The sequence below is a fragment of the Pedococcus sp. P2_E2 genome (genome assembly GCF_056403955.1).
Window position 1 is genome coordinate 56,012 of record NZ_JBFUEM010000010.1, and the last position, 57,671, is coordinate 113,682.

Annotated in this window: 50 protein-coding genes (2 of these 50 running past the window's edge); 20 read left to right on the top strand and 30 right to left on the bottom strand. The window is 70.5% G+C overall.

Annotated features, from left to right (window positions below; genetic code table 11):
* On the top strand, window positions 1–508 hold the end of the coding sequence (purH, locus tag AC1DWR_RS18475) for a bifunctional phosphoribosylaminoimidazolecarboxamide formyltransferase/IMP cyclohydrolase (protein WP_477624927.1). Its footprint begins 1,130 nt before the window's first position; only the last 508 of its 1,638 coding nucleotides appear in the window; the start codon falls outside the window, past its left edge; its stop codon occupies window positions 506–508.
* A 202-nt stretch (window positions 509–710) separates the two neighbouring features.
* Here purH and bar read toward each other — a convergent pair whose 3' ends face one another.
* The 4 genes from bar to AC1DWR_RS18495 all read right to left on the bottom strand — a co-directional run bounded on the left by bar (window position 711) and on the right by AC1DWR_RS18495 (window position 5,645).
* The gene (gene bar / locus AC1DWR_RS18480; RefSeq protein ID WP_477624928.1) at window positions 711–1,850 is read right to left on the bottom strand and encodes a barbiturase; all 1,140 of its coding nucleotides are present in this window, start codon (window positions 1,848–1,850) and stop codon (window positions 711–713) included.
* Between the two features lie 5 nt (window positions 1,851–1,855).
* The gene (locus tag AC1DWR_RS18485) at window positions 1,856–2,830 is read right to left on the bottom strand and encodes a carbamate kinase (RefSeq protein ID WP_477614829.1); all 975 of its coding nucleotides are present in this window, start codon (window positions 2,828–2,830) and stop codon (window positions 1,856–1,858) included.
* A gap of 108 nt (window positions 2,831–2,938) precedes the next feature.
* The gene (locus AC1DWR_RS18490; protein ID WP_477614830.1) at window positions 2,939–4,447 is read right to left on the bottom strand and encodes a carboxyl transferase domain-containing protein; all 1,509 of its coding nucleotides are present in this window, start codon (window positions 4,445–4,447) and stop codon (window positions 2,939–2,941) included.
* Between the two features lie 28 nt (window positions 4,448–4,475).
* On the bottom strand, window positions 4,476–5,645 hold the full coding sequence (locus AC1DWR_RS18495) for a PucR family transcriptional regulator (RefSeq protein ID WP_477614831.1): 1,170 nt from the start codon (window positions 5,643–5,645) through the stop codon (window positions 4,476–4,478).
* A gap of 152 nt (window positions 5,646–5,797) precedes the next feature.
* Between AC1DWR_RS18495 and AC1DWR_RS18500 the strand changes: the two genes are divergently transcribed.
* Window positions 5,798–6,907: a ferredoxin reductase gene (locus AC1DWR_RS18500; protein ID WP_477614832.1), complete on the top strand. Its 1,110-nt coding sequence runs from the start codon at window positions 5,798–5,800 to the stop codon at window positions 6,905–6,907.
* A gap of 9 nt (window positions 6,908–6,916) precedes the next feature.
* Window positions 6,917–8,233, top strand: a complete 1,317-nt coding sequence (locus AC1DWR_RS18505; RefSeq protein WP_477614833.1) for a fatty acid desaturase family protein — start codon at window positions 6,917–6,919, stop codon at window positions 8,231–8,233.
* 115 nt (window positions 8,234–8,348) lie between these two features.
* On the opposite strand, the gene AC1DWR_RS18510 is transcribed toward AC1DWR_RS18505, so the two are convergent.
* The 14 genes from AC1DWR_RS18510 to AC1DWR_RS18575 all read right to left on the bottom strand — a co-directional run bounded on the left by AC1DWR_RS18510 (window position 8,349) and on the right by AC1DWR_RS18575 (window position 26,983).
* Window positions 8,349–9,200: a class I SAM-dependent methyltransferase gene (locus AC1DWR_RS18510; RefSeq protein ID WP_477614834.1), complete on the bottom strand. Its 852-nt coding sequence runs from the start codon at window positions 9,198–9,200 to the stop codon at window positions 8,349–8,351.
* 140 nt (window positions 9,201–9,340) lie between these two features.
* Window positions 9,341–10,426 carry an alpha/beta fold hydrolase gene (locus AC1DWR_RS18515; protein ID WP_477624929.1) on the bottom strand — a complete coding sequence of 362 codons (1,086 nt, stop codon included), beginning with the start codon at window positions 10,424–10,426 and terminating at the stop codon, window positions 9,341–9,343.
* A gap of 35 nt (window positions 10,427–10,461) precedes the next feature.
* Window positions 10,462–11,643: a CaiB/BaiF CoA transferase family protein gene (locus AC1DWR_RS18520; protein ID WP_477614836.1), complete on the bottom strand. Its 1,182-nt coding sequence runs from the start codon at window positions 11,641–11,643 to the stop codon at window positions 10,462–10,464.
* 8 nt (window positions 11,644–11,651) lie between these two features.
* Window positions 11,652–13,580 (bottom strand): hydantoinase B/oxoprolinase family protein, encoded by a 1,929-nt coding sequence (locus AC1DWR_RS18525; RefSeq protein ID WP_477614837.1) that lies wholly within the window; start codon window positions 13,578–13,580, stop codon window positions 11,652–11,654.
* Entirely contained in the window at window positions 13,577–15,748 is a 2,172-nt protein-coding gene (locus AC1DWR_RS18530; protein WP_477624930.1) for a hydantoinase/oxoprolinase family protein, read from the bottom strand. Before AC1DWR_RS18530 ends, AC1DWR_RS18525 begins: the two co-directional genes overlap by 4 nt.
* 75 nt (window positions 15,749–15,823) lie before the next feature.
* On the bottom strand, window positions 15,824–17,302 hold the full coding sequence (locus AC1DWR_RS18535) for a serine hydrolase domain-containing protein (protein WP_477624931.1): 1,479 nt from the start codon (window positions 17,300–17,302) through the stop codon (window positions 15,824–15,826).
* A gap of 164 nt (window positions 17,303–17,466) precedes the next feature.
* Window positions 17,467–17,925: a VOC family protein gene (locus tag AC1DWR_RS18540; RefSeq protein WP_477614840.1), complete on the bottom strand. Its 459-nt coding sequence runs from the start codon at window positions 17,923–17,925 to the stop codon at window positions 17,467–17,469.
* 41 nt (window positions 17,926–17,966) lie between these two features.
* A complete protein-coding gene (locus AC1DWR_RS18545; RefSeq protein ID WP_477614841.1) occupies window positions 17,967–18,863 on the bottom strand; it encodes a carbon-nitrogen hydrolase family protein in 897 nt (298 codons plus the stop codon).
* A complete protein-coding gene (locus AC1DWR_RS18550; protein ID WP_477614842.1) occupies window positions 18,863–19,501 on the bottom strand; it encodes an SRPBCC family protein in 639 nt (212 codons plus the stop codon). Before AC1DWR_RS18550 ends, AC1DWR_RS18545 begins: the two co-directional genes overlap by 1 nt.
* Window positions 19,498–21,975, bottom strand: a complete 2,478-nt coding sequence (gene cutA, locus AC1DWR_RS18555; RefSeq protein ID WP_477624932.1) for an aerobic carbon-monoxide dehydrogenase large subunit — start codon at window positions 21,973–21,975, stop codon at window positions 19,498–19,500. Before cutA ends, AC1DWR_RS18550 begins: the two co-directional genes overlap by 4 nt.
* Window positions 21,972–22,550, bottom strand: coding sequence for a (2Fe-2S)-binding protein (locus AC1DWR_RS18560; protein WP_477614844.1), 579 nt, complete (start codon window positions 22,548–22,550; stop codon window positions 21,972–21,974). The genes cutA and AC1DWR_RS18560 overlap by 4 nt, the downstream gene beginning before the upstream one ends.
* On the bottom strand, window positions 22,547–23,449 hold the full coding sequence (locus AC1DWR_RS18565) for an FAD binding domain-containing protein (RefSeq protein WP_477614845.1): 903 nt from the start codon (window positions 23,447–23,449) through the stop codon (window positions 22,547–22,549). The genes AC1DWR_RS18560 and AC1DWR_RS18565 overlap by 4 nt, the downstream gene beginning before the upstream one ends.
* A 110-nt stretch (window positions 23,450–23,559) precedes the next feature.
* Window positions 23,560–25,023, bottom strand: a complete 1,464-nt coding sequence (locus tag AC1DWR_RS18570) for a uracil-xanthine permease family protein (protein WP_477624933.1) — start codon at window positions 25,021–25,023, stop codon at window positions 23,560–23,562.
* Window positions 25,024–25,276: 253 nt separating this feature from the next.
* On the bottom strand, window positions 25,277–26,983 hold the full coding sequence (locus tag AC1DWR_RS18575; protein WP_477614847.1) for a PucR family transcriptional regulator: 1,707 nt from the start codon (window positions 26,981–26,983) through the stop codon (window positions 25,277–25,279).
* Between the two features lie 149 nt (window positions 26,984–27,132).
* Here AC1DWR_RS18575 and AC1DWR_RS18580 point away from each other — a divergent pair, with 149 nt between their 5' ends.
* From AC1DWR_RS18580 to AC1DWR_RS18600, 5 genes are all read left to right on the top strand, one after another.
* On the top strand, window positions 27,133–28,026 hold the full coding sequence (locus AC1DWR_RS18580) for an oxamate carbamoyltransferase subunit AllH family protein (RefSeq protein WP_477624934.1): 894 nt from the start codon (window positions 27,133–27,135) through the stop codon (window positions 28,024–28,026).
* Window positions 28,023–29,612 (top strand): FdrA family protein, encoded by a 1,590-nt coding sequence (locus AC1DWR_RS18585; RefSeq protein WP_477624935.1) that lies wholly within the window; start codon window positions 28,023–28,025, stop codon window positions 29,610–29,612. Before AC1DWR_RS18580 ends, AC1DWR_RS18585 begins: the two co-directional genes overlap by 4 nt.
* Window positions 29,609–31,015 (top strand): YlbE family protein, encoded by a 1,407-nt coding sequence (locus tag AC1DWR_RS18590; RefSeq protein WP_477614850.1) that lies wholly within the window; start codon window positions 29,609–29,611, stop codon window positions 31,013–31,015. The genes AC1DWR_RS18585 and AC1DWR_RS18590 overlap by 4 nt, the downstream gene beginning before the upstream one ends.
* 71 nt (window positions 31,016–31,086) lie before the next feature.
* Window positions 31,087–31,959, top strand: a complete 873-nt coding sequence (locus AC1DWR_RS18595; protein ID WP_477614851.1) for a bifunctional methylenetetrahydrofolate dehydrogenase/methenyltetrahydrofolate cyclohydrolase — start codon at window positions 31,087–31,089, stop codon at window positions 31,957–31,959.
* A 5-nt stretch (window positions 31,960–31,964) separates the two neighbouring features.
* The gene (locus AC1DWR_RS18600; protein WP_477614852.1) at window positions 31,965–32,234 is read left to right on the top strand and encodes a DUF3017 domain-containing protein; all 270 of its coding nucleotides are present in this window, start codon (window positions 31,965–31,967) and stop codon (window positions 32,232–32,234) included.
* A 393-nt stretch (window positions 32,235–32,627) separates the two neighbouring features.
* Here the strand turns inward: AC1DWR_RS18600 and AC1DWR_RS18605 are convergent, their stop codons facing one another.
* Entirely contained in the window at window positions 32,628–33,620 is a 993-nt protein-coding gene (locus AC1DWR_RS18605; RefSeq protein ID WP_477614853.1) for a malate dehydrogenase, read from the bottom strand.
* Between the two features lie 89 nt (window positions 33,621–33,709).
* Here AC1DWR_RS18605 and AC1DWR_RS18610 point away from each other — a divergent pair, with 89 nt between their 5' ends.
* Together AC1DWR_RS18610 and AC1DWR_RS18615 are read left to right on the top strand one after the other, a co-directional pair.
* Window positions 33,710–34,762, top strand: coding sequence for a GNAT family N-acetyltransferase (locus AC1DWR_RS18610; protein ID WP_477624936.1), 1,053 nt, complete (start codon window positions 33,710–33,712; stop codon window positions 34,760–34,762).
* Complete coding sequence (locus AC1DWR_RS18615) at window positions 34,759–35,163, top strand: DUF6855 family protein (protein ID WP_477624937.1); 405 nt, start codon at window positions 34,759–34,761, stop codon at window positions 35,161–35,163. Before AC1DWR_RS18610 ends, AC1DWR_RS18615 begins: the two co-directional genes overlap by 4 nt.
* A 49-nt stretch (window positions 35,164–35,212) precedes the next feature.
* Here the strand turns inward: AC1DWR_RS18615 and AC1DWR_RS18620 are convergent, their stop codons facing one another.
* The 3 genes from AC1DWR_RS18620 to aqpZ form a co-directional block, all read right to left on the bottom strand.
* Window positions 35,213–35,623, bottom strand: a complete 411-nt coding sequence (locus tag AC1DWR_RS18620) for a nitroreductase family deazaflavin-dependent oxidoreductase (protein WP_477614856.1) — start codon at window positions 35,621–35,623, stop codon at window positions 35,213–35,215.
* A 43-nt stretch (window positions 35,624–35,666) separates the two neighbouring features.
* On the bottom strand, window positions 35,667–37,880 hold the full coding sequence (locus tag AC1DWR_RS18625; RefSeq protein ID WP_477624938.1) for an NADP-dependent isocitrate dehydrogenase: 2,214 nt from the start codon (window positions 37,878–37,880) through the stop codon (window positions 35,667–35,669).
* A 149-nt stretch (window positions 37,881–38,029) separates the two neighbouring features.
* Complete coding sequence (gene aqpZ / locus AC1DWR_RS18630) at window positions 38,030–38,821, bottom strand: aquaporin Z (protein WP_477624939.1); 792 nt, start codon at window positions 38,819–38,821, stop codon at window positions 38,030–38,032.
* 339 nt (window positions 38,822–39,160) lie between these two features.
* Between aqpZ and AC1DWR_RS18635 the strand changes: the two genes are divergently transcribed.
* A complete protein-coding gene (locus AC1DWR_RS18635; RefSeq protein WP_477624940.1) occupies window positions 39,161–39,607 on the top strand; it encodes a hypothetical protein in 447 nt (148 codons plus the stop codon).
* A 2-nt stretch (window positions 39,608–39,609) separates the two neighbouring features.
* Here the strand turns inward: AC1DWR_RS18635 and AC1DWR_RS18640 are convergent, their stop codons facing one another.
* Genes AC1DWR_RS18640 through AC1DWR_RS18650 form a run of 3 tightly spaced genes read right to left on the bottom strand, consistent with a single transcriptional unit; the run spans window position 39,610 to window position 41,067 of the window.
* Window positions 39,610–39,915 carry a PqqD family protein gene (locus AC1DWR_RS18640; protein WP_477614860.1) on the bottom strand — a complete coding sequence of 102 codons (306 nt, stop codon included), beginning with the start codon at window positions 39,913–39,915 and terminating at the stop codon, window positions 39,610–39,612.
* Window positions 39,908–40,168: a hypothetical protein gene (locus tag AC1DWR_RS18645; protein ID WP_477614861.1), complete on the bottom strand. Its 261-nt coding sequence runs from the start codon at window positions 40,166–40,168 to the stop codon at window positions 39,908–39,910. The genes AC1DWR_RS18640 and AC1DWR_RS18645 overlap by 8 nt, the downstream gene beginning before the upstream one ends.
* Window positions 40,165–41,067, bottom strand: a complete 903-nt coding sequence (locus AC1DWR_RS18650; protein ID WP_477624941.1) for a hypothetical protein — start codon at window positions 41,065–41,067, stop codon at window positions 40,165–40,167. Before AC1DWR_RS18650 ends, AC1DWR_RS18645 begins: the two co-directional genes overlap by 4 nt.
* An 89-nt stretch (window positions 41,068–41,156) precedes the next feature.
* Here AC1DWR_RS18650 and AC1DWR_RS18655 point away from each other — a divergent pair, with 89 nt between their 5' ends.
* Window positions 41,157–42,860, top strand: a complete 1,704-nt coding sequence (locus AC1DWR_RS18655; protein ID WP_477624942.1) for a tyrosine-protein kinase domain-containing protein — start codon at window positions 41,157–41,159, stop codon at window positions 42,858–42,860.
* 70 nt (window positions 42,861–42,930) lie between these two features.
* Here the strand turns inward: AC1DWR_RS18655 and AC1DWR_RS18660 are convergent, their stop codons facing one another.
* Genes AC1DWR_RS18660 through AC1DWR_RS18680 form a run of 5 tightly spaced genes read right to left on the bottom strand, consistent with a single transcriptional unit; the run spans window position 42,931 to window position 49,636 of the window.
* Entirely contained in the window at window positions 42,931–44,481 is a 1,551-nt protein-coding gene (locus AC1DWR_RS18660; protein WP_477624943.1) for a S10 family peptidase, read from the bottom strand.
* A 49-nt stretch (window positions 44,482–44,530) separates the two neighbouring features.
* Window positions 44,531–45,694, bottom strand: coding sequence for a galactokinase (gene galK / locus AC1DWR_RS18665; RefSeq protein WP_477624944.1), 1,164 nt, complete (start codon window positions 45,692–45,694; stop codon window positions 44,531–44,533).
* The gene (gene galT, locus AC1DWR_RS18670; RefSeq protein ID WP_477624945.1) at window positions 45,691–46,842 is read right to left on the bottom strand and encodes a galactose-1-phosphate uridylyltransferase; all 1,152 of its coding nucleotides are present in this window, start codon (window positions 46,840–46,842) and stop codon (window positions 45,691–45,693) included. Before galT ends, galK begins: the two co-directional genes overlap by 4 nt.
* Window positions 46,839–47,651, bottom strand: coding sequence for a DeoR/GlpR family DNA-binding transcription regulator (locus AC1DWR_RS18675; protein WP_477614867.1), 813 nt, complete (start codon window positions 47,649–47,651; stop codon window positions 46,839–46,841). The genes galT and AC1DWR_RS18675 overlap by 4 nt, the downstream gene beginning before the upstream one ends.
* Entirely contained in the window at window positions 47,651–49,636 is a 1,986-nt protein-coding gene (locus tag AC1DWR_RS18680) for a beta-galactosidase (protein WP_477624946.1), read from the bottom strand. Before AC1DWR_RS18680 ends, AC1DWR_RS18675 begins: the two co-directional genes overlap by 1 nt.
* Window positions 49,637–49,926: 290 nt before the next feature.
* Here AC1DWR_RS18680 and AC1DWR_RS18685 point away from each other — a divergent pair, with 290 nt between their 5' ends.
* The 8 genes in view from AC1DWR_RS18685 to AC1DWR_RS18720 are tightly spaced (at most 32 nt apart) and all read left to right on the top strand, a layout consistent with a single transcriptional unit that may run on beyond the window.
* Window positions 49,927–51,279 (top strand): ABC transporter substrate-binding protein, encoded by a 1,353-nt coding sequence (locus tag AC1DWR_RS18685; protein WP_477624947.1) that lies wholly within the window; start codon window positions 49,927–49,929, stop codon window positions 51,277–51,279.
* A gap of 32 nt (window positions 51,280–51,311) precedes the next feature.
* The gene (locus AC1DWR_RS18690) at window positions 51,312–52,208 is read left to right on the top strand and encodes a carbohydrate ABC transporter permease (RefSeq protein WP_477614870.1); all 897 of its coding nucleotides are present in this window, start codon (window positions 51,312–51,314) and stop codon (window positions 52,206–52,208) included.
* The gene (locus AC1DWR_RS18695) at window positions 52,205–53,128 is read left to right on the top strand and encodes a carbohydrate ABC transporter permease (protein ID WP_477614871.1); all 924 of its coding nucleotides are present in this window, start codon (window positions 52,205–52,207) and stop codon (window positions 53,126–53,128) included. The genes AC1DWR_RS18690 and AC1DWR_RS18695 overlap by 4 nt, the downstream gene beginning before the upstream one ends.
* Window positions 53,125–53,790, top strand: a complete 666-nt coding sequence (locus tag AC1DWR_RS18700) for a glycoside hydrolase family 36 N-terminal domain-containing protein (RefSeq protein ID WP_477624948.1) — start codon at window positions 53,125–53,127, stop codon at window positions 53,788–53,790. The genes AC1DWR_RS18695 and AC1DWR_RS18700 overlap by 4 nt, the downstream gene beginning before the upstream one ends.
* Window positions 53,744–55,183, top strand: coding sequence for an alpha-galactosidase (locus AC1DWR_RS18705; protein WP_477624949.1), 1,440 nt, complete (start codon window positions 53,744–53,746; stop codon window positions 55,181–55,183). Before AC1DWR_RS18700 ends, AC1DWR_RS18705 begins: the two co-directional genes overlap by 47 nt.
* Window positions 55,184–55,196: 13 nt before the next feature.
* Window positions 55,197–56,219 (top strand): tryptophan--tRNA ligase, encoded by a 1,023-nt coding sequence (gene trpS, locus AC1DWR_RS18710; RefSeq protein WP_477614873.1) that lies wholly within the window; start codon window positions 55,197–55,199, stop codon window positions 56,217–56,219.
* Between the two features lie 23 nt (window positions 56,220–56,242).
* Window positions 56,243–56,758, top strand: coding sequence for a 2'-5' RNA ligase family protein (locus AC1DWR_RS18715; protein ID WP_477614874.1), 516 nt, complete (start codon window positions 56,243–56,245; stop codon window positions 56,756–56,758).
* Between the two features lies 1 nt (window position 56,759).
* Window positions 56,760–57,671, top strand: partial view of a YihY/virulence factor BrkB family protein gene (locus AC1DWR_RS18720; RefSeq protein WP_477624950.1) — the 5' portion only. 168 nt of this gene lie beyond the right edge of the window; only the first 912 of its 1,080 coding nucleotides appear in the window; the start codon lies at window positions 56,760–56,762; its stop codon lies beyond the right edge, outside the window.

Genomic DNA, 57,671 nt, shown 5'->3' on the forward strand with positions numbered 1-57,671 from the left:
GCACCGCGACCCGATCGAGACGCGGCCGATCAGCGGTGGCCTGCTGGTGCAGCTGCCGGACCGGATCGACGCGGTCGTCGAAGGCGAGACGCCCGGTGGCGACGACGCCTCCCGCTGGCGGCTCGTGGCTGGCGAGGCCGCCGACGAGTCGACCCTCGCCGACCTCCAGTTCGCCTGGCGAGCCGTGCGCGCGGTGAAGTCCAACGCGATCCTGCTGGCCAAGGACGGCGGCTCGGTGGGCATCGGCATGGGCCAGGTCAACCGGGTGGACTCGTGCCACCTCGCTGTGTCACGGGCGAACGCCGACGGAGCCGACCGGGCCCGTGGTGCGGTCGCTGCGTCCGACGCCTTCTTCCCGTTCGCTGACGGACTGCAGGTGCTGCTCGACGCGGGAGTGCGTGCGGTCGTCGCGCCTGGTGGCTCGGTGCGCGACGAGGAGGTCGTCGCAGCTGCCGAGGCCGCCGGCGTGACGATGTACTTCACCGGCACCCGTCACTTCAGTCACTAGCCACAGCGCGCACTGACTCCTCCCACCGGGCACTTGTTGCCGCCAGGTCGTCACTGACCCCCTTGTCGGGGCCTCTGGTGACGACGAGGGGGCAACAGGTCCCGCGGGTAGGCGACTTGTTGCCGCCAGGTCGTCACTGACCCCCGCATCGGGGCCTCCGGTGACGACGAGGCGGCAACAAGTGCGGGTGGGCGCGAGAGTCTTAGGCGGTGGGAGCGCGGTAACCCGTGGGCTCGCCGGAACCGAGGTCGACGATCGCGGCCACGGGGCCGCCGCCGTCCGGTCCCTGGTGCGCGGCCGACACCGAGACGAAGACTGCCGGGTCGCCGGTGACCGACGCGGTGACGCCGCCGACGGCCGACTTGATCTGGCGGTGCCAGTGCACGTCGGAGTCGTCCAGCATGGCGTTGCGGCGACCTCGCACGGCGCCGTCCTGGCTGACCTCGCACTTGAGGAACACGTTGACCAGTCGACCCTGGATGTCGCTCGTGTGCGGGCGGTCGGGCAGGTCGAGGCCAGCGTCCTTGATGGCGGCCCAGATGCCGTCGGCGTCGAGGGCGTCGCGCATCACCGAGTGGCCGATGCGGTAGCGACCGCCGATCCCCTTGGTGTTGCCCACCACCACGACCTGCGCCTGGTCGAGCTCGACACCCGAGGAGCACGAGGCGACCGCGGAGAACAGCGAGCGGTTGTTCATCACGTCCTCGTTGGTCGGCATCTCGATCTCGCCGAGCGCCACCGCGATGCCCAGACCGGTCGTGCCGTTGGACAGGTCCATCGACTCGTGGGTGTGGTGCGTCCAGACGGACTTGCCGCGGGACTCCGCGTCGCGAATGGTGTGGATGGTGAGCAGCGGGGTCTTGGTCTGCACGTAGTGGACGTCGGCGGGGTCGGTGATGCCGGCCTTGTCCATCGCGACCCGCACGGCCGCGGCGACCTTCTCGATCATGCCCGTGTAGCCGATCTCCTCGGGCAGGATCGGCTCGCTCATCGCGAACCCGACCGTCAGCCGCGCCTCGTCGGACTGCTCGGCCTGGTCGGCCGGGACGGTCGCGAAGATGGTCGCGTGCGGGCTGATGATCCCGTCGGTCCCACCGGACCAGACGATCGGCACCTGCTTCACCTGGTCGGCTGGTGCGCCCTTCGCGACCAGCACCTCGCGGAAGGCACGGTCGGCGATGATGCGGGTGTAGTCGTTGACCCCGCCGTTGCCCTCGGTCTTGCCGATGATGGCGATGACCCGGCTGGCGTCCATCACCCCGTCGTCGATGAGCTTGGCCAGCTCGCTCGCGTCGGACACACTGTGGATCGGGACCTTACGGACCTCAATGGGCTCGGGCACGGGAGTTACCTTCCTGATGACGTTGCGGTTGTTGACGATTCGGTATGCCGGTCGGTCACCACGGTGCCGACCTCGCCGGAGAGCGCGTCAGCGATGCGGTCGAGGGCGGTGATGACGCTGCGCCCACCGCCGTCACGCACGAACCGCATGGCGGCCTCGACCTTGGGACCCATCGAGCCGGACGCGAACTGGCCGTCCGCGGCATACCCCTCCATCTCGGCGAGGGTGACGCGGCCGACGGCTCGCGCCTGCGGTGTCCCGAAGTCGAGGACGGCGTTCTCGACGTCGGTCGCGATGACGAGCGCGTCGGCGCCGATGGCGCGGGCGAGCACCGCTGCCGTGAGGTCCTTGTCGATGACTGCCTCGACACCGCGGACGGTGCCGTCCGCGTCACGCACCACGGGTATGCCGCCGCCCCCAGCCGCGACGACGACGTAGCCCGCGTGCAGGAGGGTGAGCAGGGTGTGGGTCTCGAGGACCTCGACGGGCGCGGGTGAGGCTACGACGCGACGCCATCCCTTGTCGCCGCGGTCCTCCCAGGTCTCGCCGTGCTCGATGAGCGGCCGGGCCTGGTCGTAGGGCAGGAAGCGGCCGATCGGCTTGGTCGGCGTGGCGAAACCGGGGTCGTCGGGATCGACCAGCGTGCGGGTCACGAGGGCAGCGACGGGGTGGTTCAGCCCCCGTGCGGCGAGAGCCGGCTCGAGCGTGTCGAGGATGGTGAACCCGATGGTTCCCTGCGTCTGCGCGCCGCACCAGTCGAGCGGGACGGGTGGGACGACGTTGGCCGCGAGCTCGTTCTTGACGAGCAGGTTGCCGACCTGCGGGCCGTTTCCGTGGGTGAGGACGACCTCGTGGCCCGCCGCGACGACCGTGGCGACGTGTCCCATCGCCCGCCCGATGGCCTCCCGCTGGGCCTGGGGGGTGGCGCTGCCGTCGGGACCGGTCATGGCGTTGCCGCCGAGCGCGATCAGGACCCGCATGCCACCTCCGTTCGTCGTCCGTGCGGCGAGCCTAGGGATCCGCGACGGCCGATGACGTTGGCAGGACCTGCCCAATGGCCGGACCCGCCTTGGCAGATGTGTTCACGTTCACCCCAGGCGGCGGTAGCGCTCCAGCCTCGCGGCCAGCCTGGCGGCCGGGTCCTCGCGGGCGAGGACGGCGAGCTCGTGCTGGATGGCTTGGGACATCCGGCGGCAGAACTCCTCGGGCTCGTCGGCCGCGTCGGGGTGCTCCGCGACGATCCGGTCCACGATGCCGGCGTGGAGCAGGTCGAGCGAGCGGACCCGTTGGCTGGTGGCGAGCTCCGGGGCGTGGCTGGTGTCGCGGTGGAGGATGGCCGAGGCGCCCTCGGGCGGCAGCGGGGACAGCCACGAGTGCTGCGCGCTGATCACGCGGTCAGCCGGCATGACGGCGATCGCGCCACCCCCGGTGCCCTGACCGAGCAGTACGCAGACGGTGGGCGCGTCGAGCATCACCAGCTCGGCGAGGCAGCGCGCGATCTCACCGGCCATCCCGCCCTCCTCGGCTTCCTTGGAGAGTGCGGCTCCCGCGGTGTCGATGATGCTGACGAGGGGCAGCTTGAGCTCGTGCGCCAGCTTCATGCCACGCCGGGCAACGCGAAGTCCCTTGGGGGACAACGGTTCGTCGAGGGTCTGGCGGTCCCTGTCCTGACCCAGCACGATGCACGGGGCGCCCCCGAACCGGGCCAGGGCCATCAGCATCCCGGGGTCGTACTCGCCCTGCCCGGTGCCGTGCAGGGGCAGCACGTCCGTCGCCCCGAGTCGCAGGAGGGCGCGCACCCCCGGCCGGTCGGTGCGCCGCGAGCGGGTGATCGACTCCCATGCGGGGGTGTCGGCGAGCTGCTCCTTGGGCACCTCGGGGACGTCGGGCAGGTCCTGCCGGGGGCCGGTCAGCACGGTGAGGGCGCGGTCGGCCACCTCCGCGAGCGCCTCGACGGGCAGGATCGCGTCGATGAGGCCGTGTTCGAAGAGGTTCTCGGCCGTCTGCACACCTTCGGGGAACGGGTGGTCGTAGAGCGCCTCGTAGACCCGGGCCCCGAGGAACCCGATCATGGCGCCGGGCTCGGCCACCGTGACGTGCCCGAGCGACCCCCACGAGGCGAAGACGCCGCCGGTCGTCGGGTGGCGCAGATAGACCAGGTAGGGCAGTCCGGCCTCCTTGAACTCGGCGCAGGCGGCGCTGATCTTGACCATCCCCACGAAGGCCGGCGTCCCCTCCTGCATGCGCGTGCCGCCCGACGAGGGGGCGGCGAAGAGCGGCAGCTCCTCGCGGCGGGCGCGCTCGAACGCGAGCACCACCCGCTCCGCGGCCGTGCTGCCGATCGAACCGGCGAGGAAGCGGAACTCGCCGGCGATGAGGGCGACCCGGCGCCCCCGGATGCGTCCCTCGCCGGTGATGATGGCCTCGTCGGCACCGGACCGTTCGCGGGCCGCGGCGAGCTCCGCGGCATACGCCGAACCCTCCGTCGCCACCTCGCGGACCGGGCCGTCCCACGACACCCAGCTGTCGGCGTCGAGCACGGTCGTGGCGAGCTCGAGCCCGCCGAGTCGGCGCGAGGGCCTGGACGGGTCTGACATGCCACCTCCCGGGTGCGAGGCGACGAGCCTAGGGCGTCAGCGTCTCGCCCGTGGGGGGAACGCCCAGCGCGAGGACGAGGTCGAGCACGACCCCGGCGTCGTCGAGGTCGTCGCCGAAGAGCTCGCGCAGCTGCCCCATGCGGTAGCGCACGGTCTGCGGGTGCACGAAGAGCCCGGCTGCCACCGCCTCGCGACGCCCACCGAACAGCAGCCACAGGCGCAGCGTCTCGACGAGCTTCTCCCGCGCCGCGGGGGACAGGTCGTCCAGCGGCTTGAGGGCGCGGGCCCTGAGGTCCGTGAGGGCTTCGGGATCGGCGCTCAGGACCAGCTCGGCCAGGTGGGCGTCCGTGTCGTATGCCGTGGTGTGGCGGGGGTTCTCGACGGCCAGCAGGCGCGCCGCCCGCAGCGCCCGCCGGTAGGAGGCGGCCGTCTGCAGCCACGGCCTGGCGGGACCGAGCACGCAGCCGTAGTCGCGCAGCGACCGCAGCAGCCGACGTCGCGCGGGCGCTCGCAGGTCGGGCACCAGCAGGGCCACGTAGTCCTCGGAGGCGGCCAGGTCGGGCAGGTCCTCGCCGAGGTACAGCGACCTCGGGTCGACGAGGGCTCGGGCCTGGTGCAGCCGCTCGTCCGGGACCAGCAGCACGGTGACCGTCGTCGGTGGGGCCCAGTCGGCACGCTCCGCGCGGCGGGTCGTCACCTCGTCGGACGCGCCGCGCACGAGGTCCAGGGCCAGCCGCTCGAGCCGGCGCTCCTGGCTGCGCTCCGCTGTGGCGAGCTCGTCGGCGTGACCGGCGACGCTGGCCGCGGAGAGCTCGTCGATGTAGGCGAACACCAGCTCGGCGAACTGCGCCAGGAGGGGCGCGGACATCCCGGCCCGCACCCCCACGGCCGACAGCTCGCGCCACGAGACGCGGGCGCCGATGCGGTAGGCGGACAGCAGGGCGTCCATGCTCCGCCCGCTGCGGGCCTCGCCGCGGCCCAGGGCGTAGGACGCCTGGCGCGCGGGCCCGAGCGGCGAGCTGGGGTCGTCGGACCGGGCGGCCATGGTCAGGAAGCTGCCGAGGGCCACCTGCACGGCCGACTCGATGTTGCCGACGAGGTAGTCGCGGGCCTCGGCGTAGCTGGGCACCTCGACGATGATGGCCTGGACGGCGTCGGCCGCCACCTGGGGGAGAGCGCGCTTGAGCTCACTCTGCACCTCAGGTGGGATACTGAGCTCCGCCGCGTGCTCAGCAGCGGTCCCGCTGGCCGACGTCACCATGGACTTTTGTCCTTTGCGAACAGTTCTGGTCGCGATTCTCACGCGCTGTGGTCAGGAAATTACCCTACCTGATCGCCCATAGTGGAACTATGACCGCAGTTCTCCCGCTCCGCACGACGCCAGGGTCCACGAGACCCCGGCCGTCCCTGCGCACGGTTCTCCGCCGAGTTGCCGAGGCAGTCGTCACCCCGGTGCTGCCCGACGACTACCTCGACCTGATCGCACCCATGCGCGCCGGCGCCGACCTCCGTGGTCGCGTCGTCTCCGTGACCCCCGAGACCCGGGACGCCGTCACGGTGCGCATCAAGCCCGGTCGCTCCTGGGCCGGCCACGTGCCCGGCCAGTACATCCGGATCGGCGTCGACGTCGACGGGGTGCGCAACTGGCGCGCCTACTCGCTCACCTCCCCGGTGGAAGCCCCGGACGGAATCATCTCGATCTGCGTCAAGGCGATCCCCGACGGCAAGGTCAGCAACCACGTCGTGCGCGCCCTCCAGGCTGGCACCCTGGTCCACCTCGACCAGGCGACCGGTGACTTCACGCTCCCGTCGGCCCGTCCGGCCCGCGCGCTGTTCGTCACTGCCGGCTCGGGCGTCACACCCGTGATGGGGATGCTGCGCAACCACCTCGACGAGCTGCAGGACGTCGTCGTCATCCACTCCGCGCCCACCGAGGCCGACGTCATCTTCGCCGCCGAGCTGCGCGAGTGGGCCGAGGCCGGCCGCATCCGCCTCGTCGAGCGGCACACCGACTCCCAGGGAATGGTCGGCACCGACTCGCTGGACGAGCTCGTGCCCGACTGGCGCTTCCGCGAGACGTGGGCCTGTGGCCCCACGGGCATGCTCGACGCCTTCGAGGCGGCCTGGGCCGACGCCCAGATCGCCGACCGACTCCACACCGAGCGCTTCCGCCCGGTCATCATCGCCGAGGGCGAGGGTGGCACGGTCACCTTCGGTACCCAGCGCATCACCGTCGATGCCGACGGTTCGACCCCGATCCTCGACGCCGGCGAAGCCGCCGGGGTCCTGATGCCGTCCGGTTGCCGGATGGGCATCTGCTTCGGCTGTGTCGTGCCCCTGAAGGAGGGTGCCGTGCGCGACCTGCGCAGCGGCGACCTCACCATTGCCGCCAAGGGCGACGGCATCCGCATCCAGACCTGTGTGTCGGCGGCTGCCGGCCACTGCGAGATCGACCTCTAAGGAGACGTCATGACTGCCACCGCAGAGAAGTTTGACCTCACGATCGATGGTTCCGCTGCCTCCACCCCCAAGGCGCCGGGCGCCCCCTCCGTGCGCACCGCGACCCGGACCACGAACAGCCGGCTGTCGACCGCCATCGCCGAGCGTCGCCACGTGCCGAAGCGCTCCGGCAAGGCCGACCCCACCGCGCACCTGACCGCCGAGGACGTCGAGGCCCTGGCCATGGAGCTCGACGAGCTGCGCCAGGGAGTCCTGGACTCCCGCGGGGCCGAGGACGCGGCATACATCCGCAAGGTGATCGACGTGCAGCGCAAGATCGAGCTCGCCTCGCGCGCGGTGCTGTTGTTCTCGATCTTCCCGCCGGCCTGGATCGTCGGCACCGCCGGCCTGTCGGTCGCCAAGATCCTCGACAACATGGAGGTCGGCCACAACATCCTCCACGGCCAGTGGGACTGGATGCGCGACCCCAAGATCCACTCGACCACCTGGGAGTGGGACAGCGCCACCCCGGCCGCCCTGTGGAAGCACAGCCACAACGAGCTGCACCACACCTACACGAACGTGATCGGCAAGGACAACGACCTCGGCTACGGCATCATGCGCGTCGACGAGGACCAGCGCTGGACGCCGGCCTACCTCGGCCAGCCGATCTACAACTTCGTCAACATGTGCTTCTTCCAGTACGGCATCGCGGCCTACGACCTCGAGATCGGCAAGCAGCTCGCCGGCCGCGGTGACAAGGAGGAGTTCAAGCGCAACGGCAAGATGGTGCTGCGCAAGGTCGGGCGCCAGGCCCGCAAGGACTACCTCCTCCACCCGCTGCTGTCGGGCCCGTCGTTCCTGCACACCATCGCGGCCAACGCGACGGCCAACTTCGTCCGCAACGTCTGGACGCACTCGATCATCATGTGCGGCCACTTCCCCTCGGGCGTCGAGACCTTCGCCCGCGCGTCCATCGAGGGCGAGAGCCGCGGCGAGTGGTACCTGCGGCAGATGCTCGGGTCGGCCAACATCTCGGGCAGCAAGGCCCTGCACATCATGTCCGGCAACCTGAGCCACCAGATCGAGCACCACCTGTTCCCCGACCTGCCGAGCAACCGCTACGGCGAGATCGCCCCGCGGGTGCAGGAGATCTGCGAGCGGTACGGCCTGACCTACACGACGGGGCCGCTCTACAAGCAGGTCGCGTCCGCGTGGGGCCAGGTCATCTCCCTGTCGCTCCCGAACCCGGAGCCCGGTCGCAACCGTGTCGGCATCGCCGCTCAGGCGATCGGCAAGCAGGTGCGCCGCAAGCTGCGCAACCGTCGCCCGGTCCGCACCGCCTGAGCCCGGAGCCCCTCACCCCCCCTCACCCGGCGCCCAGCGCCACGAACGACCACGTCAGCCCGCCCGGACTCCGGGCGGGCTGACGCGTTGGCGCTGGGGCCGGTCGCGGCGTCCGTCACACTCGCGCGGCGGTCACCAGCAGGTACTCCCAGTCGAGCACGGTGTAGCCGTCACCGCGGTCGAACCGTTCGGCCAGGGCGACGAGGTCACGGTCCAGGGCCGCGACCTTGTCGGCATCGTCGGCGATGGCCTTGTAGACGGCGATGGTCGGGCCGTAGTTGGCCTTGAAGAAGTCGCGGAACTCCTCCGGCGTCGCGAACTGGTCCACCACGAGGTCCTGCTGTCGCGCCGTGAGCCCCTCGACCCGGTCGCCGAACAGGTCGCGCACGTGGTCCACGTGGCCCCACAGCGGCGGGGGCTGCGCGCCGGGAGGCGGCGGCGGGGCGTACGGCTTCATGGTCGCGAACATCTGCCCGATGAAGCCCTCCGGCGTCCAGCTGAGCAGGGCTATCGTGCCGCCCGGCCGGCAGGTGCGGACCAGCTCGTCGGCCACCACCTGGTGGTGCGGCGCGAACATCACGCCGACGCACGACACGACCGCGTCGAACTCGCCGTCCGCGAAGGGCAGCGCCTCCGCGTCGGCGACCCGCCAGGCGATCGTCAGGCCCTCGGCCTCGGCGTCGCGGCGCCCCTTGTCGAGCAGCTCGGGGGTGAGGTCGGTGGCCACGACCTCGGCGCCGGTGCGCGCAGCCGGGAGGGCGACGTTGCCGGATCCGGCCGCGACGTCGTGCACGCGTTGCCCGGCCGTGATGCCGGCTGCCTCGACCACGATCGGGCCGAGGGAGGCAATGACCTCGCTGGCCACGGCGGAGTAGTCCCCGAGCGCCCACATCGCGCTGTGCCTGGCCTTGAGGGCGCGGTCCTCGTCGGTGTCGGTGATCGCCGTCCCTGATGTCTGGGTTGTCATGCCGTCCTTCCCCTTTTGTTTGCTCTCGTTCGTCCGGTTGCCCCTGCGATCCCGAAGGTAGGACTGCCCGGAGGAGGGCGGCATCCGTGGAGGTACCCAACTTCGGGGTGCGTGGAGGATGCCGCAGTGCGTGTATGCCGTCAGGCGCGGGTGAGCAGGCGGGCGACGGCCGCGGTGCGGGCGGACTTCCCGTGGAGGTCGAGCTTGGCGTAGACGTTGCTGAGGTGGCGCTCGACGGTGCGGACGCTCAGCGTCAGCGCGGTCGCGATGGTGTCGTTGTCCATCCCCCGCGCGGCGAGCTGCAGGATCTCCACCTCGCGCGTGGACAACCCGTCGAGGGACTGGGGGTGCCCGGAGGCGGGCCTCGCGGGCGCCGAGCCCTCGTCAGTGAGGAAGTCACGCAGCTCCGCGCAGTAGACCTGCCAGGCGGGTTCGTCCTCGAGCACGATGTGGTTGTCGCTCTCGAGGGCCACCAGTCGGGCCCCTTCGATGCCCGCCGCGAGGTAGCGGGCCTCCTCGAAGTCGTTCATCCGGTCGCCGCGTGAGTGGATCACGAGGGTGGGCAGGTCGAGCTCCGCGAGCAGGGCGCTGCTGTCGGCCGCCAGGCGCTGGCGACGTGAGCTCCGCGCGGTGTCGGCGTCGGTCGAGACCCGCTGGAGCTCGTCGAGCCAGGTGTGCTGCTCCTCGGTGGCGCGGGGGATCATCAAGGACGTGAACACGCGACGGAACGCCGAGTCGGGCCGCGCCCAGCCGACCTTGATCAGCGCGTCGAGCGTGTCGTTCATCTCGGCCTCGGTCGGGTCCTTCGACTGCTGTCCGGAGTAGCTGCCGTAGAAGACCAGCCGGGAGACGCGCTCGAGGTGCTTCGCGACGTAGGCGATCGCGACCGGCCCGCCCTGGGCCATCGCCTGCAGCGCGAACCGGTCGATCCCGGCGTCGTCGACGACGGCCTCGAGGTCGCCGAGCCGCGCCGCGAGGCTGTGGTCGGTGACGCCTCGGTCCGAGAGGCCGTGGCCGCGCTCGTCGAACCGGATGACGGTGTTCCGACGACCCCACTCCTCGAGGTAGTGCCGCCAGACCGGGGACTGCCAGTCGTACTGCAGGTGACTCAGCCAGCACGAGTCCACGACCATCGGCGGACCGGTGCCGTGCACGGCATACGCGATCCGCACGCCGTCGGGCGCGCGGCAGAACCGGATCTCCTGCCTCGGTTGCTGCGCCTGCACGCCCACCTCCCCGATGGTAAGTCCGGTCGCTGCGCTCAGTCCGGCGGTGCGTCCATCTCGTCGAGCCACGCGCGCACGCTCTCGTCGTGCTGGCCCAGCGTCGGTGGCGCGAGGTGCTCGCTGCGGCCACCGGCATACGCGTTGTCGTCGAAGCGGATCGGTGGCCCAGGGATCTCGATGTGCCCCAGGACGGGGTGGTCGATGTCGAGCACGAGTCCCTGCGAACGCGTCTGGTCCCAGTCGTAGACGCGGTCGATGCTGCGCACCTCGCCCGCGGGGATGCCCAGCTCGGCCAGGCGCGGGAGGAGGACGTCGAGGGGGTATGCCGCGAAGGCGGCGTTGAGGGCGGCCGTCACCTGGGGGCGGTTCACGGTGCGCTCGCGGTTCGTGGCCATGCCGGGCGTGGCAGGGTCGATGTCGAAGGCCTGGGCGAGCTTGACCCACAACGACTCGCTGCCGCAGGCCACCTGGATGTCACCGTCCTGGCAGTGGAACAGGCCGTAGGGCGACAGCGAGGGGTGGTGGTTGCCCTGCGCGTGCCCGACGTGACCGGCCACGGTGTAGGCCGTGCCCTGGAAGGCGTGGGCGCCGACGAGGGCAGCCAGCAGGCTCGTGCGCACCACCCTCCCGACACCGGTGGTGTTGCGCTCGTGCAGTGCGGTCACCACCCCGTAGGCGCCGTACATCCCGGCGAGCAGGTCACCGATCGGCACCCCCACGCGCTGGGGGGTGTCGGCAGCTGGTCCGGTCACCGACATCAGCCCGGCCTCACCCTGGGCGATCTGGTCGTAGCCGGGTCTTCCGCCCTGGGGCCCGTCGTGCCCGAACCCGCTGATCGACAGGATGACGAGTCGGGGGTTGAGCTCGTGGAGGCGGGCCGCGGAGAAGCCCAGCCGGTCGAGGACGCCCGGCCGGAAGTTCTCGATCAGCACGTCGCTGTGGGTCGCCAGCCGGGTGAGCACATCGCGACCGTCGTCGGACTTCAGGTCGAGGGTGATCGACTCCTTGTTCCGGTTGGCGCTGAGGAAGTACGTCGAGATGGGGTCGTCCTCGGGCCCGACGAACGGGGGTCCCCAGCCGCGGGTGTCGTCACCGGTGCCGGGCGACTCGACCTTGATGACGCGGGCGCCCATGTCTCCCAACATCATTCCCGCGTGGGGTCCGGCGAGGGCTCGCGACAGGTCGATGACGACGATGTCCTCAAGGGGCGCGTTCACGAGGCTGCTCACATCCAGTCGACGTCGGCCGACGTCTTGCCGTCGGCGAGGCGAGCGTAGCCGGGGCCGCGGTCGAAGAACGGCTCCTCGCCTGCGCGGGCGGCGCGCAGCTCGGCGCGAAGGGCGTCGGAACCCGCTGTGTCGACGACCGGAGCGTCCTTGGTCCCCGAGGCGACCACGCCGTATGCCGCGCGGGCGCCCTCGAAGGACACCTTGCCCCAGCGCAGGTCGCGCTCGACGTCCTCGTAGGGACGCTCGAGCGGGTCACCCCAGCCACCGCCGCCGGTGGTGCGGATCCTGATGACCTGACCCGCCTTGACCGGTTCGGCATCGGCCAGGGCGTCGACCTCGCGCTCGTCGGGACCGCCGAGGTCGATGGTGACGTTGAAGGAGCTGCCGGCCTTGCCGCCCTTGACTCCCCAGCAGGCGAGGATCGACCGGTCGGCGATGGACATGAAGTGCGCGTCCTTGAGCATCCGGATCTGCTTCTCGTAGCCCAGGCCACCGCGGAAGCGCCCAGCGCCGCCGGAGTCGACGGCGAGCCCGAGCCGCTCGACGATGAAAGGGAACCGGCTCTCGGTGAACTCGGTGGGCAGGTTCCGCGAGTCGGGCACGACGTGGATGGTGTCCTCGCCATCGGCGTAGTAGCGCCCTCCCGAGCCGCCGCCGAGCACCTCGCGCATGAGGTAGTCGTTGCCGTCGCGGTCCTTGCCGTAGACGCCGGTGTAGCGGATCGTCTCCTGGTCGGCGGGCATCTTGCCGTCGACGGCCTTGGCCACGACGCCGGCCAGCACCCCGAGCAGCCTGAGGATGACGAAGGTCCGGGCGTTCGTGGGGGCGGGGAAGATCGGCGTCAGCAGGGTGCCCTTGTCCGGGAAGCGCATCTCGATGAGCGGCACGATGCCCTCGTTGACGTCGAGCTCGGCCATCCGTTCCGGGGTGTCGGCGAGGTTGCGCAGGATCGGCGCGAGCCACTTCTTGAGGAAGTTGCCGCCGACGTAGTCACCGCAGTGGTTGATCGGCCCCTTGGCCTGCGGTGCCGTGCCGGTGAAGTCGATGATGAGCCGAGGGCCCCCGTCCCCCGGACCAGGACCCCCCGTGGGCTCCTTGGTCAGGGTGATCCGCTGGGTGTGCAGCCTGGGGTCGTCCACGCCGTCGTGCTCGGCGTAGTCCTCCCAGACGTAGGTGCCGTCGGGGATCTTGGACAGGATCTCTCGCCGGTACGTCTCCGTGGTCTGGTCGAGGATCGTGTCGAACGCCGCCTCGATTGTGTCGCGGCCATAGCGCTCGAACAGCTCGGACAGCCGCCGGGCCCCCATCAGGCAGGCCGAGCACTCCGCGTCGAGGTCGGCCGCCAGGGAGTCGGGCATGCGGGAGTTGCGGGTCATGATCCGCAGGGCGGCCTTGTTGGGAACTCCCTTGTCCCACAGCTTGATCGGCGGGACCGCCAGGCCCTCCTCGTAGACGCTGGACGCGTTGCTGGGCATCGAGCCCGGCACCGCGCCACCGATGTCGTCGTGGTGGCCGAACGCCTGCACGAACGCCACGACCTCACCGCCGCTGAACACCGGCACCGTCACGCACAGGTCGGGGAGGTGCCCGATGCCGCCCTCGGACTCGTAGACGTCGTTGTGGAAGAAGACGTCCCCCTCGCTCATCTCCGACAGCGGGAAGTCGCGGGCGATCGGGTGCACGAGGGCCGAGTAGGACCGGCCGGTGAGCTTGCGCAGCTGCCGGTCGTGGATGCCCGCCCGGAAGTCGTGCGCGTCGCGGATCATGGGGGAGCGGCTGGTGCGCGCGATGGCGGTCTCGACCTCCATCTCGACGCTGGCCAGCGTCCCCTGGACGATCTCCACGAGAATCGGGTCGACGGTGCTTCCCGGAGGTGTGAGCCGGTTGCCGTGCTCGTATGCCGTGGGCAGGCCGGCGTTGTTCATCGCGCACCTTCTGTTGAGGTGATGGGGGCTGCTGGGGGGTTCCGCGTGATGACGAGGTTGCCGATGGAGTCGACCCGCACCGTGAAGCCGGGGTGGACCGGCACGGTGGAGCCGAACTCCTCGATGACCGCAGGACCGTCGAGGGTGTCGCCGGCCCGCAGGTCCGGACGCCAGTAGATCGGGGTGTCGGCGGTCCCGGTGTCGGCGTCGAAGCAGACCGCCCGCGTGCTCGTGGGCGCGGGCAAGGCGGCAGAACCGGCCGAGTTTGAAGGATCGTGGTGACCATCACCCGGACTGGCCTTCAAAGTCGCGGCGTCGCGGGTCTCGACCTCGCGCAGCTCGGGACGCGTGATCGGGCCCACTCCCGTCACCCGGAGGTTGACCCACTCGACCTGCTGGGTCGGGTCGTCCCGGAAGTCGTAGCCGTACAACGCGCGGTGCTCCGCGTGGAACGCATCGGCCACGCCCGCGGCATACGCCTCGTCGACGGCGCCCTCGGGGGCGGCGACGCGCACCTCGAAGGCCTGGCCGAAGTAGCGCAGGTCGACGGTGCGCGAGTAGCGGTGCTCGTCGCGCGGGAAGCCTTCTCCGTCAAGGGCTTTCGCGGCCTTGGCGGTGAGCTCGTCGAACGTCTTCTGCACCCCCGGGTAGTCGAGCGTGGCGTGCTTGGACACCATCGTCTGGACGTAGTCGTTCTTGACGTCCACGGTGAGGAGCCCGAAGGCGGAGACGTTGCCCGGGTTCTGCGGGACGACGACCCCGGCGAGGTCGAGGATGTCCACGAGCCGGCAGCCGAGCAGCGAGCCGGAGCCGCCGAACGTCGTGAGCATGAAGTCGCGTACGTCCAGGCCACGCTTCACCGAGACCTGGCGCAGCGCGTTTGCCTGGTTCCACGCGGAGATCTCGAGGATGCCGGTGGCGCACCGGACCGGGTCGATGCCGAGCTGGTCGGCCAGGGCGTCGATGCCCGCGCGAGCGGCGTCCACATCGAGGGGGATCTCGCCGCCGAGCAGGTGCGGAGGGATCCGGCCGAGGACGACGTGCGCGTCGGTGATCGTCGGCTGGGTGCCCCCCTTGGCATAGCAGAGCGGGCCGGGATCGGCGCCGGCGGAGTGCGGTCCCACCCTCAGCGTGCCCTCGGGGGAGACCCAGGCGATGGAACCCCCACCGGCGCCGACGGTGACCACGTCGATCATCGGGATCTTGCTGGGGTAGGCCCCGACGGTGCCCTCGGTCGTCAGGGTGGGCTCGCCGTCGAGGACGACGCTGACGTCGGTCGACGTGCCCCCGCCGTCACACGTCAGCACCTTGGGGAACCCGGCCCGCTTGGCGATCAGGCCGGCCCCGAGCGCGCCCGCTGCCGGCCCGGACAGCACCGTCGTGATCGGCTGGTGCACGACCTCGTCCGCCGACAGCACGCCGCCGTTGGACTTCATGATGTAGAAGGGGATCCCGCTGGCGAAGTCGTCGAGCCGCGTGTGGATGTTGGTGACGTAGCGGCTCACGTTGGGCTTCACGGCCGCGTCGACGAGGGTCGTCATCGAGCGCTCGTACTCGCGGTACTCACGCAGCACCTCGCTCGAGATCGACACGATCGCCTCGGGGTGCTCGCGCTGGAGGATCTCGCGCATCGCCAGCTCGTGCGAGTCGTTGGCGTAGGAGTGCAGGAAGCACACGCCGAGCGTGGTGATCCCGCGGTCCCGGAACCAGTGGGCCGCAGCCACGGCCGTGGCCTCGTCGAACGGCCGGAGCTCGTTGCCCTGGAAGTCCATCCGGCCACCGACCGTGCGCACGGCGTCCGCCGGCACGATGCGAGGCGGCTTCACCCAGAAGTAGGAGTTGCCGTAGCCGTCAGGGACCGCCTGGCGGGCGATCTCGAGCATGAACTCGTAGCCCTCGCTGGTGATGAAGCCGAGCCGTTCGACCTTGCCCTCGAGAAGCTTGTTGGTCGCGACCGTCGTCCCGTGGCAGACCGCCGTGATGTCCGGCCCGGCCGCACCCATGAGGTCCAGCACCTTCGCGACGCCGTTGATGAAGCCGTCCGCCGGGTTGCTCGGTGTCGACGGCGTCTTGGTCGTCACCATCTCGCCCGAGTCCTCGTCGAACGCCACCACGTCCGTGAACGTGCCGCCCGTGTCGATACCGATCCTGATCCGCCGCTGAGCCATGGGTGAGATTCAACCGGTCAGGCGTCCACCTCGCCTTGGCACATGTTGCCAACCACGCCGGTGAAGGCTGTGTCGTCAGTCCTGCGCGGGGAGCGCCGGCCCCCGCACGGCACTCCGGAGCGGGTCGGCTCCGAGCATCGGCACCGCGCGCCAGCCGAGATGCACCGTGCCGTCGGTGCGGGTGTGGAGGCGCATGGTGTGTGGGGTCTCGATGAGGCGGACGTCCGCACTGAAGCAGCCGTCACCGTCCCAGCCGCCGGAGGCGACGACGGGCAGCTCGACGCCACCCACGGCGAGCGTCGATGACGCCCACGTGCCGTCGCCCACGTCGAGGACCACCTTGGTGCCGTGGCAGTCCAGGACCATCTCGTATGCCGCGCCGCCGGGCGAGAGGCTCATCGCGGCATACGCAGGGGGAAGGGTGCTGTCCTCGGCGCGCACCCACCACCCGGTTTCCGGGCCCTGGGCCGAGGACGACGGGGTGGGGACCGCCAGGGTGGCCAACCGCTCCTCGAGTGCGGCGTCGGCGAGTTCGTCGCCGCTCTCGTCCACGTGCCCGACGGCTGGCAGCAGGTGATCCCAGACCAGGTCGAGGACGGCTTGCATGTCGAGGGTCTCGCTGGTGATGGCGACCGCCATGTCCTGCTCGGGGAGCACGATGGCGTACTGGCCGTAGGCGCCGTCACCGCGGTAGCCGTGCCGGGCGCTCCAGAACGAGCAGCCGTAGCCCTCGCGCCAGTCGGGGTTGGGGTCGGCCTCACGGTTGGGCAGGCCAGTCGGTGTCGTCGCCGTCCTGACCCACTCGGGCGACAGCAGCACGGACCCGTCCCACTGGCCGTGGTCGAGGTGGAGCTGCGCCAGGGCGAGGATGGCGTCGGATCCGACGTGGATCCCCGAGAACCCCAGCTCACGGCCGGTCACGGTGCGGTGCCACACCACGTCGCCCCCGCCGCGGGGGTCGAGCAGCGGCAGGACCCGCTCGCGCAGCAGCGACAGCACCGACGAGCCCGTGACCCCCCGCACGGCACCCGCGGCGAGGTAGGTGGCGATCTGGTTGTAGGCCCAGGCCGTCCCCGGCTCGTGCTCGGGCGGGGACGCGAGGATCGCGGCCAGCACGGGGTCGGTGCGGTCGCCCTCGCCGGGCTGGTCGTAGGTCGCCCGCGTGACCTCGGGACCCCAGCCCTCCCCGTCGTGACCGGTCGCCATCGTGAGGCAGTGGCCGAGGGTCAGCCGCCGGTAGCGGTCGGGTACGTCGACCCCGGCAGGCAGGTCGCCGGGAGGCAGCAGGTCGAGGACCGGCTGGTCGAGCGAGAGCCGTCCCTCGTCGACGAGCAGCCCGACCGCCGTGGCCGTGAACGACTTGCTCAGTGAGTAGACGAGCTGGACGCGCTCGGGGGCATAGGGCGCCCACCACCCGCGCGCGACGACGTGGCCGTGCCTTGCGACCAGGAGGCTGTGCGGGTCGTGACCGTCCGACTCGAGGGCGTCGATGACGGCGAGGAGGCCGAGCGCGTCGACGCCCTGGGCCGAGGGTGTGCTGGTGGGCAGCGGCATGCCGGTCAGTCTCGTTGCCGAGGTGCATTCGTGCCACTGGTGCCTCGGATCGACCGCGGTGTGGTCCGTACAGGTCGATCCATGGCTCGCGGCCGCGAAGGTCTCTCCACAACGTGAAACCGGCCTTCGCGATCGTGCAGGCTGGTTTCGCTTTCTGAAAGTTGCTAGGTGGGCTCCGGTCCGGGCTCCGGCTGGTCCGCTCCCAAGCGGCCTCGGTGGTCGAGGGGGATGAGCGGCTTCTCGCCACGGACCTTGAGCTGCTGGACGCCCCAGGTGTTGCCATCGGGGTCGGCGAAACCGAAGAAGGTGCCCCCGTCGCGTTCGTCGAACACGGTGATCTCGCTGCACTCGACCCCCCGGCCGGTCAGCTCCTCGCGGGCCGCGGCCGCGTCGGCGACCACGAGCTGCAGGCCACGCATCGAGCCGGGCGTCATCTCCTGTTGCGAGGGCAGGGTGCCGATGACGATCGAGCACCCGGAGCCCTCGGGGGTCAGCTGCGCGACGTCCATGAAGTCATTGGTGGTGCGGTGGTCGAGGTGGAAGCCGACCTTGTCGCGGTAGAACTCGATGGCCGACGTCAGGTCGGAGACGGGCAGGATGACAACTTCGAGGGTCCAGTCCATGGCGCCCATCCTGCCGGGTTCGCCTCCGCGCTGTAAGGACGTCAGTGGGGGAAGGACGTCTCCGCGGGGCGTTCGAGCTCGTCGCGGTGGTTGCGGATCAGGTCGAGGTTGCGGTCCCGCAGGTGGTCGAAGCCCTGGCCGATGTTGGAGCCCGGCGTGAGCGAAGACAGGGCCGTCGCCGGGTCGAGCAGGGCCGATACCCACCCCTCGTGCGACGCGGCCTTGGCGGCGATGTGGGCGTTCGGCGTCACGATGTGCGAGTTGCCGAAGTAGAGCACCCCCGCCGGGTCGATGCCGGTGGCGTTGGCGCCGATGACGTAGACGTGGTTGTCGTAGGCGCGTGCCCGAGACGTCAGCTCCCAGATGTCGGCCGACCGCAGCAGTGCCGACGGCCGGGCGATCACCTCAGCCCCCTGCACGGCCTGGATCCGGGACAGCTCGGGGTAGTCGCCGTCGAAGCAGATGATCATGCCGATCCTGCCGAGGTCGGTGTCACAGACCGTGACGGTGTTGCCGGGGGTCACCCACCCGCCGCCGTCCACGTGCTCGGTGCAGAACGGGTGGGTCTTCCGGTAGACGCCGATGACGTCACCAGAGCGGTCGATCAGCACCGAGGAGTTGTAGACGACCCCCCGCTCGGGCCCACGCTCGTAGGTGCCCAGCACGGCATAAACACCGAGGTCGCGGGCCACCGCCTGCACGGGTTCGGTCACGGGACCCGGGATCTCCGACACGAGGTCCCACAGCTCCTCGGTCGTGCAGTCGGGGGTGAACCCCGTCGTCGCCGACTCGGGGAGCACGACGAGCTCGGCGCCCGTCGCGTCGACGCAGCGCCGCGTGAAGTCGACGCACTTGTCGAGGTTCTTGCGCACCGACTCCGGGGACAACGGTCCCGGCACCGGCGCGAGCTGGATGGCAGCGGCTGTGAATGCACGCATCAACGTCCTCCGATCGCCCATCCCACGATAACCCCGGCCAGCGCGATCGCCCCGCCCGTGAGGACGCCCCAGGCATACGGACGGCCGCCGTACGCTGCCGTGGAGGTGCCGACCCCCTGGATGGGCCGGGGGCCGCTGGGCACCTCCTCGACGGAGACGCCGGGGCTGACGTACTTGCCGGCCTTCTTCTCCTTGCGGACCCCGGCGATGTCGTCGTCCACCGCCTCGAAGAACTGCCCGGCCATCTTCCTGGTCACACCGGCGAGCATCCGCTGACCGACGCCACCGATCACCCCGCCGACCGCTGCGTCGGCGTCGTAGCTCAGGTCCGTGCCACCGCCGGCCGAAGGCGCGAGGCGAACCACGACGTCCGCGTCGACCGTGCCCGGGCCGCCGGCGCCCTGCGCCTTCATCGTGAACTGCTCGGGATGCTGCGGGTCACGCAGCGCGACCTTGCCCTCGTAGGTGCCCTTGATCGCCGCGACACCCGCCGTGACGGTCATGGCGTACTCGTCGGGGCCGACCTCGGTGAGCGCCTCGCAGCCGGGCAGGCAGCGGGCCAGCACCTCGGGGTCGTGGAACGCGTCCCACACCTGTTGGGGCGTCGCCTTGAGGGCGGCGGTGCCGGAGATCTTCATGGTGCCTCCTGGGCAGGCGGGGCGGGTGCGGAGCCTGACGACGTGGTGGGTGCAGGTGGGGCCGAGGCGTGCCGCGTGCGGGCGAGCGAGGGGATCTCACCGCGGGCGTGCCGCTGGCGCAGCTCCCACAGCTCGACCGGGGAGATCGGCATCGAGGTGATCGGGAAGCCCTCGGCGTCCTCGATGGCCGAGGCGATGACCGCCGTCACGGGGATGCAGCCGGCCTCGCCAGCACCCTTGATGCCCAACGGGTTCAGCGGCGACGGGGTCTCGAGGTGGTCGGTCTCGATGTGCGGCACCTCGGAGGCGTAGGGCATCAGGAAGTCCATGAAGCTCGCATTGAGCAGCTGCCCGGACTCGTCGTAGACCATCCGTTCGTAGAGCGCTCCACCCACGCCCTGGGCGACGCCGCCGTGGACCTGTCCCTCGACGATGAGCGGGTTGATCATGTTGCCGCAGTCGTGGATGACGCAGTAGCGCAGGATGCGGATCTCGGCGGTGACCGGGTCGGTCTCGACGATCGCCGCGTGCATGCCGTTGGCGAAGGTGGCCTGGGTCGGCGAGTAGAAGTCCTTGCCCTCCAGGCCGGGCTCGTCGTCGTCGGCGACGGGGGGCTTGTCGGGGTCGTTGCTCCCGGCGAACTGAGTGGCCGCCTTGGCCGCGTCGTCGAACGCGTAGCGCAACGGGTTGGACATGACGGAGATGGTGCCCAAGGACATCGTGGTTCCGGGGGCGCCCTTGACCTGCACGACGCCGTCGACGATCTCGAGGTCCTCGGCCGACACCTCGAGGGCGTCCGCCGCGATGCGAAGTGCCTTGGCCCTGACGTTGCGCGCGGCGAGGGCGATCGCGTTGCCGCTCATCACCGCTGCGCGGGAGGCGAACGTGCCGACGGCATACGGCATCCGGCGGGTGTCGCCGGTGGTGACGAAGACGTCCTCCAGGCGCACGCCGAGCTCCTGCGCGACGATCTGGGCGAACGACGTCTCGTGTCCCTGGCCCTGCGAGGTCAGGCCGGTGGACACGTTGACCCGACCACTCGTCTCGATCTGGATGTGACCGCCCTCGTAGGGGCCGACGCCGGTGCCCTCGACGTAGCAGCCGATGCCCAGCCCGACCCGGCGACCCTCCGCCTCGGCCTGGGCGCGGTAGGCCGCGAAGTCGTCCCAGCCCACGAGGGCCTTGAGCTTGGCGAGCGAGGCGGGGAAGTCGCCCGAGTCGTACTTGAGCGGCCGCCCGTCCTGGAAGAGCAGCCCGTGGTCGTAGGGCATCTCGCTCGGGAGGATGAAGTTGCGCGACCGCACCTCGGCCCGGTCGAGACCCAGGCGGTCGGCGATGGCGTCCATCGTGCGCTCCATGGCGAAGCAGCCCTGCGGCCGTCCGGCGCCGCGGTAGGGAGTCACGAGCACGGTGTTGGTGTAGAGCGACCAGAACTCACACCGGTAGGCGCCCGGCTTGTAGGGACCGAGCAGCTGGGTGGAGGTGATGATCGGGACGATGATGCCGTAGGGGGTGTAGGCGCCGTTGTCGTGCCAGAACTTGACGTCGAGGCCGAGGATGCGCCCGTCGTCGTCGAAGCCGACGCGGATCTGCTGCAGCTGCCCACGCTCGTGCGCGCTGGAGATGAAGTGCTCGCGACGGTCCTCGGTCCACTTCACCTCCTGCTCGAGAAGTCTTGCGGCCCAAGGGATCAGGACCTCTTCGGGCCACGGGTGGTTGATCTTGACCCCGAAGCCGCCGCCCACGTCAGGGGCGATGCACTCGACCTTGGCGAGCGGCAGGTCCAGCTTGGCGGCCACGGCTGCCCGGACCCCCGTCGAGGTCTGGGTGGAGGAGAAGATGCGCAGCTCACCCTTGTCGGTGTCCCACCGGGCCAGGACGCCCTTGCCCTCCATCGGCATGCAGGCGCTGCGCTCGATGTCGAGGTCCAGCTCCAGCGTGTGGGGCGCGGCGTCGATGGCCGCGTCGACGTCGCCGACCTCCTGGAGCATGCGACAGGCGACGTTGCCGGGCACGTCCTCGTGGACCAGCGCCGACCCGTCGCGGGCGTTGGCGATCCCGACGACGGGGGTGAGCAGCTCGTAGTCCACCCGGATCCGCTGGCAGACGTCCTCGGCGACGTAGCGGTCGCGGGCGACCACCATGACGATCGCCTCGCCGACGTAGTTGACCTCGTCACGCGCCAGGGCGAACTGCGTGCGGCCGTGGGTCAGGGTGGGGTGGGGGATGAGCAGGGGGAGCGGTTCGCCGACCTTGCCCGGCAGGTCCTCGTGGGTCCAGATCCCGACGAGTCCGTCGATCTCGAACGCGTCGGTGACGTCGATGTCGACGATGCGGGCGTGGGCGTGCGGGCTGCGCACGAAGGCGGCAGCCAGCGCGCCGTGACCCATGTCGTCGAGGTAGCGACCGCCGCCGGTGACCAGGCGCGGGTCCTCCTTGCGGGTGACGCGCGCCCCGAACATCTGGGTCGTCACGTCGCCTCCCCGGTCGCGAGCTCCCCGCTCGCAAGCTCAGCGGGATGCCGCGTGCCCGGCTCCGCGGCATACCCCGCGCGTCCGCGCTCGGCACGGATCTCGGCTGCGCGCAGGACGGACTTCACGATGTTCTGGTAGCCGGTGCAGCGGCACAGGTTGCCCGAGATCGCCTCGCGAGCTTCCTCTGAGGTCGGGTGCGGGTGGTCCTCGAGGTAGGCGGTGATGGTGGTCAGGAAGCCGGGCGTGCAGAAGCCGCACTGCAAGCCGTGGCACTCGGTGAACGCCTGCTGGACCGGGCCCATGGCCTCGATGGTGCCGAGGCCCTCGACCGTGGTGATCTCGTGGGCCTGGGCGGTGACCGCGAACATCAGGCAGGACCGCATCGGCTGGCCGTCGACGAGCACGGTGCAGGCACCGCAGACCCCGTGCTCGCAGCCGACGTGGGTGCCGGTGAGTCGCAGGTCGTGGCGCAGGAAGTCGGACAGCAGGCGTCGGGCCGGAGCCTTCGCGTGGCGGGGGACCCCGTTGACCGTGACGGTCAGGTCGAGCAGCTCTTCGATGGCCGGTTCGGTCATGCTGCTGGACCCTCCGTGTCGTGTGAGCTCCGTTGCCAGGCAAGGGAGCTCGCGGCGGCCTCGGCCAACGTCAGTCGGGCGAGCTCGGCTGCCAGCATGGCTCGGTACTCGGCGGTGGCGTGGATGTCGCCCTCGGGCTCGATGGCGTCGCGGACGAGGTCGGCCGACGTCGACCAGTCGACGGCGCCCGGCTCCTGCCCCACGAACAGGGACGTCACGTCCAGGGTGCGGGGGACGTCGGTGACCGAGACGAAGGACAGGCGGGCGTCCGCCACGACACCGTCGGTCGTGCGGACCGCGGCGGCCACGCCGGCCATCGCGTAGTCGCCGTGTCGGCGGGCGCGTTCCATGAAGGCCGTGCCCGTGCCGACAGCGAACCGCCGGAACCGCACCGCGACAGCCAGCTCCTCGGCCTCCAGGGACGTCTCGAGGGCGCCCTGGAAGAAGTCGGCCACAGCGATCTCGCGGGAGCCGGACGTTGAGACCGCCTCGACGACCCCGTCGGTGAGGGCGAGCATCGCGGGCATCTCGCCGGCAGCATCGGCGTGGGCGATCGAGCCCACGGTGGTCCCCCGGTTGCGGATGACGGGGTGCGCCACGTTGACCAGCGCCTGGCGCAGCAGCGGCAACGCGGCATACGCCTCGTCGTGGTGCTCGAGCTGCGCGTGGCGCACCAACGCACCCACCCGCACCTCGGTGTCACTCACGGTCACGTCGGCGATGCCGGCGACCTGGTTGATGTCGACCAGGTGGGCGGGGGAGGCGAGGCGCATGTTCAGGATCGGGATGAGGCTCTGGCCGCCCGCCAGGACCTTGCCTTCGTGCCCGACCTCGGCCAGCACCGCGACCGCCTCTGCGACGGTGCGAGGGGCGTGGTGCACGAACGGGGCGGGCTTCACGGACTGATCCTGCCTTCTCGAGTCGGTGGGGGCTAGTTCCGCACTGGAGCGGTGGGCGGGGGAAAGGGTGTGGGCCCCCGATGCTGGATCGAGGGCCCACACCAGGGGGGTCAGCGTCGGGTGTCGCCCTGGTACAGGTCGTCGATCCCGTCGCTGTCGCCATAGGTGTCCTTGCCGCCGACGGTCAGCACCGTGCCCTCGGCCCGAGCACGCAGCTCGGCGGGTGCCAACGCCTTGGCGACGTGGTAGGCCACGACGGCCACGATCGTGCCGAGCGCGATCCCGGTGAGGGAGAAGCTGTCGGTGAACTTGAGCGTGACGTTGCCGATGCCGATGACGATGCCCGCGGCGACGGGCACCAAGTTGATCGGGTTGCCGAAGTCGACGCCGTTCTCCTTCCAGATCTTGGCGCCGAGCAGGCCGATCATGCCGTAGAGCACGACCGTGATGCCGCCCAGGACGCCACCGGGGGTCGACGCCACGAGGGCACCGAACTTCGGGGAGAACCCGAACAGGATCGCGACGAGCGCGGCGACGTAGTAGGCGGCCGTCGAGTAGACGCGCGTCGCCGCCATGACCCCGATGTTCTCCGCGTAGGTCGTCGTCGGCGAGCCACCCACCGCGGAGGCCACCACCGTGCCGAAGCCGTCAGCGGCGATGGCTCGGCCCATGTAGGGGTCGAGGTCGGTCTTCGTCATCTCGGCGACGGCCTTGACGTGGCCGGTGTTCTCCGCGATCAGGGCGATGACGGCGGGAACGACCAACAGGATGGCGGCCATCGAGAACGAGGGTGCGTGCCAGCCCACGACCTCCTTGCCGGCAACGACCTCGGTGTGCGGGGGGAACCCGAACAACGCGGCGTCCTTGATGCCCTGGAAGTTGGTGCGGAAGTGCGTGGTGATCTTGCCGGCGCCGGGGTCGAAGGCCGTGATCTGGCCAAAGCCCTTGTCGAACAGCCACGACACGACGTAGCCGAAGATGAGCGCGAGGAAGATCGCGATCCGGCCGATGAAGCCCTTGAAGGCGACCGCACAGATGATGGTGAAGGTCATCACCAACAGCGCAACCCACTGGTCCTGTGGCCAGTAGATGTTGGCGACCACGGGGGCGAGGTTGAAGCCGATGAGCATGACCACGGCACCGGTCACGACAGGCGGGAGCACCTTGTGCAGCACGCTCGATCCGAGGAAGTGGATGAGCACGCCCACGAGCGCCAGCACGACACCCGCGACGAGGATCGCACCCGTGACGGTGGCGGAGGTGGCCCCCGCCTGTGCCCGGATGGCGACGACGGCGCCGACGAACGAGGCCGACGTCCCGAGGTAGCTGGGGACCTTGCCCTTGACGATCAGGAGGAAGCAGATCGTCGCGACCCCGCTCATCATGATCGCGAGCTGGGCGTTGAGCCCCATGATCAGGGGAAAGACGAACGTCGCTCCGAACATGGCCACGACGTGCTGGGCGCCGAGCCCGACCGTCTTGCCCCACGACAGTCGCTCATCGGGAGCGACGACGTCGTCGGGGCCCATGGTGCGACCGTCTCCGTGCAGTTTCCAACCCAGGCCCAATGACATGCGGACTCCTTATCCACCAGCGGGGCCACCCTTGGTGACGTGGCCCACAGTCCCGTTCGGGATAGGCGAAAACTAGCGGCCAGACCGCCCGCTGCATTGGGCAATTGTTGCTATCGGGGCCGGAGCGGCTTTCGGCAGAGTATGCGGAGTGGCGCGCTCGCTTTGCGGGCTCGGCAGGAGTCCAAAGGGCTGTGCCGCGTCCCTCCCGCCAGAGGGCGCGGCACCTTCATGCCCAGGCGGCATACCTGCGGGGTCAGATGCCGCGCATCTGGTGCACCTTGAGGGCCAGGGCCAGCTTGAGCCGCAGCTGGGGGTCGGTGGTGAAGGGGCCGAGCATCTTCTCGAGCTTCACGATCCGGTAGCGCAGCGTGTTGTAGTGGAAGAACAGCTGGCGGGCCGTCTCGGCGACGTTCATGTTGGTGTCGATCAGGATCGAGAGCGTGCGGCGCAGGTCGACGTTCTCGGGGGAGTCGTCGGCCGCCAGGCCGCCCAGCGACTCGTCCACGAACCGGCGCAGGTCGGCGCTGTCGGGGATCAGCGCGAGGAGGCGGAAGACTCCGAGGCCGTCGAAGTGGGTGACCGCCGAGTCGCCGTGGAGCTGGCGCCCGACACTCACCGCGCTGAGCGCCTCCTCGTAGGCCTGGGGCAGGTCCGCGACCGAGTCGATCGGCCGCGAGACGCCCGTGGAGAAGGTGCGCCGGCCGCCGCCGCCGATGCCGCTGATCACCCGGACGACCTCGGAGACCGTGCGCATGATGGAGTCGGTGTCCGCGCTCGGGGAGACGCCGCACAAGGCGACGACCTCCTGGCTGAACCCCATGACGGGGGCTCGTGGATCGCGCACCGCCATCGCCTGGCTCCACGCCCGCGAGAAGCGTTCCTGCAGGACCCCGACCTCCTCCGGGGGGCGCGTCGAGTGCGCGTCGTCCTCGTCGGTCTCGGCCACGACCACCACGAGCCTGCGGTCGATGTCCCAGCCCAGCGAGGCCGCGTGGGCAACTGCTTCGGTGGGGGAGCCGGCCCGTCCCGACAGGGCGTCGCGCAGGAACTCGGCGCGGTACTTGCTCTCGACCGCAGAGACGGCCTGCTCCTTGGTGATGGCCAGGGCCGCCACTGTCGCCGCGCGCTCCAGCAGGTGGACGTCGTCGGCGGTGAGGGGGCGGTCACCCACGAACGCGGCCAGCAGCCCGTGGTTGAGGTTGCCCGCCGCGATCCGCACCATGGCGCGACGGGCGTTGGCGCCGTGCGCGGGGCGGATGCCGACCGGTTCGTGCTCGGTGATCAGCCGCCCGGTGCGGTCGAAGCAGTCGAGGGCCAGGGCCGCGGCGAGGTCGTCCTCCGAGCCTGCCCTGGCCAGCACGCGACCGTCGCTCGTGGTCACCATCGCGGCGCCACCGAGAAAGCCGGCCAGGCGCTGGCAGAGGTCCTCCAGCCCGCCACCGGCCAGCACGACCCCGACCAGGATCTGGTGGGCCTCCTCGACCCGTTGGAGGATGCCTGACTGCTGGTCCAGCACTGCGCCGAGGACGTCGGTGACCATCCGCTCGGGCGCGGCCGTGGCGGAGGCCAGCACCAGGGGGAGGCCCGTCGCGGCAGCTCGGGTGCGCCAGTCGCGGAGCTGGACGGCGGTGCCGCCGGCGATGGCGATGGCCGTGGCGCCGTCCACCGAGGACTGTTCGAACGGGTCGCGCCCGGCCGCCTCCCACGCCGCGACGGTGTCGGCGTCCGCGCAGACGAGGTGCTGGCGCGGGTCCGGCGCGGCGCCGAGCAGCGAGGCCCGCATCACGCCGCGTGGCGGCTGCTCGGGGTCCTGGAGCAGCTCGGCGCCGGCGAGCGACGGCAGGGCCAACACGGCCTCGAGGCTCACCCCGCCGACGAGGTCGTGGCTGGGCGCCTGGGTCGGGGGGGCCGCTGGCAACTCCGCGTCAACCAGGCTGCCATCCTTGGCAACATTCACCATGAGGCGACTGTAACGGCAGTCGATAGCGTCGCTGCGTCAGTCCGAGGAAACGAGGAACCCGTCCGCGCCGGAGGTCGTTCGTGACAGCGTCCGTGACTGGGCTCGCGTCAGAGCTCGCGACTGGGCCCGAGCCGTTGTGGCCTGCCGCGGTGTCCGAGCGCGCGGTCGCGCTGGTGCACGGGCCGGCTCGCAGGGCGACGGTCCTCGCCACCTTCCCCACGGCGCTGTACCTCCAGGTGGGCAGTCACGCGCGAGTCCTGCCCATCGTCACGCCCGGCGGCCTGCGTCTGCCGACGGCCCTGGCCGTGGCCACGCCGTTGCCCACCGTCGGGTGGGGTGTCCAGCCGGGCGACCACGTCGTCGTGGGCGGCGGAGACGTGCTTCTGCCCTACGTCACGATCCGGGCCGTCCGCAGGTGGAGGCCGCACCCGGTCCACAGCGCGGCGGTCCACCAGGGTCGCGTCGGCGCCCGCCTCTCGTCCCTTCGCCTGGGCTGGCGCACCCCTGCGCGAAGCCTGACCGAGACCCTTGCGAAGGGTGACCGGGACGCCCTCCCGGATCGGGTGCACGCGCTCGTGGGCACGGGCCCCGGCCTGACCCCCAGCGGCGACGACGTCCTGTGCGGCGTGCTTCTCGGCCTGCGCCTGCACCCGCGCGGCTCGGACTCACTGGTGGACCGGTTGTGGCACGCGGTGCTCCCGAGGCTCAGCACCACCACGAGCCTTTCGGCCGCGCTGCTCACCGAGGCGGCCGAGGGGTATGCCGTGGTGCCAGTCGTGCGCCTCACCGAGGCTCTCGCGGGCTTCGACCCCACCGACCCGGCCGCGTCCGGCGAGGTCGACCTGGCCGTCCGGGCGGTGCTCGCCATCGGCCACTCGTCGGGGGCCGACCTGCTGGGCGGGCTCGCGGGCTGCCTCGACGCCCTCGACGCCCTCGACGCCCTCCACCCCCTCGGGGCCCTCTTCCCCCTCGACAGGGTGGACCACACCGATCCGCTCGCCCAGCCCCCAGGACCGGCCATGACCCACAGGAGCCTTCAGTGACCGACCACCTCGAACTGCGCGGCGGGGCCTACTACGACTCAGTCAGCCTGATGCAGGTCTCCCGGCAGGTCGCCGGGGCGCCGGGCGTGGCCGCAGCCCAGGTCGCCATGGCCACCGAGCTCAACCTCGAGGTGATCGGCGGCATGGGGTTCTCGGTGCCGGACAGCGCCCAGCCCAACGACCTCGTCGTCGCGATCCGAGCCGACGGGGAGGACGGCGTCGCCAACGGGTTGGCCGCCCTCGAGACCGCGCTGGCCGCCCTCAAGTCGGCTGGTTCCAGGGCCGGTGGCTTCGGCGAAGCGCCGGCGCCGCGCACGCTCGGCCGGGCCGTCGCCGTCGGAGGGGCCAACCTCGCCCTGGTCTCCGTCCCGGGGCAGTACGCCGGCGTCGAAGCCTTCGACGCCATCGACCGGGGCGTCTCGGTGATGCTCTTCTCCGACAACGTGCCGGTCGAGGACGAGGTGCGGCTCAAGGACGCCGCGGCCGCCCGCGACGTGCTCGTGATGGGTCCGGACTGCGGGACTGCCGTGGTCGGCGGGGTCGCGCTCGGCTTCGCCAACGTCGTCGAGCGGGGACCGGTTGGCATCGTGGCGGCCTCGGGCACGGGCGCGCAGCAGGTGATGGCGTTGCTCGATGCCGCCGGTGTGGGGGTGAGCCACTGCCTCGGGGTCGGGGGGCGCGACCTCTCGGCTGCCGTGGGTGGGCGTTCCACGAGGCAGGCGCTCGCGGCGCTCGCCGCGGACGCAGCAACCGAGTCGATCATCGTCGTCTCCAAGCCGCCCGCCGCCGAGGTGCTCGCCGACCTCGAGGGGTATGCCGCGGGGCTGGGCAAGCCGGTCCACTGGGCGACGCTCGGGGCAGGTCGCCCCGACCTGACGGCGGCCGTTGACGCCTTCCTCCGTGAGTCCGGGCGGGACGTTCCGACCTGGCCCTCGTGGCAGCCCCTCCTCGACCCCGAGTCCTTGCAGGACCCGACGGGTCCCGGCACGTCGGATCCCGCGAAGACCGATGGGGCGGGGGCGCAGGCGGGGGAAGCGCCGAGTGGAAGGTATCTGCGCGGTTTGTTCTGTGGAGGCACCTTGGCGGACGAGGCGATGCTGGTCGCGAGCGGTGAGCTCGGCGGCATACGGTCAAACATCCCGCTCGCCCCTGAGCTGGCGCTCGACGCGGGCCTGCGGGCCGACGACCACGTCGTGATCGACTTCGGCGACGACGGGCTGACCCGGGGCAGGGCTCACCCGATGATCGACCCGACCTTGCGGCTGGAACGGATCGCGGCGGAGGGAGAGGACCCCCACTGCGGAGTGCTCCTGCTCGACCTGGTCCTGGGTCATGGTGCCCATCCCGCCCCGGGGCCCGAGCTGGCCGGAGCGATTCGTCGTGCTCGTGAGGCGGCGCGGGCCGGCGGGCGCGAGCTGCCGGTGGTGGTCTCGCTCACCGGCACCCGCGGCGACCCCCAGGACGTCGGCGTCACGGCTGCGGCACTCTCCGAGGCCGGCGCATCGGTCCACCTGTCCAACGCCGAAGCCACCAGGACGGCCCTGTCGCTCCTGTCCGACGCCGACCCCACCGGAGGATCCAGATGACCGCGACTCTGCACGGGCTGCTCGGCGCGGACCCGGTGCTCGCCACGGCCGGCGCCTCGATGTTCGCCGACGCCCTGCGCGACCAGGCGGTCGTCGTGACCGAGACGGACTGGCAGCCGCCGCTCGACGGGACGGCACCCCACCTCGGCATCGTCCTGGGGGACGCGCGCCGCACCGCTGCGAACGCCCTTGCGCTGCAACGGATGACCGCCGCCGGGGCGGACTTCGTCGACGTGCGTCCGGCCCAGGAGGCGCTGGGGCTCGAGCGCGGGACGTTCCTGCACGCGGGTCCTCCGATCGAGTGGGACCGCGCGTCCGGCCCGCTCAAGGGCGCCCTCATCGGCGCGATGCTCTTCGAGGGGATGGCCGACACGGCCGAGGCGGCGGAGGCCGCCCTGGCCCGCGGTGACGTCCAGCTCGAGCCGTGCCACCACCGCGACGCCGTGGGTCCGATGGCCGGCGTGATCTCACCCTCGATGTGGGTCTACGAGCTGCGCGACGAAGTTCACGACCACACGTCCTGGTGCTCGCTCAACGAGGGACTGGGCAAGGTGTTGCGCTACGGCGCCTTCGGCCCCGAGGTCATCGACCGGCTGCACTGGATGAACTCCGTCCTGGGGCCGTTGCTGCAGCAGGCGATCCGCGCCGCCGGACCCATCGACGTCAAGTCGATCATCGCCCAGATGCTCCAGATGGGCGACGAGGGCCACAACCGCAACCGCGCTGGCTCGCTGATGCTGCTGCGCGAGCTGCTCCCCTCGCTCATCGTCGCCGACGGGTCGTCGACCGACATCGCCGAGGCGGTGCGCTTCTCGGGTGCCAACGAGCACTTCTTCCTCAACCTTGGTATGCCGGCCTGCAAGCTCTCGACGCTGGCGGCGGAAGGGATTCCGGGCTCCACGGTCGTCACCACCATGGCCCGCAACGGGACCGACTTCGGCATCCGGACCGCCGGCACCGGGGCTCAGTGGTTCACGGGCCCGGCCAACACCCCAGAGGGCCTGTTCCTGGGCTCCTACGGACCGGACGACGCCAACCCAGACATCGGCGACTCGGCGATCACCGAGACCGCGGGCATCGGCGGTTTCGCGATGGCGGCCGCCCCGGCCATCGTGCGTTTCGTCGGCGGCGACGTGCCGCTCGCCCTGCGGGCCACGCGCACGATGTACGAGATCACCGTCGGCGAGCACACGGCATATCAGGTGCCCATCCTGGAGTTCCGCGGGACGCCGACCGGGATCGACGTCGCCGCTGTGGCCCGCACCGGGATCCTGCCCCAGATCAACACCGGCATGGCCGGTCGCGTGGCGGGGACCGGCCAGGTGGGCGCCGGGCTGGTGACGCCACCGGCCGAGTGCTTCACCCAGGCGATCGCCGCCCTCGCGGCCCAGGCGCAGTCCTGAGGCCCGGTGATTCGTCGGCGATTCGTGGTCGCCGACGGAGGTGAGGCGGCGGCGTGGCAGGATACGGGCTCGTGACGGCACGCATCCTCGACGGCAAAGCGGTCCTGGCGACCATCAAGGACGAGCTCCGCGGACGGGTCGACGTGCTGCGCGAGCACGGCGTCGTGCCAGGGCTCGGCACCGTGCTCGTGGGCGATGACCCAGGCAGCCGGTGGTACGTCAACGCCAAGCACCAGGACTGCGCTGAGATCGGGCTCACCAGCATTCGTCGCGACCTGCCCTCGACCGCCACGCAGGCCGAGGTCGAGGCCGTCATCGACGAGCTCAACGCCGACCCGGAGTGCACGGGGTTCCTCGTGCAGCAGCCGACCGGGCTCGACGAGTTCGCCCTGCTGTCCCGGGTCGACCCGACCAAGGACGTCGACGGGCTGCACCCCACCAACCTGGGCTGGCTCGTCCTGGGCAAGCCGGCGCCGCTGCCCTGCACCCCCGCCGGCTGCATCGAGCTGCTGCGCAGGTTCGACGTGCCGATTGCCGGCGCACGGGTGGCCCTGGTCGGTCGCGGGATCACCGTGGGTCGCCCGCTCGGGCTGATGCTCACCCGACGCAGCGAGAACGCCACGGTCGTCCTGTGCCACACCGGCACCCGCGACCTCGCCTCCGAGGTGCGCCAGGCCGACATCGTCGTCGCCGCAGCCGGCCAGCCCGGGCTCATCACGGCCGACATGGTCAAGCCCGGAGCCGCGGTGCTCGACGTCGGCGTCAGCCGGATCATCGCCGAGGACGGCAGGTCCAAGGTCGCCGGAGATGTCGCTGACGACGTGGCCGAGGTGGCCGGGTGGGTCAGCCCGAACCCCGGAGGCGTGGGTCCGATGACCCGCGCCATGTTGCTGTCCAACATCGTGGCAGCCGCCGAGCGTCAGCTCGTCGAGACCTCGGCCTGACCCGGATGACCGCGCCGCGCCTGGGCTGGTGGTGGGTCGCCGCCCCGGTGCTCCTGCTCGGCGTGGTCCTGTTCCTTCTCGACGAGGTTCGCCCGGCCGGCTACGTGATCGCGGGCGGCCTCGGCTTGGCCGCGTTGCTGCGGCTGGTGCTCCCCACCGCGCGCAGCGGTGGCCTTGCCGTCCGATCGCGAGGCGTCGACGTGGCAACCATGGCGGTCCTCGGGGTGGCGTTGGCGTTCATCACGTCGGTGCTCGACCTGCGTCCCCGCGGCTGACTGCGGGACTTGTTGCCACCTGGTGGTCATCCTGGCGTGGGATCGGGTCTGCGTGACGATCTCCCGGCACCAAGTGCGGSGCGCGCGGGACTTGTTGCCACCTGGTGGTCATCAGGGGCSGGGATCKGGCCYSCGTGACGATCTCCCGGCACCAAGTGCGGGGCGCGCGGGACTTGTTGCCACCTGGTGGTCATCAGGGGCGGGGATCGGGCCYSSGTGMCGATCTCCCGGCACCAAGTGCGGGGCGCGCGGGACTTGTTGCCACCTGGTGGTCATCAGGGGCGGGGATCGGGCCCCGGTGACGATCTCCCGGCACCMAGTGCGGTCGGCAGCGACGTGAAAGCGGCCGCCCCCAGCAGGGGACGGCCGCTTCGAGGTATGCGCGTGACCGGCTCAGCCGAGCAGGCCCAGACCGCGCACCGCCTCGCGCTCCTCCTCGAGCTCCTTGACGGAGGCGTCGATACGGGCGCGGGAGAAGTCGTTGATCTCCAGGCCCTGCACGATCTGCCAGTCGCCGTTGCTCGTGGTGACGGGGAAGGAGGAGATGAGGCCCTCGGGGACGCCGTAGGAGCCGTCGGAGCGCACCGACATCGAGACCCAGTCGCCCTCTGCCGTGCCGAGCGCCCAGTCGCGGGCGTGGTCGACCGTCGCCGACGCGGCCGAGGCGGCGGAGGAGGCGCCCCGGGCGTCGATGATCGCAGCGCCGCGCTTGGCGACCGTGGGGATGTACGTGTCGGCCAGCCACGCCTCGTCGTTGATGAGCTCGGCGGCGTTGCGCCCCCCCACCTCCGCGTGGAACAGGTCGGGGTACTGCGTGGCCGAGTGGTTGCCCCAGATCGTCATGTGGGTGATGTCGGTGACCACCGCACCGGTCTTGGCAGCCAGCTGGCTGATCGCGCGGTTGTGGTCCAGGCGGGTCAGCGCCGAGAACCGCTCCTGCGGGATGTCGGGCGCGTTGCTCATGGCGATGAGGGCGTTCGTGTTGGCCGGGTTGCCAGTCACCGTCACGCGGATGTCATCTGCCGCAACGGAGTTCAGCGCCTTGCCCTGGGGGGCGAAGATGCCGCCGTTCGCCTCGAGCAGGTCGCCGCGCTCCATGCCCGGACCGCGGGGACGAGCTCCCACCAGCAGGGCGTGGTTGACGCCGTCGAAGACCTTCTCGGCGTTGTCGCCGATCTCGACCTTGGCCAGCGTCGGGAAGGCGCAGTCGTCGAGCTCCATGACGACACCCTCGAGCGCCTTGAGCGCCGGGGTGATCTCGAGCAGGCGCAGCTCGACGGGGGTGTCCGGGCCGAAGAGCGAACCGCTCGCGATCCGGAAGAGGAGGCTGTAGCCGATCTGGCCGGCGGCGCCGGTGACGGCGACCTTGACGGGGGCAGTGCTCACGGTGGGACCCTTCGCGTCTCTGGTGGGGTGACTGTCGTCGACGCTAGCAGGCGCCGCGCAGCACGCAGCCGGGTGGTTAGGGTCGTCTCATGCCGACTCCTGACTTCATCCTGGCGCTGCGTGAGCGGGTCGGCACGCACCCTCTCTTCCTGACGGGCGTCAGTGCGGTGGTGCGCAACTCGCAGGGGGAGGTCCTGCTCGCGCGCCGCGTCGACAACGGCCAGTGGGCCCTCGTCAGCGGCATCCTCGAACCGGGGGAGCAGCCCGCCGAGGGGTTGCGTCGCGAGATCGAGGAGGAGACCGGGGTGGTGGCCACCATCGACGACCTGACCGGCGTCTGGACCCTGCCTCCGCAGGAGTACCCGAACGGCGATCGCGCCCAGTACCTCGACCTCTGCTTCACCGCGACGTACGTGTCCGGGCAGGCCCGGGTCAACGACGACGAGTCGCTCGACGTCGGCTGGTTCGCGCCGGACGACCTCCCCGAGATGATGGAGCGCTCGCGGGTGCGCCTCGAGCGCGCCCTCGCGTTCCGCGGTCACGCCTGGTTCGAGGGTTCGGATGCTCCCACCGGCCGGTATGCCGCCGCGCCCGCTGACGGTGGTCCGTTCCACGACGCTGGAACGCCGGCTCTCGCAACCTTTGCGGCAGCCGGCCGCCAGGTCGTGCTGCGACGGGCCACCGTCGCGGACGTGGGCGCGGTCGTCGCCCTGATCGCCGACGACCAGCTCGCCGCGGGCCGGGAGGACCCCGGCGACCTCGCGGCATACCTGCGGGCGTTTGCGGTGATCGACGCGGACCCGGCGCAGCTGCTCGTGGTCCTGGACGACGGAGGCGTCGTGGTGGGCACGATGCAGGTGAGCTTCATCCCCGGGCTGTCGCGCGGTGGCGCGCTGCGGGGGCAGGTCGAAGCCGTGCGGGTCGCGGACAGCCACCGCGGCCAGCGGCTGGGGGAGCAGATGATCCGGTGGGCGGTGGCCGAGGCAGCCCGCCGCGGCTGCGCCCTCGTCCAGCTCACGACCGACAAGAGGCGCGCCGACGCCCACCGGTTCTACGAGCGGTTGGGGTTCACCGCGTCGCACGAAGGGTTCAAGATGACGCTGAGGGGCGACGAGGCCACCACCACCGAGGAGCAGCGATGAGCGGAAGCGGCACGAAGGACGACCCCTGGGCACTGAAGACGCCCCCCGGGACGGGTGACTACGCGATGTACCGCGACGACGACGCGGACCCGGCCCAGCTGGTTTGCCAGGTGGGCTCGACCAAGCTGCTCTACGACGCGCGGGTGGTCGAGGATCTCCATGCCTGGCTGCGCGAGCGGGGTGACTGGGTGCCGCTGGGCAGCGCCGACGAGCAGAAGCCTGCCAAGGACGGCACCGTCGAGGAGTGGGGCCGCTCGGAGTCCAACCCGGTCGGCGGGTGGTACGGCCTGCGCAAGGGTTACCGCGGCCGGGTCGGCATGTACCTGCCGCCCCTGCTCGAGGAGCTCGGGCTCGCCGAGGTCGAGCACAACCCGCGCAACAACCGGATGCGGGCCATCTGAGGCAGCGCACCCTTCGTCGGTCGTCGCCCGGTCGCCGGCTGCGAGCGGGTCAGGCGACCGGGCGCAGGCGCAGCACCGGGATGACCCGGCTCGTCTTGGTCTCGTAGTTGCCGAAGCCGGGTCGTTCAGCCACGATTCGTGGCCACTGCTCGGCGCGATCGGCCGGGCTGAGCTCCTCCGCGTCGACGCTGAACGTCCGGGTGCCGACCTCCACCTCGAACCGCGGGTTGGCGAGGACGTTGTGGTACCAGTCCGGGTTGGTCGGCGCGCCGCCCTTGGACGCCACGACGAGCATCGAGCCGTCGTCCTGCGGGAAGTAGACCAGCGGCGTCACCCGCACCGTGCCGCTCCTGGCACCGATGTGGTGCAGCAGGATCATCGGCGCGCCCTGGAAGTACCCACCGACCTTCCCTTCGTTGGCGCGGAACTCCGCGATCACGCCTTCGTTCCAGTCGCTCATGTCCGGTGCAACCCCTCGGCGCGGCATCCGATTCCGCGCGGAGTCACGCCAGGGAGGCGAGGGCCTCGTTGAAGGTGGCCGACGGGCGCATCACTGCCACGGTCCTCGCCTCGTCGGGCCGGTAGTAGCCCCCGATGTCGGCGGGGTGTCCCTGCACACCCAGGAGCTCGTCGTTGATCGTCGCCTCGTTGGCGGCAAGGGACTGCGCCACCTCCGCGAACGACGCGGCGAGCTCTGCGTCCTGGGTCTGGGTGGCCAGCTCGTGGGCCCAGAAGAGTGCGAGGTAGAAGTGGCTGCCACGGTTGTCGATCTGACCGACCTTGCGGGCCGGGCCCTTGTTCTCGTTGAGCAGCCGCTCGGTCGCCCGGTCCAGGGCCTCGCCGAGCACCTCGGCGCGAGCGTTGTCGGTGCTCGTCGCCATGTGCCGCAGGCTCTCCGCGAGGGCCAGGAACTCGCCGAGGCTGTCCCAGCGCAGGTAGTTCTCCTGGACCAGCTGCTGGACGTGCTTGGGGGCCGATCCGCCGGCACCGGTCTCGAAGAGGCCACCGCCGTTCATGAGCGGCACGACCGACAGCATCTTGGCGCTGGTGCCGAGCTCGAGGATCGGGAACAGGTCGGTGTTGTAGTCGCGGAGCACGTTGCCGGTGACCGAGATGGTGTCCTCGCCCTTGCGGATCCGCTCGACCGACAGCGTGGCGGCGTCGACCGGGTTCAGGATCTGGAGGTCCAGGCCGTCGGTGTCGTGGTCGGCGAGGTAGGTGGTGACCTTCTCGATCAGGTTGCGGTCGTGGGCGCGGGTCTCGTCGAGCCAGAAGACGGCGGGCGTCCTGGAGGCGCGGGCGCGGGTGACGGCGAGCTTGACCCAGTCCCGGATGGGGGCGTCCTTGGTCTGGCAGGCGCGCCAGATGTCGCCCGGTGTCACCTCGTGCTCCATCAGCACGTCGCCGGCGGCGTTGACGACCTGGACCGTGCCGGCCTCGGCGATCTCGAAGGTCTTGTCGTGGCTGCCGTACTCCTCGGCCTTCTGGGCCATCAGGCCGACGTTGGGCACCGAGCCCATCGTGGTCGGGTCGTAGGCGCCGTGCGCGCGGCAGTCGTCGATGACGGCCTGGTAGACGCCCGCGTACGAGCTGTCGGGGATGACCGCGAGGGTGTCGGCCTCGGCGCCGTCCGGGCCCCACATGTGGCCGGACGTGCGGATCATGGCCGGCATGGACGCGTCCACGATGACGTCGCTGGGCACGTGCAGGTTGGTGATCCCCTTGTCGGAGTTGACCATCGCCAGTCGTGGGCCGTCGGCGAGGCCCTTGTCGATCGCGGCCTTGATCTCGGCGCCCTTGTCGCCCAGGGCGCCCAGGCCGTCGATGATCGAGCCGAGGCCGTTGTTGGCTGACAGCCCGGCCGCAGCGAGGTCCGCTCCGTAGGTCGCGAAGACGTCGGGCAGGAACGCCCGCACCACGTGGCCGAAGATGATGGGGTCGGAGACCTTCATCATCGTGGCCTTCAGGTGCACCGAGAAGAGAACGTCGTCGGCCTTGGCGCGGGCGATCTGCTCGGTGAGGAAGGAGTCGAGGGCGGCGACGCGCATGACGGTGGAGTCGACGACCTCGCCCTCGAGAACCGTGAGCCCTCCCTTGAGGACCGTCGTGCCGTTGTCCGTGACGAGCTGGATGGTGAGGGTGTCGTCCGTCGGGAGGACCACGGACTGCTCGTTGGAGCGGAAGTCGTCGAAGCCCATCGTCGCGACGTTCGTCGCCGAGTCGGGGCTCCACGCACCCATCGAGTGGGGATGCTTGCGAGCGTAGTTCTTCACCGCGGAAGGAGCCCGACGGTCGGAGTTCCCTTCGCGCAGAACGGGGTTCACCGCACTGCCCTTGACGCTGTCGTAGCGGGCACGCGCGTCGCGCTGCTCGTCGGTGGTCGGTTCGTCGGGGTAGTCCGGAAGGGCGTAGCCCTTGGCCTGAAGCTCGGCGACGGCAGCCTTGAGCTGCGGCACCGAGGCCGAGATGTTGGGCAGCTTGATGATGTTCGCCTCTGGCGTCGTGGCCAGCTCGCCCAGCTCGGCCAGGTCGTCGCCGATCCGCTGGTCCTCGGGGAGCAGGTCGTCGAACGCCGCGATGATGCGTCCCGACAGTGAGATGTCGCGCGTCTCCACGTCGACCCCGGCGGTCCCTGCGAACGCCTCGATCACCGGGAGGAAGGAGTAGGTCGCCAGCATCGGCGCCTCGTCGGTCAGGGTGTAGATGATCTTGGCCATGGAGGCGACTCTCTCCTGAGGTGGTCTGGATGTCGAAGCGGTGCGGAGACGACCTTCAGGCTATCGGCCCTTCGAACTGTCGTCCCTCGACCTCGCCCACAGTATCTTGATATCAAGATACTCGCGCAACCGGCCAGGTGGTGGACCCGTCAGGTGGTGGGCTTCAGGTCGTCCGGGTCGACGACCCCGGTGATGTCCTCGTCGCGGCGGTCGACGCCGGTCACCAGGTGGTAGGTGGCTCCTGCGATCGCCGCACCGACGACGGGCGCCAGCCAGAAGGCCCACAGCTGGCCCGGGGCGCCGTTGCCGTTGAAGAAGGCGACGGCGGTGGACCGTGCAGGGTTGACCGAGGTGTTGCTGATCGGGATCGAGATCAGGTGGATGAGGGTGAGCGCGAGCCCGATGGCGATGGGGGCGAAGCCGGTCGGCGCACGGTCGTCGGTGGCGCCGAGGATGACGTAGAGGAAGAAGGCGGTCAGGATCGCCTCGGCGCACAGCACGGCGACGAGGGTGTACCCGCCGGGGGAGTGGTCGCCGTAGCCGTTGGCGGCGAGGTTGCCCGTGGCGTCGAACCCGGAGACTCCGCGCGCGATACCCCACAGGGCCAGGCCGGCCACGAGTCCCCCGACGACCTGCGAGCCGACGTAGGCCGGAACGTCCCGCCACGGGAAGCGCCTGGCGACGGCGATGCCGACCGTCACAGCGGGGTTGAAGTGCGCCCCCGACACGTGCCCCACGGCATACGCCATCGTGAGGACGGTGAGACCGAAGGCGAGGGCAACGCCCAGGAACCCGATGCCGACCTGGACGCCCTGACCGGACACGACGTTGGGGGCGAGGTACTTCGCCGAGAAGATGGCGCTGCCACAGCCGCCGAAGACGAGCCAGAAGGTGCCCAGTGCCTCTGCGCCGAGGCGCGAGGTCAGTGCCGGTGTGCGCATGTAGCTCCCCTTGGTGCGGCGGATGGTGCGACCGGTGGGCCCCCGTGGCCCCTTGCCGGGACCACTCTGCCGCACCGTCGCGTTTTGCACACGCGCGACACCCGGATCCGCCGACACCGCGGGCCCGCCTCCGGGCGTCCGTCCGGCCGAGGAGATCCGCCCATCAGCCAAAAGGACTAGGTGACGATCAGTGGATACGTCGAATGAATGAGGTCATATCCGGACAAACAATGTCATTGAAGATTCATTTCTTTACCAAATGCTGGTGAAACTCAACCCTGTCCTTTACGTTCAGCGCATCATCAAAACGAGTCTGCGGGGCTCGGGAGCGGGGTTTCGATGGATCAGCAGGGGATCGTCAGGGACAGCGGCACGCCGCTGGTGAGTCGGCGCACGGTTGCGCTCGGGGCTGCATGGTCGGTGCCGGTGATCGTCCTGGCGACAGCCGCGCCCGCGGCGGCTGCGTCGGGGGGCGCGCCCGTGGTGGCTGCCACGGTCCTGGCGGACAAGGTGGCGGCCCACAAGTTCGACACGAAGACGGTCAACTTCACGATGACGCTGACCAACACCGGAACGGCTGCCGGGTCCGTCGAGATCCTCTCGGTGACGTCGGACGCGACGACCGGAACCACGGTGGGTGTCCCGACGACGACCATCGTGCCGGTCGGGAGCAGCGTGCCGGTGAGCTTCTCGTACACCTACGAGGGCAACGCCGGGACCGCGACCTACACGATCAGCTACCGGACGGGTGGCGGTTCGGTCCAGATCGTCACAGTCACCGCCTGAGCTCAGTCGGTCGTCATGGTGCGGTCAGGCGGCACGCGCGACACCAGTCCTCGTGACTCCAGCTCGGCCAGGAACGCGACCACGTCTGGTTCGACTTCGGCAGCAGGGATACCGAAGTCATCCGCGACGCGGGCGACGACCTGGGCGGTCGTCGGCTGGTCGTCCAGGGCCTGCCAGATGGCGTGTGCCGAACCCTCCATGACGAAGGGTCGGGCGGTCTGGGGAGTGGTCAGGTCGAGCACGACGACCCGGCCCGGTGACTGGACCACGGCAACGTCGGGTTGGCGGCGCCACACGGCGTCAGTCAAGCTCCACCAACCCCTTGGCGGCCAGTGTCCGCAGTGCCACCTCGGTGGACTCGACGGCATCGACACCCTCGGGCGCCGGGCCGAAGGTGGCCAGCAGCACGTCGACGAGGTCCGAGGCCGGGGTCCAGTCGGGGCACGAGTCGAGCAGCGTGGTGGCCAGGGCCGACAGGCGCACCACCTCCCGTCCGACCAGCACGACGGCCTCCCCGTCCCGTTCCACCCGGTCCGCCGCCGGCAGGTACCGCGCTCTCACGCCGTCCCACCCACTGGCCTGTCCACCCCTGGTTCGTCCGCAAGCAGCCCGTCCACCAGCAGCCCGTCCGCAGGCAGCCCGTCCACCAGCAGCCCGTCCACCACCCCGGTCAAGTCGGCCGACTCCCGATAGGTGATCCGATGCACACCACCGAGCGACTCACACAGCGCCGCCAGGCGCTGCAGTGGTCGTGCCATCTCGGGCAGGTGCGACGTCTGGGGCACCAGGGCGACCAGCGCGTCGAGGGTGGGCAGCGTCTCGACGATGGGCTCGCCCTCGTGGGAAGGGTCACGCTCGAGCAGGCAGAGCGCGGCAAGCCGCACGCGCCGGGTGGGTGCCACGAGGCCGACCTCACTGGGTGCGGTCTCGTTCTTGAAGAGGCTGTCCGGGGTGCGGCGGATCGACAGCGGTTTGGGATAGGGCACGACCGTCCGGTCGTCGAGCACCACGGTCGTCTCGTCGGTGACGTACCAGCGACCCGGACCCAGGGTGCTGACCAGGGTCGTCTTGCCGGTGCCGCCCGCCGCCACGAAGGCTGCGGCAGCGCCCGTCAGCGGGTCGGCGATGCAGGCAGCGTGCAGCATGAGGCACTCACCGGCGCGGGCGTCGATGGCAGACAGGGTGATCCGCTGGGTGAGCGCCTGCAACAGGTCATCGAGCTCGCGGCGGGAGACCGCGCCTCCGGCATCCGCAGCGGCCCAGGCGTCCGGGTCGCTGTCGAAGACGACGTCTGCGGTGACCTCGCCGGTCGCGCCGGGCGGAGCGGCACAGAACTCCCAGAGCCGGGGCAGCCGGTCCACGACCTCAGCGGCGCGGTCGCCGCGCACCCGCACCTCGACGTGGACACCGAAGGCGTCCACGACCTGGCGGCTGGAGGTCTCCAGTTCGACTGCGGTCACAGGCCGCACAGTAGAGCAGTCCGCACCACTGCACGGGGCAACCGCACCCCTGCAGCCACGCGCGTCGACAACGCACGTCAGGAGCAGCCGTGGAACTGACCGACTACCTCAGGGTGCTCCGGGCGTACTGGCGCGGCGTTGCCGCCTTCGTGCTGCTCGGTGTCGCGGTCGCGGCCGGGGTCAGCCTGGTCCAGCCCAAGGTCTACCAGGCCGACGCGAGCGGCTTCGTCAGCGCCGGCACCACCAACTCCGCCGGTGAGGCGTCCGTCGGGGACAGCCTGGCCAAGTCGCGAGCAGCGTCCTACGTCGACCTGGCGAGGTCGCGGGCCACCGCACAGACGGTGATCAGCGACCTCGGCCTCGACGCCGCCCCCGCCAGCCTCATCGGCGCCGTTTCGGTGTCGCAGCCCCTCGACACGGTGCTCATCAAGATCAGCGCCCGGGCCTCGACCCCTCGCTCGGCGCAGCAGCTGGCGGACGCCTGGGTCCGAGCGCTCAAGCAGCAGGTGGACCAGGTCGAGAACCCCTCCGGCTCCTCGACCCAGGCCCTGCGCATCGTCCCGATCGAGTCGGCTGCACTGCCCTCGTCGCCCGTGTCACCGAACACGACCCGCAACGTGGGCCTCGGTTTCGTCGGTGGTCTCCTCCTCGGCTTCGGGTATGCCGTGGCCCGCAGCCAGCTCGACCGCAAGCTCCGCCGGGCCGAGGACATCGAGCGCGAGTTCGGCGTCACCGTGGCGGCCGCGATCCCGGCGAGCCCCGCCATGGTCCGCAAGCGCGGTGCGCTCATCCCGCTGGTGGTCGGTCGCCCGAAGCTGAAGGACCCGGTGCACACCGCGGAGGCATTCCTCAAGCTGCGTACGAACCTGCAGTTCATGGACATCGACAACCCGCCCCGCGTCATCGTCGTCACCAGCCCCCTGCCCGGGGACGGCAAGTCGACGATCGCGGCCAACCTCGCCGCCGCGCTGTCGATGTCGGACCGGCGGGTCGTGCTCATCGACGGTGACCTGCGCCGCCCGGTCGTCGCCGAGTCCTTCGGCCTCGTCGAGGGCGCCGGGCTCACCGACGTCCTCATCGGTCGGGTCGACTTCGCGGACGTGGCTCAGCGCGTGGCGGCCCTGCCCAACCTGACCGTCCTCGCGGCCGGCGGGATCCCGCCGAACCCGAGCGAGCTGCTGGGCTCGAAGGCGATGCGCCGGCTGCTGGACTGGCTGGCCGACAGCGGACACATGGTCATCATCGACGCACCACCGCTCCTGCCCGTCACCGACGGAGCCGTGCTCACGGCGGCGGCGGACGGTGCCCTCGTCGTCGTGACTGCCGGCAGGACCCTCGACACCCAGCTGGGGGCGGCGCTCGCCAGCCTGCACGCCGTGCAGGGCCACACCTTGGGTGTGGTGCTCAACCGGATCGAGCCCAAGGCTGCGGGCAGCGGCTACTACGGCGGCTACTACGGGACCGAGAAGTCCCACAAGGGCCTGCGCAAGGCCTCGCCGGACCGCAGGGAGGAGCTCCAACCCGCACGCCAGCCCGAGGGCCGGCCCGTGCGGCTGGTCGAGGCGCTCGACCCGGTGGAGCGCGTCCAGGGAGTGCAGACCGTCCACGCGCTCGAGACCCCCCACGCGGCCGCGCCAGATCCGGCGGTCGAGGCGGCACGGGCAGCGGCCGAGGCGGTCAAGGCAGCCCAGGCGGCGCGACCCAGCAAGCCCCCGCGTGGCACGCCGCACGGCAAGCCGAGCGAGGCGGCCCCGCAGCAGCGCGCCCGGACCGCCGCAGGGGCAGGCCGCTGACGGCCGTGACCCCGGACGGACGTGGCGCCCGACGGACGGGCTGCTGATGGTCTGGCTGTGGACCGGTTGCTCAGCCGACGTCTGTCCCGCTGGACCGGACCACGAACGCGGCGAGGTCCCGGGACTGCTGGAGCCGGCTGGGTTCGTGGACGTACATCATGTGGCCGGCCTCGTAGTGACAGTGCTCGATGTTGCCGCGCAGTGACTCCGGGATCTCCAGGTGCGCCACGACGTCCTGTGCGCCGTAGTAGGGCGTGGCGCCGTCGTGGTAGCCGTAGGCGATGTGCACCTTGAGGTGGGGGTTGCCCCGCATGGCCCTCGCGAGCTGCGAGCTGACGTCGATCGGCTTGCCCTCGAACTCCTTGAACGACCACTCCGTCGACGCGAGCTCCGAGATCTGCGCGTAGGGCAGGTCGTTCTCGTAGCCGAGCTCGTCACGCACGTAGTGGTTCCACGCGGCCGCATAGGGACCGCTGATCGCGTCGTGGGACGGGTCGGCGTCCCACTTCTCGGCGTTGCCGTGCACGAGCTGCCCCGTGAACCGCGAGTCCAGCCGGCCCACCGCCAGCCCCTGGTCGCGCAGCAGCTCGGTGAAGAACCGGACGTGCTCGACCCTCAGGTTGGCGCGGTCGACGTACTCCTCGGACAGGCCGATCAACGCGGCGAGGCGGCTCACGTGCTCGGCGCGCTCGGCTGCGGTGAGGCGTGACCCCCGCGACAACGCCCACGGGTAGTCGCGCGCGGCATACTCCTCCGCCTCGGCGAGGACGGTCTTGAGGGACTTCCGCCCGTGCTTGCCGTGGTGGTGGGCGGTGGCGGCGTAGGTCGGGAGGTAGTCGACATGGGCACGGTCGTTGCGGAACTCGAAGTCGACCGTCGCGAGGTCGAGGACCGAGCTGATCAGCATGATGCCGTTGACGTAGAGGCCGTGGCGGGTCTGCAGGTGCTCGGCGAGGGCAGCGGCCCGGATGGTGCCGTAGGACTCGCCCGCGATGAACTTCGGTGACAGCCAGCGGTTGTGGCGGGTCGTCCACAGCCGGATCAGCTCGCCGACGCTCTCGATGTCGGCCTTGAAGCCGTGGTAGTCCTTGGGCTTGCCACCCTCGACGGCCCGCGAGTACCCGGTCGACACGGGGTCGATGAAGACGAGGTCCGACACCGCGAGCAGCGTCTCGGTGTTGTCCAGCAGGCCGTACGGCGGCGGCGTCGGGTTGCCCACGTCGCCGGAGTCGACCCGGCGCGGGCCGAGCAGGCCGAGGTGCAGCCACACCGAGCTGGAGCCCGGTCCGCCGTTGAACGCGAAGGTGACGGGGCGCTTGGTGCCCCGCGGCGCGTCGAGGACGTAGGAGGTGACGCTCAGCTCGGCCTTGGCCTTGTGCCCCTTGAAGACTCCGTCCTCGAAGACCTCCTCGCGCAGCACGATGCGCCCGGCTGTCGCCGTGTAGCGCAGCGTCCTGCGCCCGATCTTGAGGGTATGCCGCGTCGTCACGAGATCGTCCGTCGGCGGCACTGGCGGTGCCTCGGCGTTGGGCTTGTCGGTCGGTGACTCGCCCCGGGCCAAGGGGGAGGACTCCGCGGGTGTCGTGGGCGCGGGTGAGGTCTGGGTGGACTCGTCGGGCATGCGTCGCACCCTAGTGCGGGCCGCTGGCAGAGGTGAGGGAGAGGCTGGGTCAGCGGTCGCGGCGGGCTGCCTCGGAAGCCATCACCGTGAAGCAGTCAGGGGCACGGAAACCCTTGGCAGCGAAGGCGTCCTCCACGGCGGACTGAACGGCCGCGGCGTCGTCGGCGGACACCAGCGCGATGGCCGAACCCCCGAACCCGCCGCCGGTCATCCGGGCGCCGAGGGCACCGGCGCCGACGGCCGACTCCACTGCCGTGTCGAGCTCCGCCACCGAGATCTCGAAGTCGTCGCGCATCGAGGCGTGCGAGGCCAGGAAGAGCTTGCCCACCGCTCGGAAGTCGTTGCTCCGCAAGGCAGCCGCGGCCTCCTCGACGCGCGCGATCTCGGTGACGACGTGACGTGCGCGTCGGCGCAGCAGGTCGGAGGACAGTGCGGACAGGCGGGCCCCGAGGTCGTCGGCCGACACCTCGCGCAGGCTCGCGACGCCGAGCTCGTGGGCGGCCGCCTCGCAGGAGGTGCGCCGCTCGGCGTACTGGCCGTCGACCAGGGCGTGCTCCGCACGGGTGTCGACCACGAGCAGGGCGAGTCCGTGGGCAGACAGGTCGAACGGCACCTGCTCCGTGTGCCCGTCCCTGCAGTCGAGCAACAGGGCGTGACCGGTCCGGGCGAGCAGCGCGGCGGACTGGTCCATGCCGCCGGTCGGTGCCAGTGCGATGGTGTTCTCGGCCTCGACGCAGGCCGCTGCCAGCGTGGTCCGGCCGCCGTCCCCGGAGAGCAGACCCAGCTCGAACAGGTCGGAGGCCGCGGCCCCCACCGCGCACTCCAGGGCCGCCGAGCTGGACAGCCCCGCCCCCAGCGGCACGCGGCCGTCCACGGCCACGTCGAGGCCCGACACGGCATACCCCGCCTTGCGCAGGGCCCACGGCACCCCGGCGACGTATGCCGCCCACCCGCCCGGCACGCCGGGTGCCACGTCGGCCAGGGTCACCTCCACCAGGTCGTCGGCCTGCGCCGACACGATGCGCACCAGGTCGTCGTCGCGTCGGCGGACAGCCGCGAACGTGCGGTGCGGCAGTGCGATCGGCAGGCAGAGCCCGCCGTTGTAGTCGGTGTGCTCGCCGATCAGGTTGACCCGGCCGGGGGCGGACCACACGCCCGACGGGGCGGAGCCGAAGGTGGAGCGGAACAGGTCTGCTGCGGTATCGGCCCTCACAGGCCGACCTCGCGTGGCGCCACGTCGCGGAGCCGCGCCGCGATCTGCTCGGGAGGCACGTCGTTCACCCAGCCGCCGACGCCTGACTCCGAGCCGGCGAGGTACTTGAGCTTCTTGGGGGAGCGAAGCACCGACATCACCTGGAGGTGAAGGCGGGAGACGTCGCGCCCCTTACGGGTGGGGGCCTGGTGCCAACCAGCGATGTAGGGCAACCGGATCGGGCTGCCGTCCTTGGCGACGTAGTAGCGGTCCAGGCGCTGCAGGAGGTCGAGGTAGACCTGGGCGAGGTCGTCGCGTTCGACATCGGTGAGGGAGGGCAGGTCGGGCACGTCCCGGCGGGGGGCGAGGTGCACCTCCACCGGCCACCGCGCAGCGAAGGGCACGTAGGCCGTCCAGTGCTCGGTGTCGATCACCACTCGCTCCTTGGCGTCCAGCTCGGCCGCCAGGATGTCGGCTCCGAGGAGGCGGCCAGTGCGTGCGTGGTGGGCGGTAGCCTGTGTCAGGATTGCGGCAGATCGTTGTGGCACATAGGGATACGCGTAGATCTGGCCGTGGGGGTGGTTCAGCGTGACGCCGATCTGCTGGCCGCGGTTCTCGAAGCAGAAGACCTGCTCGATCTCGGCGACCGCACCCAGCTCCGCCGTGCGGTCCGCCCACGCGTCGATGACCGTGCGGGCGCGTTCAGGGGTGAGGTCGGCGAACGTCGACTCGTGGTCGCTGGTGAAGCAGACCACCTCGCAGCGGCCGAGCGCGGGCCGGCTCCGGAGGAGCTCGCCATCGCCATCGCCGTGGCCAGCTGGCCCCCGCCCGTCACCGGACAGCACCGAGATGGGTGAGTACGAGGGAAACCGGTTCTCGAAGACCACCACGTCGTAGGCCGACTCGGGCACCTCGGAGGGGACGCTGCCCGCCCCGCTGGGGCACAGGGGGCACTCGTCCTTCGGCGGCAGGAAGGTGCGGTTGCTGCGGTGCCCGGCCACGGCGACCCAGTCGCCGACGAGGGCGTCGTGACGGATCTCGCCCGACGCGGCCCGCTCCCCGAGCGGCCGGCTGTCCTCGGCGGTGCGCTCGGGAGCCTCGGGGGAGTCGTCGAAGTAGATGATCTCGCGCCCGTCGGCGAGCTGACGGCTGGTGCGCCGCGCTCTCATGCGTGCCTCCTCTGCGAACGCGGCGTCCTCGTCGTGGCAGGGGTGGCCAGGACCATCTCCACCCCGGCGTCGCCGACGGCCTTGCGGGCCCGCGGTGTGAGTCCCGGGTCGGTGACCAACAGGTCCACCGCGGAGAGCGGGATGATGGTGCTGAGACCGACGGTGCCCCACTTCGTGTGGTCGGCGAGGACGCAGATCCGGCGAGCCGCGTCGACGAGAGCCTGGTTGGTCTCGGCCTCTACGAGGTTGGGGGTGGTGAGGCCCGCAGAGGCGTCCATGCCGTGCACGCCGAGGAACAGCCGGTCGACGTGCAGCATGCGCAGCGCGGCGACCGCGACGGGGCCGACGAGCGCGTCCGACGGCGTGCGCACCCCGCCGGTGAGCACCACCGTCTGGCCGGGCGCGCCCGACTCGTGCAGGAGCTGCGCCACGGGGATGGAGTTCGTCACGACCGTGAGGTCGGGGATGTTGCGGACGGCGCGCGCGAACTCATAGGTCGTCGTCCCGGCGGAGATGCCAATCGCGGCGCCGGGTTCGACGAGCTGGGCCGCGGTCTGGGCGATGGCGTGCTTCTGCGCCTGCATGAGCGCGGACTTCGCGGTGAACCCGGGCTCCTCGCTGCTGCGCCGGCCCATGGCCAGGGCCCCACCGTGGACACGTTCGACCAGGCCCTCGGCCGCCAGCTGCTCGATGTCGCGGCGCACGGTCATGTCCGAGACGCCGAGCTGGTCGACGAGCTCGGACACCCGCACGGCGCCGCTGTCCTCGACGAGGCCCAGGATCGTGGCGCGGCGCTGGCTGGCGAGCACTAGTCCTCCCTGATGACGGCGACCGCACCAGCGGCCAGAGCGGTGTCCGGTCCGAACGGACGGTCGGCGACCAGGTCGTGACCGGTCACGGCGACGCGCTGTGCCCTGTCGGTGTCGTTGACGAGGAACAGCCACGAGCCATCATCGCTGGTGCGTCGGACCGCCTCGACACCGACCGGCACGTCAGCAGCAGGGACGACGCCGGCCGCGCCGACCACCGAGTCCAGCAGTGACCCGAGCCCGGAGTCGTCGAGCAGGGTGCTGAGGTACCACGCCGCTCCCGACCCGACGGCTCGGCGCGTGACCGCGGGACGACCCTCGAGAGGTCCGTCCGTGTATCTGTCGAGCACCTCGGCGTCGACGGCAGTCACGTCCTCGCTCCACCGGCGGCCGGTGCCCCCGCCGACGGACACCTCGTCGCCGTCCATGAGGGGGAAGAACTCCTCGACACGCACCCCGAGCAGGTCGCGGAACGCACCGGGGTAGCCACCGAGCCGCACGTGGTCGTTGTCGTCGCTGATGCCGGAGAAGAAGGTCACAAGCACCTGGGCGCCCGCAGCCGCCGCGGCCGCGACGGCGGCCGCGTGCTCGTCACTGACGAGGTAGAGCGTGGGGACGACGACGACCTTGTAGGCCGTGAGGTCGGCGCTGGGGTGCACGACGTCGGTGGTGACGCCGCGGTCCCGCAGCAGCCGGTGGATCGCGTGCGCGGTCGTCCCGTAGCCGAGCTCGCTCGACGGCATCGCGGGACCCGAGGCGGCCCACTGGGCCTGGTAGTCCCAGAGGATGGCGACGTCGGACTCGACCCGGGACCCGAGCACCTCGCCGAGCCGCTGGGCGACCTGGCCGAGCTCGACGACCTCGCGGAACCGGGCGCTGTCACGACCTGCGTGCGGCACGAGTGCCGAGTGGAACTTCTCGGAACCCGAGCGCGACTGACGCCACTGGAAGAACCCGAGGGTGTCGGCACCACGCGCCACGTGGGCCAGGCTGTCGCGCAGGGTCTGCCCGGGCGCCTTGGCGGGGTTGACCGGCTGCCAGTTGACCGCGCTGGTCGAGTGCTCCATGAGCATCCACGGCGCTCCGCCTGCGAGGCCGCGGGTGAGGTCGCCGCTGAAGGCCAGCTCCGCGCGGGGGTGCTCCAGCGTGTTCACGATGTAGTGGTCCGTGCTGATGACGTCCTGCTCAGCTGCCCACTGGTGGTAGTCGAGGTGGTCGAAGTGGGCCAGCGTCATGAAGTTGGTCGTGACGGGGACGCCCGGGGACAGGTCCGCGAGGATCGCCTTCTCACTGCGGTGGAAGTCGAGCAGGGTGGCGGACTGGAACCGCTTGTAGTCCAGCACGTGTGTGGGGTTGCCGAACGTCGTGGTCAGCCGAGGCGGCAGGACCTGCTGCCAGTCCGTGTAGCGCTGGCTCCAGAACGCCGTTCCCCAGGCGTCGTTCAGCCTCTCGAGGGTCTCGTGGCGGCGCTGCAGCCACAGCCGGAAGCCGGCCGCGCAGGTGTCGCAGTAGCAGGGGATGTTGTGGCAGGCGTACTCGTTCGAGACGTGCCACATCGCCAGGGCTGGGTGGTCGTGGTAGCGCTGGGCCAGCTGCGTGGTCAGGGCCAGGGCGTACTCGCGGTACACGGGCGAGCTCGGGCACCACGCCTGGCGGCTGCCCGGCCACAGCGTGTGGCCCTCGTGGTCGACGGGGAGGATCTCCGGGTGCGCGGCCGACAGCCACGGCGGAGGGGTGGCCGTCGCGGTGGCCAGGTCGACGGCGATGTCGTTGGAGTGGAGCAGGCCCATGATGTCGTCGAGCCAGGCGAAGTCGTACTCGCCCTTGGCAGGCTCGAGCCACGACCAGGAGAAGACTCCCAGGGTGACGAAGGAGACCCCCGACTCGCGCATGAGCTCCATGTCCTCGGACCAGACCTCACGCGGCCACTGCTCGGGGTTGTAGTCGCCACCCAGGGCGATCCGACGGCTCGGCCATGAACGCATGGGCGCCAGTCTGGCGCTGCGCAGGAAGCCATGTCAACAAAAATCAACATGTTGGTCCCATGGGTGTGGTGGCTTCCCGATTTGCCGCTCCAAGGGAGCGTATGCCGCGTGGTTGAGCCGATCTCGCGCTGTGTCCGTCAGATGAACCGAGTGGGCCGAAAGTCTTGACACGGGTGGACGTGGCCACCATCCTCGAGTGTTGTTGGTGGTTTTTGATCGAAACTGTGAGTTGACCGATTCGGTCACCGCCGGTGCAGCCCGTGTCAAGCCCGTGTCAAAGGAGACCCGAAATGACCCGCCCGACCTCAGAGGCCGAGTACCTCGCCAGCCTCGTTCCCGCCTCTGTCCGCGGCGTCAGCCGTCGGACTCTCCTGCGCGGCGCGCTCGGCGCCGGCACCCTCCTGGCGGCACCGTCGCTGCTCGCTGCCTGCGGTGGCGACGGAGGCACCAAGAGTGGCGGCGCCGCGACCGGCACCGTGACCGTGGGCTCCAACCAGTCCGACGCCGTGCCGAAGGCAGCGATCCAGGCAGTGATGGACGCCTTCCAGAAGGCGAACGCAGGCCTGACCGCCAAGGTCAACACGATCGACCACAACTCCTTCCAGGAGAACATCAACAACTACCTCCAGGGCTCGCCCGACGACGTCTGGATGTGGTTCGCGGGCTACCGCATGCGGTTCTTCGCCTCGAAGGGGCTGGCCGGTGACGTCACCGACGTCTGGAAGGACCTGTCTGGGGCCGGGATGTCCGACGCGCTCAAGAAGTCCTCGACGGGTGACGACGGCAAGCAGTACTTCGTCCCCTCGACGTACTACCCGTGGGCGATGTTCTACCGCAAGAGCGTGTTCCAGCAGCACGGCTACCAGGAGCCCAAGACCCTCGACGAGTTCAAGGCCCTCGGTGCACAGATGAAGAAGGACGGCCTCGTTCCGATCGCCTTCGGCGACAAGGACGGCTGGCCGGCCATGGGCACCTTCGACCAGCTGAACCTGCGGGTCAACGGCTACCAGTTCCACGTCGACCTGATGGCCGGCAAGGAGGCCTGGAACAGCCAGAAGGTGAAGACCGTGTTCGACACCTGGGCAGGCCTGCTCGACATGCACCAGCCCGACTCGCTCGGGCGCACCTGGCAGGAGGCCGCCCAGGCCCTCCAGCAGAAGAAGGCCGGCACCTACCTGCTCGGCTCCTTCGTCGCGCAACAGTTCGGCAAGGGGGCGGAGCAGGAGGACCTCACCTTCTTCAACTTCCCCGAGATCGACTCCACCATCGGCGCGGACGCCATCGAGGCGCCCATCGACGGCTACATGATGGCCAAGCGTCCGAAGAACGAGGCCGGCGCCAAGAAGCTCCTCGGCTACGTGGGCTCCGCCGCGGCGCAGAACATCGTCGTCAAGGCCGACCCGAGCGTGATCGCGACGAACGACCAGGCGGACAAGGCGGCATACACCTCGCTGCAGAAGAAGTCGGTCGAGTTCGTCTCGCAGGCCAAGTCGATCGCCCAGTTCATGGACCGCGACACCCGCCCCGACTTCGCCTCCACGGTGATGATCCCCGCCATCCAGTCCTTCCTCAAGAACCCCAAGGACATCGACGGCCTGGTCAACAACATCGAGAAGCAGAAGCAGAGCATCTTCGCGAGCTGACGCGAAGACGCCGACGCAACCGAGGAGCACCCGTGGCCAGACGTTCGAAATACAAGGGAATCGACCACCTCAGCCCGGTCGACCGGGTCGTCGTGTCCCTGATGATCGGGGTGCCGACGCTGTTGGTGCTCTGGCTCGTCGTGGTGCCGGCGATCGGGTCGGTCCTGCTCTCCTTCACCAACTGGGACGGGATCGGCCCGATCACCTCGGCCAAGTCCGTGGGGCTGAGGAACTACAAGGACGTGCTCACGATCTACCCGCCGTTCGTCCCGGCGTTGCAGCACAACCTGATCTGGCTCGCCGTGATGTTCCTCATCGCCACGCCCATCGGGATGTTCCTGGCCGTGCTGCTGGATCGTGAGGTGCGGGGGTCGCGGGTCTACCAGACCGCGATCTACCTGCCGGTGGTGCTGTCCCTCGCGCTGGTCGGCTTCATCTGGCAGCTGATCTACAGCCGGGACCAGGGCTTCATCAACCAGATCACCGGTGGCAGCATCGACTGGTACGGCGACCAGCGGTACAACCTCTGGGCGGCCCTGATCGCCTCCAGCTGGCGACATGTCGGTTACATCATGCTGCTCTACCTGGCGGGGCTGAAGGGCGTCGACCCGACGCTGCGCGAGGCAGCCAAGGTGGACGGCGCCACCGAGCGCACCACGTTCTTCAAGGTGGTCTTCCCGGTGATGTTCCCGATCAACATCATCGTGCTCGTCGTCACCGTGATCGAGTCCCTGCGCGCGTTCGACCTCGTGTGGGTCATCAACAAGGGGCGCAACGGCCTCGAGCTGATCTCGACGCTCGTCACGTCCAACATCGTCGGTGAGGCCAGCCGCATCGGCTTCGGCTCGGCGCTGGCCACCTTCATGCTCATCATCTCCTCGATCTTCATCGTCCTGTACCTACGCATCGTCATGAGGGAGCAGCGATGAGCGACGTCGTCGATGTCACCGTGCCGAGAAGCGCCAACCCGCTCTCCAGCAAGCGTCCGCAGGGTGTCGGCACGAAGAAGGGCAACCGGGTCATCCAGGTGTTCCTGGCCGTCGTGGCGCTGGTCTGGATCTTCCCCGTCGGCTACGCGGTGCTGAACAGCTTCCGGGACTACGCCTACACCGCGAAGCACGGCTACCTGTCCTTCGGCGGATTCACGCTCGCCAACTACAAGAACGCCTGGGAGCAGGCGAACTTCTCCCACACGATGCTGAACTCGGCCTACATCACCGTGCCGGCGGTGCTGCTGACCTTGTTCCTCTCGTGCTGCGTGGCCTTCGTCGTCGCGAGGTTCTCGTTCAAGTTCAACCTCGCGCTGCTCGGACTGTTCACCGCGGCGAACCTGCTGCCGCCGCAGGCCCTGCTCATCCCCGTCTACCGGATGTTCCGCGCCATCGAGGTGCCGTTCTGGTTCAGCGAGTCGGGCACCCTGCTCAACTCCTACTGGGGGCTGATCCTCGTCAACGTGGCCTTCCAGACCGGCTTCTGCACGTTCGTCCTGTCCAACTACATGAAGACCCTTCCCCGCGAGCTCTACGAGTCCGCGGTGGTCGACGGTGCCGGCGTGCTGCGCCAGTTCTTCCAGCTCACGCTGCCGCTGTGCCGGCCCCCTCTCGCCGCCCTCGCGACCCTCGAGGTCACCTGGATCTACAACGAGTTCTTCTGGGCGACCGTGCTCCTGCAGTCCGGTGACAAGTTCCCGGTGACGAGCTCGATCAACAACCTCCGCGGTCAGTTCTTCACCGACAACAACCTCGTCGCCGCCGGCTCGGTCGTCATAGCCTTGCCGACCCTGATCATCTTCTTCCTGCTCCAGAAGCAGTTCGTCGCAGGCCTGACGCTGGGAGCCACCAAGGGATGACCTCGCAGACCGCAGTCCTCCGGTCCGCCGGCACGTGCCTGGTCTACGAGATCCCCGACGAGGGTCTGCCCAGCGTGATCCACTGGGGCGCCGACCTGCCCGACGGTGTCGCCGCCGAGCTCGCCGGGATCGTGCGCGGGCCCGTGCCACACAACGCCCTCGACGAGCCGTGGCCACTGACCGTCCTACCCACCTCAGGCGACGGCTGGCTGGGCACCCCCGGGTATGCCGCGCACCGCGCCGGCGGGGCTGCCGCTCCCCGCTGGGTGGTGACCACGGAGCAGGACGACGACCTTTCCCTCGTCATGACGGCTCGCGACGGCGCCACCGAGGTGCGGCTGCGGCACACCCTCGACGCCCACGGCGTCCTGCGCGTCTCGCAGTCGGTCACCAACCGTCSTGATGGGGACGCCGCCGAGCTGTCCCTGGACGTGGGTGCCCTCCGTGCCCTGCTGCCTCTGCCTTCGAGGGCCACAGAGGTCCTCGACCTCACCGGCCGCTGGTGCCGCGAGCGGGCTCCGCAGCGGTCCAGGCTGCAGGACGGCACCCACCTGAGGGCCTCGGGGGGGGGGCGCCCCCGAGCACCTCACGGAGCGCCTGCCCGAGGGCGCGGGAGTGCACGCCTCCGTCCTCGGCGGAGGCGAGCTGCTCGAGCCCGGTGAGGTGCGGCTGGCGCCGGGGGAGACGTACACGGCTCCGGAGGTCGTGTTCGTCCACGCCCTCGACGGTCTCGACGGCTTGTCGCGGCGGTTGCACCGCAGCCAGCGGGAGACGGCGACCCACAGCAACGAGCCACGCCCCCTCGTCCTGAACACCTGGGAGGCCGTCTACTTCGACCACGACCTCGAGCGCCTCACGGGACTGGCGGACACCGCGGCGCAGATCGGGGTGGAGCGGTTCGTCCTGGACGACGGGTGGTTCGGCAGCAGGCGGGACGACCACAGCGGGCTGGGGGACTGGGTGGTCTCCGAGCAGATGTGGCCACAGGGGCTGCAGCCCCTCGTCGAGCACGTCAAGGGACTCGGCATGGAGTTCGGGCTGTGGTTCGAGCCCGAGATGGTCAACCTCGACTCCGACCTGGTGCGCGGCCACCCCGACTGGGTGCTCGGCCCCCGGGCGGGCCATCCACGGCCGTCACGCGACCAGCACGTGCTCGACCTCGCAAACCCGCAGGCTGCCGCCCACGTCGAGGGCCAGATCAGCGCGTTGGTGACCGAGCTCGGCATCGACTTCATCAAGTGGGACCACAACCGCGACCTGCACGAGGCCGTGCGGAGTGACGCCAGCGGCGTCGACCGCCCTGCCGTCCACGCGCAGACGCGGGCGTTCTACGACCTGCTCGACCGGCTGCGTGCCGCCCACCCGGACCTCGAGATCGAGTCCTGCTCCAGCGGTGGTGCCCGCGTCGACCTGGGGGTCCTGGCCCGCACCGACCGGGTGTGGACCAGTGACTGCAACGACGCGCTGGAGCGCACGGCGATCCAGCGATGGACGTCGCTGCTCGTCCCCGCCGAGCTCATGGGGACGCACGTCGGGCCGGCGACCGCACACACGACCCACCGCACGCTGGACCTGTCCTTCCGGATGCTGGTCGCACTCCAGGGCCATGCCGGACTCGAGTGGGACATCACCACGTGCACTCCCGAGGAGCTCGACGCCCTGTCCGCCTGGTCCGGGCTCTACCGCGAGCTGCGACCCCTGTTGCACACGGGGGACCTCGTTCGGGCAGACCTGCCCGAGGAGTCGGGACTGCTCGTGACCGGCACCGTCGCCGCAGGAGGTGAGGCGGCGGCATACATGGTCCTGCGGACCCACAGCGGGCCGTCGGTGGCACCCGGGCTGGTCGCCCTGCCCGGGCTCGACCCGACCCGCACCTACACCGTGCGGGTGCGGCAGGAGGCGGGCCTGCCCGCCGTGACGCAGGCCGGGGGCCCCCAGTGGTGGGAGGCAGGGCTTTCCGACGGCGTCCGCGTCAGCGGCGCGGCGCTGGGCGACGTCGGCCTCGCCCTGCCGGTGCTGTCCCCCGCCCAAGGTTTCCTCCTGCACCTGACCTGACAGAATGGCGCGCATGCCTGAAACGTCCGCGCCCGCCGTGCTGCCCCGGATCCTGTCCGGGATGCAGCCGACCAGCGACTCCCTGCACCTCGGCAACTACCTCGGGGCACTGGTCAACTGGGTCACGCTGCAGGACGACTTCGACGCCTTCTACTTCGTGGCCGACCTGCACGCGCTGACCGTGCCCACCGACCCCGAGGTGCTGCGCCAGCGCACGCGGGCGACGGCTGCGCAGTTCATCGCCGGTGGCGTCGACCCCAAGCGGTCGGCCGTGTTCTGCCAGAGCCACATCACCGAGCACGCCGAGCTCGGCTGGGTGATGAACTGCCTCACCGCGGACGGCGAGGCGCGCCGGATGACCCAGTTCAAGGACAAGGTCGCCAAGGGCCAGAACGCCAACGTCGGGCTGCTCACGTACCCGATGCTGATGGCCGCCGACATCCTCATGTACGACGCGGCCTACGTGCCGGTCGGGGAGGACCAGCGCCAGCACCTCGAGATCACCCGCGACCTCGCGGAGCGCTTCAACACCCGCTTCGGCGAGACCCTCGTGGTGCCTGACCCCTACATCGTCAAGGGCGCCGCCAAGATCATGGACCTGCAGGAGCCCACGGCCAAGATGAGCAAGACGGGGTCCTCGCCCAAGGGCCTCATCGACCTCATGCAGGACCCGGGCAAGATCGCCAAGAACATCCGTTCGGCCGTCACCGACACCGATGGCGAGGTGCGCTACGACCCGGACGCCAAACCCGGTGTGTCCAACCTGCTCGTCATCCACTCAGTGCTCTCGGGCACCTCGATCGAGGACCTCACGGCCTCGTTCGCGGGGCGCGGCTACGGCGACCTCAAGAAGGAGGTCGCCGACGTGGTGGTCGACCGCCTGACGCCCTTCCAGACGCGGATGGCCGAGCTGCTGGCCGACCCGGCCGAGCTGGACCGCATCCTGGCCGACGGAGCCGATCGGGCCCGCGAGGTGGCCCAGGCCACGATGGCTCGGGTGCGCGCGGCCGTGGGGCTGCTACCCAGTGCTCGCTGAGAGCGTTCGGTAGGGTCGCCGTCGTGCCCACCATCGGTGTGTCCATCGCCATCCCCTCCCCGCATGCGGAGATGCTCCAGGGCAAGCGGGCCTCCTTCGGGGACCCCCTCGCCGAGTCCATCCCCACGCACGTGACGCTCCTGCCACCCACCGAGGTGGAGGGCGAGGACCTGTCGACGGTGGTGGAGCACCTGGAAGCCGTTGCCACCCAGGGGCGTTCGTTCCACATGGTGTTGCGTGGCACCGGCACCTTCCGGCCGATCTCACCGGTCGTCTTCGTCCAGGTCTCCGGAGGGCTCGCCGACTGCGAGCTGCTGGAGAAGGAAGTGCGGCGCGGGCCGCTCAAGCGCAAGCTCGACTTCTACTACCACCCTCACGTGACGGTCGCCCACCACGTCTCCGAGGACAACCTCGACCGGGCCTTCGCCGAGCTGGCGGACTTCGAGTGCACCTTCGACGTCGACGAGTTCCACCTCTACGAGCACGGCGCCGACGGCGTCTGGCGACCGGTGCGGTCGTTCGCCCTGAACGGACGCTGACGTGCGGACGCTCAAGGCCTGGTGGGCCCGGTTCCAGACAACCCACGTCTGGCGTGCCTGGAAGCGGTACGGCGACCACCGCGGCAACCTGCTCGCGGGTGGCGTGGGGTACTTCGCCTTCTTCTCGATCTTCCCCGCGGTGCTGCTGGCCTTCACCGTCTTCGGCATCGTGCTGCGGAGCCAGCCGCAGCTGCTCGACGACACCAAGAACGCCATCAACGACCTGCTCCCCGGCTTCGTCAAGACCGATGCGCAGCCCGACGGCATCATCGACGTCAACGTGCCCACCGGCGCGACCCTGTCTATCCAGGGCATCGTCTCGGTGGTCGGCCTCGTCCTGGCAGGGACCGGATGGCTCAGCGCGCTGCGCGACGGGATCCGGGCGATCTTCGGGGTGGAGGGAGGCTCAGGCAACCCCGTCCTCGCCAAGCTGCGCGACATCGGGGTCCTGGTCCTGCTCGGCGTCGGCATCCTGCTCTCCGCCGGGGTCGGGGCGATCGCCGGTGCTGCCGCGACCTGGGTTGCGGACCTCATCGGGCTGGGGGGTCAGGGCTGGGTGCTCACCGTGGTCGCGTTCGTCGTGGGGATCGCGCTCGACGGGGGCCTCGTGGCGATCATGCTGCGCCTCCTGTCGGGCATCCGACTCCCGTGGCGGGCCCTGCGCGACGGCGCCGTCTTCGGCGGGATCGGCCTGACCGTGCTCAAGAAGTTCGGCTCCGTGCTGCTCGCGAGCACGACCAGCAACAAGCTCTACCTCGGGTTCGCCCTCGTGGCGGGCCTGCTCGTGTGGCTGAACCTCATGTCGCGGGTCATCCTCATCTCCGCGGCCTGGGCAGCCAACGACCTCGACACCGTCGGGGGCGACGGCCTCAGCCAGGGTCAGGCGGCCAAGCTCGCCGAAGGGCCCGCCCCG

Coding starts and splice junctions, on each gene's coding strand:
- AC1DWR_RS18485 (WP_477614829.1), bottom strand. CDS start 2,830: ATGCGGGTCCTGATCGCGCTCGGCGGCAACGCCATGACCGGTCCCGAC.
- AC1DWR_RS18490 (WP_477614830.1), bottom strand. CDS start 4,447: ATGTCAGACCCGTCCAGGCCCTCGCGCCGACTCGGCGGGCTCGAGCTC.
- AC1DWR_RS18500 (WP_477614832.1), top strand. CDS start 5,798: ATGACCGCAGTTCTCCCGCTCCGCACGACGCCAGGGTCCACGAGACCC.
- AC1DWR_RS18505 (WP_477614833.1), top strand. CDS start 6,917: ATGACTGCCACCGCAGAGAAGTTTGACCTCACGATCGATGGTTCCGCT.
- AC1DWR_RS18510 (WP_477614834.1), bottom strand. CDS start 9,200: ATGACAACCCAGACATCAGGGACGGCGATCACCGACACCGACGAGGAC.
- AC1DWR_RS18525 (WP_477614837.1), bottom strand. CDS start 13,580: ATGAACAACGCCGGCCTGCCCACGGCATACGAGCACGGCAACCGGCTC.
- AC1DWR_RS18530 (WP_477624930.1), bottom strand. CDS start 15,748: ATGGCTCAGCGGCGGATCAGGATCGGTATCGACACGGGCGGCACGTTC.
- AC1DWR_RS18535 (WP_477624931.1), bottom strand. CDS start 17,302: ATGCCGCTGCCCACCAGCACACCCTCGGCCCAGGGCGTCGACGCGCTC.
- AC1DWR_RS18540 (WP_477614840.1), bottom strand. CDS start 17,925: ATGGACTGGACCCTCGAAGTTGTCATCCTGCCCGTCTCCGACCTGACG.
- AC1DWR_RS18545 (WP_477614841.1), bottom strand. CDS start 18,863: ATGCGTGCATTCACAGCCGCTGCCATCCAGCTCGCGCCGGTGCCGGGA.
- AC1DWR_RS18550 (WP_477614842.1), bottom strand. CDS start 19,501: ATGAAGATCTCCGGCACCGCCGCCCTCAAGGCGACGCCCCAACAGGTG.
- AC1DWR_RS18560 (WP_477614844.1), bottom strand. CDS start 22,550: ATGACCGAACCGGCCATCGAAGAGCTGCTCGACCTGACCGTCACGGTC.
- AC1DWR_RS18570 (WP_477624933.1), bottom strand. CDS start 25,023: ATGTCATTGGGCCTGGGTTGGAAACTGCACGGAGACGGTCGCACCATG.
- AC1DWR_RS18575 (WP_477614847.1), bottom strand. CDS start 26,983: ATGGTGAATGTTGCCAAGGATGGCAGCCTGGTTGACGCGGAGTTGCCA.
- AC1DWR_RS18590 (WP_477614850.1), top strand. CDS start 29,609: ATGACCGCGACTCTGCACGGGCTGCTCGGCGCGGACCCGGTGCTCGCC.
- AC1DWR_RS18600 (WP_477614852.1), top strand. CDS start 31,965: ATGACCGCGCCGCGCCTGGGCTGGTGGTGGGTCGCCGCCCCGGTGCTC.
- AC1DWR_RS18610 (WP_477624936.1), top strand. CDS start 33,710: ATGCCGACTCCTGACTTCATCCTGGCGCTGCGTGAGCGGGTCGGCACG.
- AC1DWR_RS18615 (WP_477624937.1), top strand. CDS start 34,759: ATGAGCGGAAGCGGCACGAAGGACGACCCCTGGGCACTGAAGACGCCC.
- AC1DWR_RS18620 (WP_477614856.1), bottom strand. CDS start 35,623: ATGAGCGACTGGAACGAAGGCGTGATCGCGGAGTTCCGCGCCAACGAA.
- AC1DWR_RS18625 (WP_477624938.1), bottom strand. CDS start 37,880: ATGGCCAAGATCATCTACACCCTGACCGACGAGGCGCCGATGCTGGCG.
- aqpZ (WP_477624939.1), bottom strand. CDS start 38,821: ATGCGCACACCGGCACTGACCTCGCGCCTCGGCGCAGAGGCACTGGGC.
- AC1DWR_RS18635 (WP_477624940.1), top strand. CDS start 39,161: ATGGATCAGCAGGGGATCGTCAGGGACAGCGGCACGCCGCTGGTGAGT.
- AC1DWR_RS18660 (WP_477624943.1), bottom strand. CDS start 44,481: ATGCCCGACGAGTCCACCCAGACCTCACCCGCGCCCACGACACCCGCG.
- galT (WP_477624945.1), bottom strand. CDS start 46,842: ATGAGAGCGCGGCGCACCAGCCGTCAGCTCGCCGACGGGCGCGAGATC.
- AC1DWR_RS18680 (WP_477624946.1), bottom strand. CDS start 49,636: ATGCGTTCATGGCCGAGCCGTCGGATCGCCCTGGGTGGCGACTACAAC.
- AC1DWR_RS18685 (WP_477624947.1), top strand. CDS start 49,927: ATGACCCGCCCGACCTCAGAGGCCGAGTACCTCGCCAGCCTCGTTCCC.
- AC1DWR_RS18695 (WP_477614871.1), top strand. CDS start 52,205: ATGAGCGACGTCGTCGATGTCACCGTGCCGAGAAGCGCCAACCCGCTC.
- trpS (WP_477614873.1), top strand. CDS start 55,197: ATGCCTGAAACGTCCGCGCCCGCCGTGCTGCCCCGGATCCTGTCCGGG.